Raw genomic sequence first — 57,671 nt, forward strand, 5'->3', positions numbered from 1 at the left:
TTATTATTGCCGCAGATAGTACCAATAAACTGGCGCTAAAGTATAAAGCTCAAGGACTTATCAGTCTTGCCCGCCAGGAACAAAGCGCGAACGGGCGTCACTACTATCTTGCCTGCGCCAAGGAACAGCTCGCTGATTTATAGCCGCGAATGCCCGGTGTCTGAGGTCAAAAGTAACTGGATAAATAAAACACTGCCAAAAGTAATTCTTGGCAGTGTTTTATTGTTAATTTGTAATATGAACTTATCTCTGATTATTTTACCCAATCGTAAGACTCCCACTCAAGCGAGAGTGGTTCCCATACCTTTTTAAGAAATCTCTTCAAGCGACTTGCCACCCGTTCTTAATCCCCATAATAATAAGAAGGCTACAGGAATACAAACTAAAATCGCAACCATATTGTAAACCCCTGTAAATTTATACTGAGCAAAAACTACAGGAATATATAATTGAAGAACTGAAGTTGCTAAGCGCCCCGCTGCATTGTGAATCCCAGTGGAAGTATTCCGCATTTTTGTGGGATAATTTTCAGCAATGTAACTAAAGGTTATAAAGTTCATAGCCATATTGACTGCAATCATCAAGAATCCGCAAAGAACAATGGGGACGAACCCGCTTATTTGTCCAAAGATCACGGATAGTAATGCAACCGACAAAGCCATGATTGCCATCGGAACCTTTCGGCCGCCTTTGTCAGCAATTAAGGAAGATAAGTAACAGCCTGCCGGAACACCAAACATGAGGAGGGAAGAAGCTGTCAAAGCATCATTAACACTTAACCCTCTTTGGTTTAATAGTGTCGGAGTCCAGTTCGTGATGACAAACCCAGCAGGAACTGTAAGGAGAACAAAGAACAAGATGATTAATGTCCTTTTAAGATACTTTGGTGATAATATTCCAGCTAAAACATCTAAAGTTTTAACCCGAGGTTCTACTTTAGAAGCAGCTTCAGTTAGGTCAACTTTAACATTCGTTAATTGTTCAATAACTTCTTCAGCTAATTCTTGCTTACCTTTGGTAACTAACCAACGCGGTGATTCCTTTAAATATTTGAGACCCATTACAAAACCAATAAGACCAACTCCGCCCAAGAAGAAGATATAACGCCATGATTCGGGACTCAGAGGAATAACTACGCGGCATAAAAGTCCCACCAAAGGGGCTGCCATAAAACCAAAGGAAGCCGTTAAGCTTTGCCATTTTCCACGTGTAGCCGCCGGTGCCATCTCAGCAATATACACTTGAGAAGTAACCATCATACAAAAAACACCGAAACCAGTTAGAGCTCTCGTTATCGTAAAAACTTGTACATTTTGAGCAAAACCATTGGCGATGGAAGCAATCGAGAAAAGAAGGATTGCTCCTAAAAAGGTTTTTCGGCGTCCAATAAAGTCCGAAATAATACCACCTGTTAATCCACCGAGGGTCATGGCTACAAAATAGGCAAAATTTATTTTTCCCACAGCGGCCATGTTAATGTGCCAGCTCTTCATTAACGCAGGAGCAATAAAACCGAAATTCCAATTGTCCATTTGTTCAAAGAAATAAGCTAACATAATAATGAAGAATAATAACTTATGGATTGAGGTAACTTCTAGGTTATCAAAGTAATTATTGTTTAACTTTCTATAAGCTGGAAGAGATTCTCCGGAAAGATAATCTTTGTCTTGCGTCCCGACTGCCATTTCCAATCCCCCTACATTGTGAAATTTATCATAAGAAAGTATACCAAAGGTTCTCTGCGCATCGGCCGTTAAGGTTATGCTGGGAAGGTTATTCTCCTTTCTGTTTAGTTTGTACTTTTTCCCTCAATCGTATTATACATAAACCTAATGGCACCATATAACAGAACCTTATTGTCTTTTCTCACAACAAAAAGTAGTCAGCTGTCCGACATATTGGGGGATTGTTTCAGGCATTCCAAAAACTTTTGGGCTGGAATTGACATCGGGTATTTTGCAGAACTTACCCAGGTAAAGATCAGCTTTAAGCGTAGATTCGACTGGACAGTACATTCTTTTAATAGTCGATTATCACTCAATTCTAACGTGGAAATAAGGCCCATAGCTAACCCGTCAAGGATTGTTTGACGAAATAATTCGTTATTAAGGGTTTTTAAAAATACTTTTGGAGATTGATCAGCGTCACGGAAAATTAGTGATACGATTTCTGAGTATTGTTTTGTATCGTAATAGACCATTGGCAGTTTAACTAATTCACTTGCCGAATTAATTTGATCATTGCTCAATAACCAGGATTTCGGTATACAAACGATTAAATCATCTTGTAAAAGTTCTTGATAAATTAACTCAGTCGAAGCTAAAACATAATTTCCAGGATCTTGATAAAAAGATTCCGGAAAGTTTATAAGCCCTACGACCGAAGGATCATCGTTAATCCGAGCAATAGTTTCGGTCGGTGAGCTTTCTTTAAGTGTTAAGTTTATGTTTGGATATCTGGATTTATAAAGTTTTAATGCCTTTGGCAAAACTGTCGTACCTGAATTATGGGAATGAAGAAGGGTAAGTTCCCCTTCAACAGGGGATGTTTGCCGCAATGTGATTAACTCTAATTCTGCCTTTAAATCATCATATTTTTCCACGATCTCTTTCGCGGTCATCATGGCTTTTTGACCAGCTTCAGTTAAGGTGGTTCCTTGTCGACTCCTTTGAAAAAGCTTAACGTTAAGTTCTTGTTCCAAACGAGTAATCATTTGGCTTAATCCTTGTTGAGAAATATGCATTTTCTCTGCAGTTAGAGTAATTGAATTTGAGTAAGACAATTCTATCAGAAGTCTTAAATCACTTATGCGCATCCCAATCCACTTCCTGTTAACTATAGACTTTTAATTTACTTTTATTTTAACTTGTTTTTTAGTAATTGTACCAAGTATCAAGATATTTAATACGAACCTCTTCGATGATACGTCCACAACTAGGCGTTGTGATTTTAAACAATGAAGTTGTGTTTTATGTAATTTTTTATGAAATGTATAATGTGATTAATAGAACAAGGACAGTTGCCTTAGACATCTGATAAGGAGTGAACATCTTGAGCAATTACTTAAATACCGAAAAGCATTTGATTACCCTACAAGCTGAGTCAGAAGAAAAGTATTTAGCTGAGTTTAAATCTGGAACTTATACACTGGAAAACCCACTTATTGTCGAAAATCCCTATCTAATTAATCCGCTTGCTGCTGTGATTTGCTTTAATACTGATGAAGAAACGACTGCCCAAATCACCGTAAAAGGCAAAGCAGCAGAAGGTGATCTTACACATACCTTTGCAACTGCCAAGGAGCATGTATTACCGATTTATGGACTATACGACAACTATGAAAACACGGTGAGTATCGTCATGGGCAATGGGAAAACGTCAGAAGTTAAAATTAAAATTAAAGAGCTCGACGTTAATAGAGCTTTGTATTGTCATACTACATCTGAGTATTTCGGGAAAGATCTCATGATCATCTCAACAACGACCCCGTTAATTAATTCAGCCAAAACGGTCGGTTTTGATTATGCCGGTGATTTAAGATGGGTTATAACAAACAAGCAAAGCTGGGATATTAAAAAACTTGCTAATGGGAGACTTCTCTATACTTCTTATCGGACGATGCAAAAACCTTATTATACAGTTGGCCTTATGGAAATGGATTTTTGCGGCAAAATCTACAAAGAATATCGCTTGCCGGGCGGGTTCCATCATGATGCGATCGAGTTAGAAAACGGGAACCTTTTGGCGGCTTCTGATAATGAATTTGAAGAATCTGTTGAAGATTTTGTTGTTGAAGTCGATAGAAAAACTGGGGAAGTCGTTAAATCTTGGGATCTTCTTAAGATATTGCCCAGAGAAAAAGGGAATGCGGGAGATTGGAACCACCATGATTGGTTCCATAATAACGCAGTATGGTATGACAAAGCGACGAATTCCATTACAATGTCGGGCAGACATAAGGATGCGATTATAAACTTTGATTATGATACGTCAAAATTGAACTGGATACTTGGTAATCCCGAAGGTTGGGGAGAGGAATGGCAAAAGTATTTCTTCAAGAACGTGACTAAAGGTGATTTCGATTGGCAATATGAGCAACATGCCGCCAGAATTCTACCTAATGGGGATGTCTTCGTCTTTGATAATGGAACCTATCGTTCAAAGAACGAAGCTACAAGAATTGCACCTGAAGACAACTTCTCACGTGGAGTAATTTATCGAATTAATACGGACAAAATGGAAATTGAACAAATTTGGCAGTATGGTAAAGAACGAGGAGCAGAATTCTACTCCCCTTATATTTGCAACGTCGATTACTATAGTGAAGGACACTATATGATTCACTCCGGAGGTATTGCCACTTATCGTGGAAAACATACAGACGGCTTGGGCGCAATGTTATTAAATAAATATAAAGACGAGCATATTCATTTAACCTTGGAGTCCATTACCGTTGAAGTTCAAAATGATGAGGTTAAATATGAATTGAAAGTTTTAGGCGGTAATTATTATCGAGCCAGAAGACTCTCCTTATATGATGAAACGACGAAGTTAACCCTTGGTAAAGGCGAGTTCCTGGGTGGCTTTGGCGTAACTCCCGAATTTGGATTTAAAGTTAAATTTAAAGATGCAGGAGTAGAACTACCGGCTAAACACAATCTATCCTTAATCCTCGAAGAAGATCGCTTGGCCCTGCGCGCAACATTCAAGGAAGGATCGGAAGTCTTTATTGAATTACAGGGTGAGAACGAATCCAGGTTCTACTCAGTTCCGACCGTGGTTCATGATGTTACCGCAGCCTGTGTTTCGTTTGAGGAGCAAAACGATAATGATTTTCAGTTCTATGTTAGCAGAGAAGGATTATCCGGTGATTATCACATCTTTTTAGATATTGATAATAAACGCTATGATACTCATTTCTCGGCAAACTTATAAGATAATCCAACATCGCACTATGCTCCCTTCGAAGCAGATGACAGATAATCAATAATCCTTGATCTGTACTCGCAAGGGAGCATTTCAATTGTAGTTTTTCACTATAAAGGAGTGTACAAAATATGTCATTAGTACAATTAAATTCGAGTCGTTTCGAAGAAGTGATTTACAATGACGGAGAACCTTGTTTGGTTATTTTCTCCCGAAAAAGCTGTCATGTCTGTCAAAGCGTCGTGCCTGTCTTGGAAGATTTGCAGCCGCAATTTGATGGCAAGTATGGTTTTTATTATGTTGATGTTGAGGAAGATAAGAGCTTATATCAAAAATTTTCCCTCAAAGGCGTTCCGCAAATCCTTTTCTTTAAAGATGGAGAATATCAAGGTAAATTAACCGGGAAGGTTGAGGAAGAGGACGTTGAGGAAAGAATTACAGATGTGTTAAATTCAGAATCATAAGGTGGAATGAACAAATGACCAATGCGTATGATTTAGTAATTATCGGCGGAGGGCCTGCCGGATTATCTGCCGGTATCTATGGCGGAAGAGCTAAGCTTAAAACCCTGATTATTAATAAGGGAACTGTTGGGGGATTAGTGAATACAACCCGGGAAATTGTCAATTATCCTGGCTACGGACAGATCAGCGGCTCTGATCTTATGCTGGACTTTAAAAAACATGCAGAGAGCTTTGGCGTAGAATTTTTAAGGGATCAGGTTCTAAGCATTGATTTTTCCCAAGAAGATAAAGTAATTAAAACCAAAAAGGGAAAGGAATTTACAGCTAAGGCTGTGATCTTAGCTTGCGGCAGTGAGCCAAGACTCCTGAACATTCCGGGTGAAAAACGACTTCAAGGCAATGGAGTAGCTTATTGTGCCACCTGCGATGCTGAATTCTTTGAAGGTGAGGATGTTGTTGTCATCGGCAGCGGCGACCAAGCCATCGAGGAAGGGATGTATATTACTAAGTTCGCCCAAAAAGTCACAGTGATTGTGCTTCATGATCAGGGTGTTTTAGATTGCAATAAACTTAGTGCAGAGCGCGCCTTCCAAAATAAAAAGATGGAGTTCATTTGGAACGCCACTGTCGAAGAAGTTTTGGGGGAAGAAAATGTTGAGGGTGTAAAAATTAAGAACCTCAAAACAGGAGAGTCCACTGAATTGACCTGTCAGGGAGTATTTTTCTTCGTCGGTATGATACCTTCTACGCAATTTCTTAAAGACAGTGGCGTAGAGATGAATCAACGGGGATATATACCTGTCAATGACTTGATGGAAACGAATCTTGAAGGAGTTTATGCAGTAGGAGATAATAGGGTTAAATATTTAAGGCAAGTCGTCTCGGCAGCCGGTGATGGGGCTACGGCGGCCGTGGCAGCTGAGCGGTATATTGAAGAATTGAATGCCTTTAAGTCGAATGTTCTCCAAAGTGATAAAAAAGTTCTCTTACTTTTCTTCAATGCGTTAAACAATACAAGCTTAGAATACGGCACTTTATTAGAAGAAGTAAACAAAGAACTAGCAGAATCCTATAACGTTATGAAAATCGATATAGCCACTAAGAAGACTCTCGCGCAGAAATTTAGTATTGAAATCGTTCCTTCGGTTGTGGTGCTTGATAAAGGACGGGAAATCAAACGAGTTGTTTGTGTAATGGATAAAGAAAGTTTGAAGAGGCAATTAAGCTAATTGATTACGTGGTCTTAATGATGGTTGTATATCATGCAAAAGGATTGTGTGTTGTATTTGATTGTATGAAAAAGAATAAATAAAAGAGGAATTCTAATGAAGCAGCAGGTAGCAGGGACTTGGCAAAACGGAAAGAGTGTTGTTCTATCTCTTAATCCGGATATTGAGCTTGTAGTGGATGGAAACGGCCCGAAAGCGACAGATCTTGTTTTAGCAGGGTTAGTAAGCTGCAGTATCGGAGTTTTATTGGAGATTTTAGCTAAAATGAGGGTATCACTCAAGACGTTAAAAGTTGTTACAGAGGCAGAGCGAGACGTTGAACCGCCAAAGCTCTTCGCCAAAATTAAAATAATTTACCAGCTAGAAGTTGATGAGGAACAAGAAAATAAGGTAATTAAAGCCATAAAACTTGGGAAGAGTTACTGCACAGTATTTAATATTTTGCAAAAAAGTGCAGATATTGAAGTTGAGTGTTATGTGAATGGAAATCTACGAAATACCCAATGTTAGCAATTTGATTTTGAAGCTCTGTCAGAGGACAGGGCTCATTTTTTATATAATTTATGGCTATTACGATTTTTAATCCTAAGATTCGCAGGAATTACATAATTATTGGAGAATTTTGGGTATACACATATTCAGGAACTGGTTGGTTATTTGAGTTTTATCATTAAATGTTTTACATTCTATATAAGGGATTACTTCTTGATTCAGAAAGGATTGATGAAGATGCTCAAAATAGGAGATATTGCGCCTGATTTTCTTGCTGAAGGAAGTCACGGCCAGCTGGTAAAACTATCAGAACTTCGCGGTAAAAAGATAGTTCTTTATTTTTATCCCAAAGATATGACTTCCGGTTGTACTTCCGAGGCCTGTGATTTTCGTGACCATTTCACAGATTTAAGCAATAATGACTCTGTGGTAATTGGAGTGAGTAAAGACCCCATGGGAAGCCATCACAAATTTATCGAAAAATATCAGCTTCCTTTTATCTTGATAAGTGATCCGAATTTAGAGATCATTCAGGCTTATGATGTTTGGAAAGAAAAGACTATGTATGGTAAAAAGAGTATGGGAATCGAACGTACGACGTTCCTTATTGATCAAAAAGGAGTCATCCGTAAAATCTATCCTAAAGTTAAAGTTAAGGGTCATGTCGAGCAGGTTTTAGAGGATCTAAGGAAGCTGTAATTATACGTTGAGTAAGATTGGACGATAGGGAGGATATACGGAAAATGTGGAAGGAATTTAAAGAGTTTTCGCTTAAAGGGAATGTCATTGATTTGGCTATTGGTGTCATTATCGGGGGCGCATTCGGTAAGATCGTTACTTCTCTGGTCAGTGATATCATCATGCCTCTTCTAGGTATTCTTCTGGGTAAAGTTGACTTTTCTAATTTGTTTATTGTACTCGGAAGCGGACATTATAAGACACTCGTTGAGGCCAAGAATGCTGGAGTGGCAACCATAAATTACGGTACGTTTATTAATAATGTTATTAATTTCTTAATTATCGCCTTTTCCATTTTCATAGTTATTAAGCAAGTTAATCGCTTTACTAAGAAGAAAGAGGTTGAAGATGAACCATCAAAAACTAAAACTTGTCCTTATTGTATTACCGAAATCAACCTCAAGGCTACAAGATGTCCACATTGCACTGCAATTCTGAATGACTAAAAGATAACCCAAAATCCATAGAGCATCTCTTAAGACCGCTGAACCTGACAGGTTCAGCGGTTTGCTATGCGAAACGAAACTTTTTTCGTAGATGTGATGAACTTTAAAAAAGATTTTTCAGTGAAACGTTTAGAAAGCTATATTATTTTTAAAAGGGGAAAAATTCTCAGCAAATAATTAAAGGAGAATAATCGAATTACGTCGAATATTGTATATCAAGAAAAAACGGACATTTCTAAATTTGGTTCATAGGTTATTGAGAAGAGGTTAGGGTTATGGGGATCAGACTTAAAACGTTTATTGTAATTTCTGCAGGTGCACTAGCTGTTGCTCTAGTTATGCTAGGTGCAATTCGAATATTTTTAATTGATAACTTATTAAATCAAGAAGATCAAATCCTAAAACAAAATTATAAAAGTATATCTATTATGTTAAACTCAAGAAAAGATTCATTAAGAAGCACTCTCCTGGATTGGGCAAAATGGGATGACACGTTTAATTTTGTCAAGGATAGTAATCAAGCATATATTAAGGACAATTTACAGAATTCAACATTTACTGACTTGTCCCTTAACATGATGCTATTTTTAAATAATAAGGGAAAGATCATTTTCGCTAAAGGTTATGATCTGGAGAATGGTGTTAAAACTCCAATTGATACTGGTGTAATTAGTTACATCAATAAACATCAAAAACAATTATCGAATATTCGAGGAAATGATATACTTGCCGGAATGCTTATGGTCTCAAACAGACCTATGATTATTCTTATTACCTCGATTACTCAATCCGATGAGAAACCTCCTGCCGACGGTTATCTTGTTATGGGGCAATATCTGGATAAAAGTTATTTGAATTATCTGGACGAAGTTACTCATGAAACCATAGAAATTGGAAGCGTTAATCAAATCCAAGCAGGACCTCTTGATGATGACTTAGTTATTGAAAAAAGTAAAACCCTGGCAATGGCTACAGCCTTTGTCAAAGATCTTAACGGAAATCCCGATATTGCAATAACTATGAAGAGGCAAAGGAATATTTATGATCAGGGAATCAAAACTCTGCATCTATTTAGGTGGGTGTTTTTAGCGGGATTGTTTACGATAATCGTAATCTGTATCCTCGCAATCGATCGAACAATACTGAAACGTTTACGCAAGCTTTATCGTTTTGTCCATGAGGTAAGTATACGAAAAGACGTCTGGTCAAGAATTGAGCTTAGTGGAAAGGATGAAATTTCGAGGTTAGCGACGGCTATCAATCAGATGCTTGAAGAAATTAAAACAGCATACAAAGATATCCAAGAAGGCGAAGAACGATTCAGGTTAACAATGGAAGCAACCAATGATGGGTTCTGGGACCTGAGAATTGAAGATATGAATCTATATATTAACTCTGAGTGGTTAAGGTTAGTTGGCGATGAGACGCTTAATAAGGAAGACCTTTACAAAAAATACTTCCGTCCAGCCCAAGAGGATGGATCAACTATAAATAATGCCTTGGACGATTGTATTCGTGGAGACAAGGAGTATTTACATGAAGAATACAGTGTATACAAAATAACTGGGGAACAGATTTGGATCTTAAATCGTGGTAAAGTCGTTGATTATGATTCTTCAGGACAACCTAAACGTGTGGTGGGGACTTTTTCAGATATTACAACGCAAAAACGGATTGAGCAAGAATTATATAGTTTGAGTTATACCGATAAGTTAACTGGTCTGAAAAATAGAGCGTATATGGAAAAAGTACTGGAAAGTCTAGATCAATCCGCTGAATCAAACTATCAAATTTTGATGGGTGATTTAAATGGATTGAAATATACCAATGATACCTATGGGCATAATCAGGGTGATAAGTTATTATGCCAAATCTCTGAGATTTTCAAGAAAAGCTGCTCGGTGAGCGATATCATCGCTCGTTGGGGTGGAGATGAATTTATTATTCTCATTAAAGATAAGGATCAACTATATTGTCAAGAAGTTATTAAAAAAATTAAAAGCGAATGTAAAAATATTTCACCGAATCTTCCTATAAAATTAAGCATTGCAATCGGAAGCGCTGAAAAGACAGGTAATTACAAAAGTAAAGATATTATAAAAATAGCTGAGGAAAGAATGTACCAAAATAAGCTTTTAGAAAGTACAAGCCTTAGAAGTTCAACACTCTTGTCTCTCGAAAGAACCCTTTTTGAAAAAGATCAAGAAACAGAAGAACACGCAGCTAGACTGAGAACTATGTGCGTAAAAATTGGTGAGGCGATGAAATTTTCGCAATACGAACTTGATGAATTAGCATTGTTTGCAATGCTCCATGATATTGGCAAAATTGCGATTCCTGATCATATATTAATGAAACCGGACAAGCTATCTGAAGAAGAATGGGGTATCATGAAAAAACATTCAGAAATAGGCTTTCGTATTGCCGAGTCAACGCCGGAACTATCGCATATTGCAAAAAATATTCTTTCGCATCATGAGCGATATGATGGGAAGGGATATCCTAATGGCTTAAAAGGCGAAGGGATACCGAAGATGGCAAGAATATTAAGCATAGTTGATTCTTTTGATGTTATGACGAATACGAGACCATACAAAGCTGCCATTAGTGTAGAAGAGGCAATCGAAGAATTAAAAGCATGCGCGGGAAAACAATTTGATCCAGCTATTGTTGAAGTATTTCTCAAGTTGTTAAAGAACAGCAAGTAAAAAACGATATCACAGCATCATAAATTGCAACATCATTCATCCACCTCTCAGAGGACTTTGCTGATTACTAAGTTATAACCGATTCCCATAGATTGGTGATCGGTTATTTTTTTATCAAATATTAACGAATTATTAATCCTTAAGAAGGTAGCACGTCAAAATCAGTTTAAACCAGAACCAAAGGTCAATAATGGTCAAATTTATGAGTTGAGCGATATACCCAAAGAGGGTATACTAAGATCAGAAAAGGTCAGAAAACAAAGCATCGTTCAAGTGTTTAGTACAAATTATAACTATAAATGGAAGCTAACTTATTATCCGCCAATTGGCGGTTAACATAGAGTTATTCACTCTTTTCCTCCTCTATCTTCCCCTCATTGTGAGGGGATTTTTTTTGCCTGGAAGTTTCAAAAATGAAACCTTAAGAATCACTTGCCGAGAATGATGGGGAAGGAAAAAGAGAATATTAATGGAATTATAATGTAAAACATTTCTGGTACAAACCAGTTTTGATTTAAGAGGATGGTGAAATAATGCCGGATTTCATTGAAGGATTAAAAAGAGGTGCTAAAGCCATAAAAGAATCGTTCGGACCAAGTCGGTATGAAGTTGCAACTATAAAAGTGATATGTCCTCATTGCAAAAATGACGTTTTCGAGGAAGGTTCAGCACAATTAAATACTGCTGGTGCCACGTTTCTAAATCTTGATTGGCTCAACAAGTCAGCGACTATTCTTATTTGTACTCGCTGCGGATTAATCCAATGGTTTATGGAGTCTCCAGAGAAGATTTATTAATCTTCATTATTTATAACAGTAAAGGGAAAACAATATTTGAAGGAGAGATGGTATATGTTAATTAAAATTGTAACCTTTTACGTAAAAGAGTCAGACGTCAAGGCATTTATTGAGGCAACGAGGATAAACCGAAAGAATTCCATTCAAGAAGAAGGCATAGAGAGTTTTGATTTTTTCCAGTGCAAGGATGATTCATCAAAATTTGTGCTGTACGAAGTTTATAATTCTCAGCAGGCTATGGATGAACATCTTAAAACTGCTCATTTCAAAGCCTGGAATGAGATCGTCACTCCTTATTTAGCTAAGCCAACAGACAGAGCTGTCTACATTCCGGCAGCAGAAAGTATTTAAATAGATTATGCTGTTATAAGGGCATAAGATGGACGGAAAGTCCAGCAGTTACCCCTAGACAAACAATACGAACTATTATCATATCAAGCGAAATAACAAAATGAGTTTCAGGATACTTATAATTCAATTGGAAACAATAACGAAAAGCAGAAAGAACTGGCTTAATTATATGACCGCAAATCTCAACAAGTATAACCAAAAAAGGAATTTTACAAGAACCCATGAACCTGAAGGGAGAACAGAATTGGCCCAAGAGGGCCTGAGGTTTGTTGTTCAGCACCATATAGCCCGCAGGGATCACTATGATTTCCGCCTGGAATGGGACGGAGCTCTCTTAAGCTGGGCAGTGCCCAAGGGTCCCTCCTTCGATACCCGTGACAAGAGGCTCGCCATACGGGTGGAGGATCATCCATTGGAATACAGAAACTTTGAGGGGACGATTCCCAAAGGGGAATATGGCGGGGGAGTCGTCATGATCTGGGATGAAGGTCACTGGGAGCCCTATGGGGATGTTGCTGACGGACTTCGTGCAGGGATGCTGAAGTTTGTTCTGCAAGGCTGCAGGCTTAAAGGAAAGTGGGCTCTGGTGCGTTTAAAAGGGAAAACAGGCGAAAAACAGGAAAACTGGCTGTTACTTAAAGAAAGAGATGAGTATGCCAAAACTTCCAACGGAATATCCCAATATTCTTCCAGCATCAAATCAGGACGCACCATGACGGAAATTGAAGAAGGAGAAGACGCTAAGAGCACGAGCAATCCCTTCAGCAAAACCGGCGTGCAGCTTGCTCAATTAGTCAACACAGCCCCAATGGGTGAAGATTGGCTTTTTGAATTGAAATACGACGGCTACAGGATACTGGCATATATTGAAGGGAACAGCGTTCGGCTTATCACCAGGAACGGCAACGATTTTACGGAACGTTTCAGGGAAGTTACCTCTTCCCTCGTGGAATGGGCCGGCGGCAGGGCAATGATTCTGGACGGCGAAATGGCCGTTACGAATGCGGCGGGTAAGACGGATTTCCAGGCTCTCCAGAACTATCTAAAAAATCCTCAGGACAAAAACCTGACCTATATCATCTTCGATCTTCTGGCGCTGGATGGTTTGGACCTGAGGGGGCAGCGTCTGATTGACAGAAAGGAAAGGCTGGAAGCATTGCTGAAGAATCCACCTAAAAACCTCTACTACAGCCGACATGTGAGGGAAAATGGCAAGGAAAGTTTCCGCGCGGCCTGTGAGTCAGGTATGGAGGGGATAGTAGGCAAGAAAGCCGATTCTATCTATAGTGGAGCAAGAAACAGCGACTGGATCAAACTTAAATGTGAGCAAAGGCAGGAATTTGTGATTGGTGGATATACACTTTCCGATAGAAAAACAAGCGGGGTTAGTTCCTTGCTCCTGGGCATCTATGACGATGGGGAATTAGTCTATGCCGGACGTGCCGGAACCGGCCTGAGTGAAGCAGACAGAAAAGATCTGGAAGAAAAATTTACGGGCCTCAAGCGAAAGGAGCCTTCATTCCAGACCGCGCCCAAGCCTAGACCTCGAGAAAAAATCACTTGGCTTGAACCCGAGCTGGTCGCGGAAGTTAAATATGCCGAATGGACCTCAGAGCACCTCTTAAGACAGGCCAGTTTCAAAGGTCTGCGGACAGATAAGAATCCAAGGGATATTAATAAGGAAAAGGCGGATGAAGAAATATGCCCCCCCTCATCCGGTAATAAAATGGAGAGAGCCATGGGAACAAACGCCGACTGCATCATTATTGAAGGAATCAAGATTAGCAACCCGGACAAGGTGATCTTTGCAGATTCGGAAATCACCAAAGGTGACGTAATCCGATATTACTCTCAAGTTGCTGAACATATGCTGCCCTATGTGAGCCGCAGGATTCTTAGCATTGTACGCTGTCCGAAGGGCATCTCCCAGACCTGCTTCTATAAGAAACATCCTGGTCCGGGCAGCAAAGGAATTGTCACAATCCCTGTAACCACCAGTGACGGAGAAACAGAAGATTACTTCTATATAGAGGATACATCAGGGCTGATTGCCGAAGCCCAAATGGGTACGCTGGAATTTCATACCTGGGGAAGCAGTGTCGACAACTTAGAAAAGCCTGATGTGATGGTCTTTGATTTGGATCCGGATGAGGGGATGGATCTAAGCAGGGTGCGCCAAGGTGTGCGGGATATGAAAACCATTCTTGCCGAACTCTCCCTGAATTCTTATTTGAAGACCAGCGGTGGTAAAGGATACCATGTGGTTGTTCCTTTAAAACCTTCCGTTGCCTGGGACACGTTTCACGATTTTGCCAAACGCGTTGCTCAAGTGATGGAGCAGAAATGGCCTGATCGCTATACAAGTAATGTGAGAAAGGCCAAGCGTGCTAATAAGATTTTTATCGACTGGATTCGCAATGGCCGAGGAGCTACCAGCATTGCCCCTTATTCGCTGAGAGCGAGGACCGGAGCTGGTGTGTCCATGCCTATCGCTTGGGATGAACTAGACACGGTAGCACCTAATGGTGTTAATATGACGGAGGCGCTCCGGAGGATCGAGGGCAATGACCCTTGGCAAGATTTTTTTCAAAATAATCAGCGGCTTAGGTGAACTTGTAAGTTTTGTTGGCCAGGAAAGATATTGGATTATATTGTTGAAAATTTTAAAACTTACCATACTATTCTTAAAGTTAATGAGAAACTATATAATTATATTTTGCTATATAACTTTAACAATATTCGCAATAGGGAGGTTATCATTTTATGAACAACCGTTATACGAACACAACAAAATACAAGGGTTCAAATCAATTGAATCTTGTCCGTAGTTATAATGTACCAAGTGTTGGATACAAGTTGTTTCGTCTCAGCAGCAAAAGCACAGATAATATTCACTAATTAAATAAGTCGAATTCTATAAAAACATCCTGGAGAACTGCTATCTCCAGGATGTTTTTATTATCAACTATTATTCCTTATTCCAACAAAAGGAGTTTTTATATCTGGATATCCATTTCTTTCATTCTTCGGTAGAGTGTATTCCTTCCAATACCGAGAAGTTTGGCAGCCGGAGCTATTTTGCCTTTGGTTTGAGTAAGTGCATAGAGGATTGCATGTTTAGTTTGTTGCTCAAGTAAAGGTTCAGGCTCAGTTTTTGTGCCTGATTGTTTAAATTCTTCGGGCAAGTCTGCAACAGTTAAAATGGGACCTTCGGCAAGAGCAACCATACTCTCAATACAATTTTCGAGTTCTCGGACATTGCCAGGCCATTTTTGGGCCAACAAGTAAGGATATACTTCTTCTTGGATTCCGATGACTTGAATGCCAAAGGATGTACTGGCTTTGTGAATGAAATGGGGGACTAAATCTCTGATATCTTCCAACCGTTCGCGAAGCGGAGGCAATTCTAAAGTCACAACTTTCAAGCGATAGTACAAATCTAGTCGGAAGCGATCGGATGCGACAAGAGCGGAGAGATCCTTGTGTGATGCCGCAATGACTCGAACGTCAATTTTTTTCGTTTTTGTATCTCCAATGCGGCAGACTTCTCTTTCCTGAAGGGCGCGAAGTAGGGCAACCTGAACATTTAAGGGCATATCCCCTATTTCATCCAAGAAAATGGTTCCCTTGTCCGCTAATTCAAATTTTCCTGGCTTTCCACCACGACGTGCTCCTGTGAAGGCTCCTTCTACATACCCAAATAACTCGCTTTCAACAAGTGAAGAAGACAGCGAAGCACAATTCAGAGCAATAAAGGGCCCGTCTCGTCGTGGGCTAAGTTGATGGATTGTCTGGGCGATAATTTCCTTTCCAGTTCCACTTTCTCCGTGAATTAGTACAGAAGAGTGAGTGGCAGCAACTTTGGAAGCCCTTGCCAAAGTTTGCTGAGTATGCTGACCATGTCCAACCCATAATGTGTTATTGGACACAGCAGAGGGTTCTGTTGTAACTTGAAGAGTCCCTACAGCACCTAATGAATAACCCTTATCATTAATAACCTGTTTTAAGTGAGAAGATATCTCATTTCCGTAGCTATTCTTTATTTTCAGATTTAGGGAACGTCCACTTAACATCCAACCTTTCGGTGAACTGAAAATATCGGCGGCAAGCTGCCCGATAATCTCCTCCTCTTTGCGCCCGAGAAGTGCAGCCCCTAAAGAGTTGATGTTCGTAATGATCCCGTTTCGATCAATAGCCAGAAATCCTTGATTTAAAAGGGATGAAGCTAACTTTGCACCTTCTTGATAAAATTCCAGCTGATCTTGTAACTCAAGAAGCTGCAAATTCTTTTCTATCATGCTTGCCCCCATCCGAGCAATTCTAAGGATTTTTTCACGATCTTCAGCGGCGTCTCCACTGATATCAATAACGCCGAGAGGTGCTCCTGCTGTGTTTTGAATAGGAGCGGCCCAGCATGCTAAAAAATGATTCTCACGAACAAAATGTTCCCAACCGAAGACAGAGATGGGGGCATTATCTCGGAGAGCAGTTCCGATGGCGTTGGTTCCTCTTATTTCTTCCCGCCAACTGGCACCGGGACTTAGATAAACTTTTTGGGCTTTACTCATGAAAGAATCATCGCCGGTTGCTTCGATAATATATCCCTCGTTATCGCAAAGCAATACCGTATACTTATTGCTTCCTAACAAACTGAATATATAAGGCAAAACTGTTCCACCGGCCCGGATTAATGATTCTTGGGCTTCACGACGCTCATTGAGACGGGGCTTTGAGAGAATGTCCTGATTTGTAATTAGTCTATGATCAACTTGAAATTCAATACTTCTCTGCCAGGAACGATAGATGGAAGGAGTTACTTCCGATTCGACGCTCTCTCCATTGATGAAACGATTCCAACGGTTGCTCATACTCTTTCCCCTTTCTCTAGCATTAAAGTTGACTAGCATGTTTTCAGAATAACATAAATATTCTCGACGAACAACTGCAGATCGCTAAGTTAAATGCTCCATTTTGGAACACTAAAATGAACACAAAGATCAGAAATGGAACATTTTTATTTTTCAAACTATTACATTTTGAACTTATATCTTTAGGTTTATTAAAGTTTTTAAATAAAATTAAGTTATATTGTAATAATAATATGCGAAAACTATATCACATAGCCTTTATGAAACATCAAAAGCCCAACTTAGATTCTCTGAAGGTTGGGCTCTGAAGTTCTTGGCAGTTTAAGTGAACAACTTATTTGCCGAAGGAACAATGAGGGTAAGAACAGACTGGACAGTCCAGACAAAGTCCGCCATGCCCAGTTTTGACGATATCACGGCGTGACAGTCGCTCTCCAGTCAGCAGCCTCGGAGCAAATAGGTCAAACGCAGTTGTTTTAGAATACATAACGCATCCGGGTAATCCAAGGATTGGAACATCATTGATATAGGCCAATAAAAACATAGCGCCGGGTAAAACAGGAGCACCATAGGTGATAAGCTCCGCGCCCATTTCTTTAATGGCTGTGGGTGTTACATCATCCGGGTCTACCGACATACCGCCACTGACAAGGATCATGTCCGCACCCTGGTCTAAATGATCTTGGATAGAGCGTTGAATCAGAGAGATATCATCGCTGGCAAATGTTTGCTTCAGTACCACAGAACCCCAGGCCTCAATCTTAGCCCGCAGGACAGGGCCAAACTTATCTTGAATTCTTCCGTGAAAGACTTCATTGCCAGTAGTGACAATACCGACTTTGAATGATTTCAAAGGACGAACTTCAAGGAGCGGGGTTGAAAACGTTTTGGCAATTCGCTCAGCTTCAAGGATCACCTTTTCATCAATCATCAGCGGAACAACACGAGTTCCCGCAACCTTAGTGCCTTTTTTGACAGGACGATGATTGTGAAGCGTAGAGAGAATAATGTACTCCAAGGAGTTTAAGTCTAAAACGCCGTCCTCAGAGACATAAAGAAGTCCGTCGTGGGCGGCGGTGAATGTAATTTTTCCTTCTTTGGGTTCGTCAAGGGTAAGCCCCGGTCCGCAAGCTGCTTTGGCAAGGCGCTCTGCCGCTTCATTTTCGTGCATCAGGCCGGGGGTTTGATCCCAAACATAAATGTGTTCCTTTCCCATGCTTAGCAGAATAGGAATATCTTCTTCACGGACGACATGTCCCTTGCGAAAGCGAGGACCTTTTGTAACACCAGGAATAATTTGAGTCATGTCATGGATTAAGACAGCGCCAACAGAATCTTGAACCTTGATTTTTTCCATTGTGACAACCTCCAATTTGTGTAAGGGAAAGGAGGGTTTAAAGCTATGCAGCATGGAGTTAAACTTAAAACTTTCAGAAGTTTCAAGGCGGCTGAGGGAAGGAATACTGGCTGTCTTTAATGGTATCGTATTCTATAGTTTAGATCAAGCCGGAATTTTCATTAAAATAAAGTAGTTAAAAATTCATAAAATTATTGGCATAAATCTTGCAGTTAAAACTACCGTAAAGGATCAAAAACACTAAAGTTATACAAACGTTATTAAAAGTTATCATTTTAAGAAAAAAGGGGTGGGAGGAAATTTTCAGTTGACTTAGCGCTGTTTGGGAGGAAAAACTTTCTGGTAAAATACGGATGAATATTGGCGTTTATTTCAAATTAAAGTGGTGTTTAAAACAAACTGGAGAAGTATGGATCATCCTTTTAGGATTAATTAACCGCAAAGGAGAGAAAAAAATTGCTTAAAAAGAACTTAATTATTAACGGAAGACCTCAAATTGTAATTGTCGATGGTGAAGCTACCCTGGCAAATGTACTGCGTGGACAAATGCACATGACGGGAACAAAAGTCGGCTGCGGTAAAGCCCAATGTGGTGCCTGTTCCGTGATCGTGGATGGTAAGGTTATCCGCTCCTGTGTAACAAAAATGAAACGAATTGCCGATCATGCTGAGATTACAACCATTGAAGGAGTGGGAACTAAAGAACATTTGCATCCTTTACAACTGTCCTGGATGATTCATGGCGCCGCTCAATGCGGCTTCTGCAGCCCCGGATTTATTGTATCGGCTAAACAGCTCTTGGAAGAAAATATTAACCCTACCAGAGAGGAAGTTCGGGATTGGTTTCAAAAGCATCGCAATGCCTGCCGCTGCACAGGTTATAAGCCTTTAGTGGACGCAGTGATGGATGCTGCACGTTTAATGCGGGGAGAAGTTACCACCGAAGAATTATGGTGCAAATTACCTGAAGACGGTCGTATTTGGGGCACTAACTATATTCGTCCCTCCGCTTTGGCCAAGGTTACCGGGACTTGGGATTTCGGCGCAGACTCCGGACATAAATTGCCGTGCGGAACCTTGCAGCTGAAACTGGTTCAGGCCAAAGTTTCTCATGCCAATATTCTTTCTATTGATACATCAGAAGCAGAAAAAATGCCCGGTGTCTACAAGGTTATTACAGCCAAAGATGTTGTGGGCAAAAACAAAATTACAGGTTTAATTACTTTCCCAACGAATAAAGGTGACGGCTGGGATCGTCCGATCCTCTGCGATAAAAAAGTGTTCCAATTTGGTGATGCAATAGCTATCGTTGCAGCAGATACTGCGGAACATGCTCAAGCCGCAGTGGACAAGGTTAAAGTGGACCTTGAATTGCTGCCGGAATATATGAGTGCTCCAGCGGCCATGGCCGATGATGCCATCGAGATTCATCCCGGAACCCCAAATGTTTATTTTGAAACAAAGGTTGTTAAGGGTGAAGATACTACACCTCTGTTGGAAAAGGCAGAGGTCGTTGTGGAAGACGATTTTTATGTTGGCCGTCAACCCCACATGCCCATTGAGCCTGATGTCGGCTACGCCTTTTTCGATGAGGAAGGTAAACTAATCATCCATTCCAAAAGTATCGGAATCCATCTCCATCAGGCCATGATTTGTGCAGGTATTGGAATCGAGTCCGAAAAACTGATATTAGTTCAAAACAACGCTGGCGGAACCTTCGGCTATAAATTCAGTCCGACCATCGAAGCTTTATTAGGAGTCGCGGCAGTTGCTACAGGTAAGCCCGTTTACCTGGAGTTTGATTATTATCAGCAAATGACCTACACCGGAAAACGTTCACCATTCTTTATTAATCTTAAATTCGGAGCAACTAAAGAGGGCAAATTAATGGCCATGGAATCTGATTGGTCCGTAGATCACGGTCCATATTCCGAATTTGGCGATCTGCTTACCATAAGGGGCTCCCAATTTATTGGCAGTGGTTACAATATTCCCAACATCCGCGGCTTTGGCCGAACGGTTTGTACCAACCATGCCTGGGGCTCGGCCTTCAGAGGGTATGGCTCACCGCAAAGTCTTTTCTCGTCTGAGGTTTTGATGGATGAACTTGCCGAAAAGCTGGGGATGGATCCTTTTGACCTGCGCTATAAAAATGTCTACCGCCCCGGTGATACAACACCTACCGGCTGTGAACCTGATGTGTATTGTTTAGTTGAGATTATGGATAAACTTAAACCTAAATACGATCAAGCAAAAGAATGGGCTAAACAGCCATCATCATCTCCCAATAAAAAGCGCGGAATTGGTATCTCGATTGGGATCTACGGGTCAGGCTTAGACGGGGCAGACAGTGCTGCAGTTAATGTGGAACTAACGGCCACCGGTGTGACGGTTTACACGTCCTGGGAGGATCACGGTCAGGGAGCTGATATGGGATCACTGGCCACAGCCCATGAAGCTCTCCGTCCCTTGGGAATTAAACCGGAAAACATTAAGCTTGTGATGAATGATATGGAGAAAACCCCCAATAGCGGGCCTGCAGGAGGAAGCCGTTCACAAGTCCTAGTCGGAAATGCTACTCGGGTTGCTTGTGAAACGCTGCTGCAAGGTCTTAAGAAAGAGGATGGAACCTTCCGCACCTACGATGAAATGATCGCTGAGAATCTGCCGGTTTATTTCCAAGGTGCATGGACTGCTCCTGCCTCGGAGTGCAATGTGGAGACAGGACAAGGCAATCCCTTCGCCGTTTATATGTACGGAGCGTTCTTATCCCAAGTTGAAGTCGATATTACAACTGGTAAAACAAACGTTGTCAAGATGACAATGGTTGCCGATGTCGGTAAGATTGCCAATAAGCTGGTTGTGGATGGGCAGCTTTACGGTGGGTTAGTTCAAGGCCTTGGCCTGGCTCTAAGCGAAGATTTTGAGGACTTGAAGAAACACTCAGATCTCGTCGGCGCTGGACTGCCCTTCATCAAAGATGTACCGGATGATATTGAACTTCTCTATGTTGAAACTTATCGTCCCAACGGCCCCTTTGGCGCCGCAGGTTCAGGAGAACTGCCTTTGACCTCACCACATGCTTCCATTATTAATGCTATCTATAATGCCTGTGGTGTACGGGTAACTCATTTACCTGCCCGTCCGGAAAAAGTACTTGCCGGTCTTCAGGCTAAGGGTTAAGGATTAAAGATTTAGGATAAAATCCAGTGCCGGGAACCTGAACATGATCAGTAATGGCAGGTTCCCGGCTTTATCCGGGCTAAATAGCCACGGTATACCCGTTTTTAATGTTTTGCAGCCATAACTTAGGAAATCGGGTGTTGCTTATGGAACAAGATGAATTAAAACAGCTGGAAGATAAGTGTACCCAAGAAAATCCTCCGGCTTGTACAGCGGGTTGTCCAATCCATGTCGATGCCCGCAAGCTAATGTCCGACATACAAAAAAGGGATTTAAAAAGCGCTCTGGCAACATTACAAAAAAAACAGCCCTTTCCCGGAATTATAGGTCGGATTTGTGATCACCCCTGTGAGGACGTTTGTAAACGCAGAGATGTTGGATCGCCTATTTCAATAGCGGCCTTAGAAAAGTTTTGTGTACAAAATCAATCCGGAAATCCGCCGAAAGCGGGGATGATCCCGGAAAAAAGTCAAACTGTTGCGGTCGTTGGTTCGGGACTGAGAGGCCTGACAGCGGCTTACGATTTAGCTAAAAAAGGCTATAAAGTGTCGTTGTTCGAAAAGGCAGATCGAATTGGCGGCAACCTTTGGAATTTTCCAGAAGACCAATTGTCCCCGGAAGTTATAGTCGAGGAACTTTCCGTCTTATCCCGACTTAAGGTTCAGATCGAACTAAATAAGGAAATAACCCGCTTGGATTTAGCTAATCTTCTGGAGAACTTTGCTGCCTTGTATCTTGGCCTGGCCCAGCAATCAGCTGACACAGTTGAACTCCTGGGAAAAAATTATGAGCTTAACCCAGTTACCGGTGAAACAGCAATTAAGGGCATTTTTGGGGGAACCCTGGCAGGTAATAACTCACCGATAAGGTCTGTCGCTGACGGCCGTAAAGCAGCAATTTCTATAGACCGTTTTTTGCAAGGTGTTTCCTTAACGGCTTCCCGTGAAGGCGAAGGCTCTAATGAGACTAAACTGTTCGTTAATACTCAAGGAATTGAATCATTGCCGGCAGTATCCATGAGTAATAAACAAGCAGGTTACACCGTTGAAGAGGCTGTAGCAGAGGCTTCCAGATGTTTGAATTGTCAGTGTCTGGAATGTGTAAAGGCCTGCAAATATATTGAAAATTACGGAAGTTACCCTAAAAAGTATCTGCGCCAAATTTATAATAATAATTCCATCGTCATGGGGATGCGGCATGCCAATAAAATGATCAACTCCTGCAGTTTGTGCGGGTTATGTGCTGAAGTTTGTCCGCAGGGATTAGACCTGGGAGAAGTTTGTAAATCAAGCCGGGTGACCATGGTCGGCAAAGGAAAAATGCCGCCTTCGGCCCACGATTTTGCTTTGCGGGACATGGCTTTCAGCAACAGTGATAAGTTTGCCTTAGCCAGGCATCAGCCAGGCTGTAATTCCAGCAGCTACGTCTTTTTTCCCGGGTGCCAATTGAGCGCTTCATCTCCTGAGCACGTAGAAAACGTTTATAAATTGTTGATGGAAAAGCTTTCCGGAGGCGTAGGTTTAATGCTTGGCTGCTGCGGTGCTCCAGCTGACTGGGCAGGTGAGCAAGACCTGTTCCGAAGAAATTCGGAAGTCTTAGCTGCTGAATGGGAACGGTTGGGCAAGCCTCAGATCATCACAGCCTGTTCCACTTGTCACAGTATGTTCCAAACAAAGTTTCCGCACATCGTCTCTTTGTGGGAGATGATGGCTGAAATGGAGCTTCCCGTACAAGAAGACAAGCTCAATGGAGGAAACGTGGCGGTCCAGGATGCTTGTACAACGAGACATGAACCGTCGATTCATAATGCAGTAAGAAAAATTTTAAAGAAACTAAAGTACGATATTGAAGAATTGCCCTACAGCAGAGAGCGGACTAAGTGCTGCGGTTATGGCGGACTCATGTCCTTTGCCAACCGGGAATTAGCGCAGAAAATTGTCGAGGATCGAATCAGTGAGTCCGATGTGGATTATGTGGCTTACTGCGCTATGTGCAGAGATCGGTTTGCCTCTAAAGGTAAACGTACATGGCATATACTGGATCTGATTTTTGCAGATGATCTTGAGCAAGCTGCCGTCAAACCCGGTGTTGGTTTTTCCTACCGCCATGAAAACCGGGCCAAATTAAAACGCAAACTGCTGCATACGCTGTGGCAAGAAACTCCGTCAGATCAGGAGGAAGCCTATATGAGTATAAACCTTCAAATCAATGACAGGGTTTGGGAGACAATGGAGGATCGCCATATTCTTATTGAGGATATCCAACAGGTTATTGAGTACGCAGAACGGACAGGAAGAAAGTTTGTAAATCCCGATAATGGCCGTAGTTTGGCCCATTACCGCCCTCTCAGGGTAACTTACTGGGTAGAATACGAACCTCATAACCAAGGTTTTATCGTCTACAATGCTTATAGCCATCGCATGGAAATTGTGGAGGGAGCTCATGAATAATACGCCAAAACAAACGGAAAAACTGCCTTGGAAGTGCGGGAAATGCGGCGGCGAACTGGAACGGGGTTTGGTTAAGGCATCTTATTTAGGCAATGATTTCGAGGTTCAAGAACTTAAATGTCTTAACTGTGGACTGGTCCTGATAACCGAGGAACTGGCATTAGGAAAGATGTTTGAAGTCGAGCAGAGCCTGGAAGATAAGTAAGGGGGATGGATGATGCCGGCCGACGCCTTTCGGATGTTTCAACTGGCTGCTCAAGGGTTTTGCTGCAGCCAAATTATTTTAATTTTAGGATTAGATGATCTCGGAAAGGAAAATCCTGACCTTATCAAAGCGATGCATGGTTTATGCGGAGGAATAGGAAGGTCAGGAAAAACCTGCGGAGCTCTTACCGGAGGGGCCTGCTTGATTGGCTTATATCTCGGGAAAGGCAGCTCAAGCGAATTCGGGCACCCCAAAATCAACACTATGCTCAAGGAATTAATGAACTGGTTTGAAGATATCCATGGCAGCATTGATTGTGAAGGGATTTTAGACCAGTCCTTAGATGAAGGAAATGAGTATCCGGTACGCTGCGGTAATATTGTTGCAGCAACTTTTAATAAAGTTCAAGAGATAATAGCGGCTACTTCTAAAGACGTAGAGTTTGACGAAGACAACGAGTGAAAATCAGATATTAAATTTTATTTATTGAATCTCAGTTTCGAATATCAAAGTATAAAAATTGTTATAATTTGGAATGCATATCTAATTCAAAGGCTAAATCCGGAAGTTGGCAACTCAGACGGGAGACTCAAAACTGTATGAATAACAATGTTTTTAAAGTCTATGAAGGTGACGCTCTTCGGCAGACTACAGGAGATACTTTACGTCCGGGCGGCTTTTTCCTAACCGACTTGGGAGTGAAACGCTGTAACTTTCTTCCCGGTGCCAAAGTCTTAGATGTGGGGTCTGGCAGTGGAGCAACGGTTGAGCGTTTATGCTCCGAATATCAGCTCCAAGCTATAGGGATTGACCCCTCGGAGATATTATTAGAGATCGGAAAAAGGAGAAATCCTGACTTAAACCTGATTCGGGGTCAGGGAGAGGACCTGCCCTTTCCGCCTGACAACCTGGACGGGGTATTCGCTGAATGCACCTTATCCGTTATGGAAGAGCCAAATCAGGTTCTGAAAGAAATTTTCCGGGTGCTCAAGCAGGGTGGATGGCTGATTATTAATGATGTTTATGCCCGGAATCCTGATGGACTAAAGGACCTTCGCGAACTCGGCATCGAGTCATGCATCAGAAGGGCGTTGACCAGGGACGAGCTGCTGAATATGCTTAATAACTTTGACTTTCATATTGTTGACTGGAGTGATCATACAAATTTATTGATCCAATTGACGGTTGATCTAATAATGACTTATGGATCGATGACAAATTTTTGGCTTAAATCTGCTTCGTGCTTAAGCTTCGTTGATCCTAACCCTATCCAGGAAGCGGTCAAAAAAGCAAAGATGGGGTATTTCCAACTGATTGCCCACAAGGGATACCAGTTCTAGTAAGAGAGGGATTAGAGCGTATGGAGGATAGGAAGGGAAGTTTGACTTCCGCTACTGAGAGTTTATGTCCGGAATGTTTGCGCAGGATTCCGGCACAAAGAGAGGTTCAGGGTGAAAATGTTTATCTGGTAAAACGCTGCCCAGAACATGGTGGGTATCGAACCTTGATTTGGCATGGAAGTCCTCAATGGGCCTCCTGGGTCAGACCTACAATTCCTACTCCACCTAAGGAATGTTTTACGCAAGTTGCCAAGGGATGTCCCTTTGACTGCGGTTTATGCGCAGACCATTATAAGACAACTTGTACGGCTTTGCTTGAAGTTACCCAGCGCTGCAATCTAAATTGTCGCTTTTGTTTTGCCAATGCCGGAACGGAGCTGGACGAACCTTCGCTGAAAGTGATTGAAGGGTGGTATAAAAGCGTCCTGGCTGCCAGCGGCCCGGTGAATATCCAGTTATCCGGCGGCGAACCAACTCTCCGCGACGATTTGCCGGAAATCGTGGAAATGGGCCGGAGGTTGGGCTTTAATTTTATCCAGATTAATACAAATGGCTTACGGCTGGCCGTGGATTCAACCTATCTAAGCCGCTTAAAGATGGCCGGCCTTAGCTCGGTTTTTTTGCAATTTGATGGTACTGAGGATCAGATATACCAGGCAATCAGAGGGCGGCATCTTTACGATCTCAAAGTTAAAGCCATAGAAAACTGTGCTGAACACGGAATCGGAGTTGTCTTAGTACCAACTCTCATACCGGGAATAAACACTGATAATATCGGTGAAATCATAAAGTTTGCCTTAAAAAATCATCCTGCCGTCCGAGGGGTTCATTTCCAACCTGTAAGCTATTTCGGAAGAATTCCCAAAGAACCGCTGGATCAGGATCGGATTACACTGCCGGAAGTTATACAAGCCATTGAGAAACAGACAGCAGGGCTGATTAAAGCCGAAAACCTGAAGCCCCACAATGGCCGTTGCTCTTTCAGCGGCAGCTTTACGCGCAGAGCTGACGGGAGTTTGAAGCCGATCTTGAACAATTCCTGTTGTGAGGGACCGGAACGAGCGGATGAACTGGCCAGAAAAACCCGGACCTTCGTAGCCCGGCAGTGGTCAGGGCCTGAACTGTTTAAAGTTGAGACCGCAAAGAATAATCCGGGCGACTCCTGGGACAACTTAATTCAACAACTTAAAACCTATGCTTTTTCCCTCAGTGGTATGGCTTTTCAAGATGCGTGGAATCTGGATCTTGAACGCTTAAAAAATTGCTGTATCCATGTTGTTAGCCCTGAGGGCAAGTTGATTCCCTTTTGTGCTTATAATCTCACCGCTAAAAATGGGCGCTCAATTTACCGCAAGGGGAGATAAATCTTGGCCATAAATGTTACCCCGCTTGAACCATGGGTACAGGAGAAAATTACCGGTAATCGTTCGGGAAGACTGACGCGAAAGTTGATCGAGGATTACCAGTTGAACAAACTGCAGGAAACTATTGCTTGGGTAAGCGCTAGCAGCAGATTTTACCGCCGTCTCTATCAGGGATTGGATTGTAAGATTACCAGTTTAGCAGATTTAAACAAACTGCCTTTTACCACATCTGAAGACCTCAAAGATTATCCCCTGGATTTCTTATGTGTTTCCCAAGATAACATCAGCAGAATCGTTACCCTCCAGACTTCCGGTACAACAGGAAAACCTAAACGCCTCTTCTTTAGTGAACCGGATCAAGAACTAACCATCGATTTTTTTCATCATGGCATGTTCACCTTGATTAAACCAGGGGACAGAGTCTTGATTTTGCTGCCTGGTGAAACGACTGGAAGTGTCGGTGACTTACTGCGTTTAGGTTTAGCAAGAGCAGGCGTAAAAGGTAGCGTTCACGGAATTGTAATTAATCCGGAGGCCACCTTTGAACAAATAAAACGGGAAAAAATCAATGTTCTGGTCGGGATACCCACTCAAGTGCTGAATTTAGCAAGGTTTATTGATTCACGGGACGAATCATCTTCTCTAAACATCAAAAGTGTCTTGTTAAGTACCGATTATGTTCCTTTAACTGTTGTCAAAGAACTGCAAAGATATTGGGGGTGTCAGGTGTTTAATCATTATGGTATGACTGAGATGGGTTTAGGCGGCGGTATTGAATGTGAGGGCTTCTGTGGCTATCACCTGAGAGAAGCAGACCTATATTTTGAAATTATCGATCCATTGACAGGAACACCTGTGATAGACGGGCGGCCAGGAGAAGTCGTCTTTACGACACTTACCAGATCAGCAATGCCCTTAGTTCGTTATCGAACCGGCGATATTTCCAGATTTATACCTGGCATCTGTTCCTGTAACACAGTCCTAAAGCGGTTGGAACGGGTAAAATCCAGAGAACGGGTTTTTCTGAATGAGACGGATTACTTGACGATCTCCGATTTTGACGAGGTTCTCTTTGACTTTGGGGATATTATTGACTTCGAGGTTACGCTTACTGAAGAGGCAGAGCAAAACCGGTTAAACCTCAATATTCTCTTGAGGAAACCAATTGCAGCTGACATAGAACAACCTGTCTTACAATCTCTCGCTAAAATCCCCAGCCTAAAAGGCGGCCTGCAAAGCAACAATTTACTGGTTAACCTTAATTTTAACTTAAGTACCGAAATAAAGGCTCCCCAAAGCACTGCTAAACGACAGATTCAAGACCGGAGAAGGTTTGCCCGGCCTTGAGGGGAGAAATTAATTGTTGTTAAAGACGAGCAGATCGTTTCCTGAAAAACAACAATGATAATTGAATACCGAATGAAAATTAAGACAACGATTGAAAACTATTAAGTTAATCTAGAGGGGTAGTAAACAATGGAAAATGAAATGATCTATAGACTAAAAATAGCCCTGGAGAAAAATACTGAAGTTGCTATGGTTACAATCATCAGTGTCCTTGGCTCAACTCCTCGTAAACCCGGAGCTAAAATGATAGTTTTTCCTGACGGGACTATCATAGGTACTATTGGCGGCGGATGCGGTGAGGCTGAAGCCAGGAGAGAAGCTCTCAATGTCTTAGCAGCACGCACTTCTAAAGTGTATTTCTTAAATATGACCGCTGATATTGCTCAGGATGAGGGAATGGTTTGCGGAGGAATCATGGGCTTATTCATTGATTATTTAGGTTATCATAATTCCGCTGAACAATTTAAACTCTACCAAGAATATTTATCGGCACTTGAGGAAGGAAATCAGAATCCTATCCTTGTTACAGTCATCGAATCGGCTCCTGGACATTTGATAGGGAACAAACTCGTTATTAAGGCTAACGGGGAAGTAAGCGGCGATCTTCATTTAGACGGTTTAAATCGTGTTGCCCAAGAAAGCGGCAAGATTTGCGCTAAACGGTGTCAGCCGTTATTAATTAGTTTAGATACTGAGTTTGAGCCTTGCGAAACCTCTGTAAGCAAACCATCCTATCGGTTACTCTTAGAACCGCAAAGAACAATTGTGCAATTGTTGATTTTAGGTGGTGGTCATATAGCGCTTCCCCTTGCCATTATGGCTAAAATTGTAGGATATGAGATCACAGTCGTCGATGATCGTCCAGCCTTTGCCAATTCTGTTCGCTTTAAAGAAGCAGACACTGTTATTTGCGCTGATTTTGCACAAGCCTTAGAGAGGATCACGATCACTCCCCAAACATTTGTGGTAATTGTCACAAGAGGACATCGCTACGATAAGGTATGTCTGGAAAAGGTGATTCGCCAGCCAGCAGCTTATATTGGCATGATCGGCAGCCGCAAAAGAGTTAAAGCTTTAAAAGCTGAATTAGAGGAAGAAGGAGTATCAGCCGAATTACTGCAAAATCTTCATTCCCCGATTGGTCTGAAGATAGGAGCAGAAACTCCGGAGGAAATTGCCGTTAGTATTCTCAGCGAGTTGATTAATGTTCAAAGGGAGATGGATCAGACCTTAAAGTAGACGATCCTGAAGAGACATGAAACAAAAATTAATGATACAGATTAAACGATATGAACAATTAGGTGGTCAAAGAAACCGGTAAAGGGTTAATTTGTTGATTTGCAAAAATCAATAAATTAACCCTTTAATATTTAGTGACTATTCATATTATTGTTAAAAGTGCCCCAATTTAAAACATTTGTTCGAAGCAAAGTGTTCCAAAATAGTCCATTTTAAGGAGTTACCATTAATTTTATAGATTAATTTGATATAAGGATTAAGGTTTTGTTCTATTAGTTATTTATAGTTTTAAGAATCTACGGTAATAAGTTGGTGGGACTCTCTTCGCTTCCTACGGTGGGGCCGATTTCGTCCTTCAGCAAGCTGGATGTTCGGCTTTGACCGGAGGATTTCGCTGAAATACGACATGTGAAATTAATAGCTAAATTTTCTGATAGTTTTGGCACTGATATTGCAATAATATTTGTTCAAGCATCCGGATTAAAATTCCGGCACAAATTCAGCGTAGATAAGCAAATGCTAAAACTAATAAAAAATGGGGGTTAAAAACATGGGAATCATTCATCAAGTCTATGGGTATTTCATGCCAACAGTAAACCTTATGGGAGCAGGAGCAGTACAAGAAACCGGAAAACAAGCAAAATTATTGGGCGGTAAAAAAGTTTTCTTAGTAACCGATGCATTCCTGGAAAAGATCGGTATGGCTCAAGAAATTGCGGATATTATCCGTAAAGAAGGCCTCGAAGTTGTCATTTACGGGGGAGCTGAACCAAATCCAACCGACAAAAATGTTCATGATGGATTTGATATTTACACTAAAGAAGGCTGCAACCTTATTGTTTCGGTGGGTGGAGGCTCTTCCCATGACTGTGCAAAGGGTATTGGATTGGTTGCCGGAAATGGTGGCAGAATTAATGATTATGAAGGCGTGGATAAATCTCCCTTGCCGATGGCCCCAATGATTGCCATTAATACCACCGCAGGAACGGCGGCAGAAATGACAAGATTCTGCATTATTACAGATTTAGCCAGACATATAAAAATGGCTATCGTTGACTGGCATGTAACACCTAATGTTTCTATTAATGATCCTTTATTGATGATGAAACAACCACCCAGTTTAACCGCTGCAACCGGAATGGATGCTCTTACCCATGCAGTAGAGGCCTATGTTTCCACAATAGCTACACCTGTAACGGATTCGGCTGCTTTAATGGCCTTTAGATTAATTAGCAAGTATTTGCGTCGTGCCGTGGCCAATGGGGAAGATTTCGAAGCCCGTGAACAAATGGCTTACGCTCAATTATTAGCTGGAATGGCATTTAATAATGCCAGTTTAGGTTATGTTCATGCTATGGCCCACCAATTAGGAGGATTTTATAATTTGCCGCATGGTGTTTGCAATGCCATCCTTTTGCCTCACGTCTCACGTTTTAATATGATTGGCAATGTCGAACGTTACGCGGAGATTGCTGAAGCCATGGGAGAAAATATTACCGGGCTTTCAGCCAGAGAGGCTGCCGAGAAATGTTTCAGCTCTATAGCAACACTTTCTCAGGATGTTGGTATTCCTACAGGGTTAGCAGAACTGGGAGTTAAAGAAGAGGACTTTGCCCTTATGGCAGGTAATGCTAAGCTGGATGCTTGTCAATTAACGAATCCACGAACTGCAACCCTTGATCAAGTTATTCAAATTTATAAAAACGCAATGTAAAAGCGGATCTTATGAGGAACTTATTATAAGAAGATTTCGTTAAGAAAATTAATGCGTTGGCAGAGAAGATTTTACTCATCTCGCCAGCGCATTAATTTTTCATAATATGAATTAGTCTTCTCACAGCCTCTGGTGAAAAAAATTGTGAAAAGGGAACAGATACTCAAAGCTTGAGTATTTACTTGACGAAAATGTTAGTAATTGGTATACTCATATCATGAAAATTTAGAAAGTTCATATAATTAAATATTAAGGTCTTAATATATATTCTAAAGAAGTAACAATGATGGGAGGTGAAACAACTGGAGAGCTATGTTTTGGACTTATAACAATTTTATCATTCCAATGTCTCAGAACTTATGAATCATGAAAGTAAAGGGGAGTCGATGATTAATGGCAGAGATCATGGAGATCCGAGAAAGTTCAATTGCCGACCCAGGGCCACTTGGTTTAGCCGGTTTTGCACTTACAACATTCATACTTAGTCTGTCAAATGCGAAACTAGTTCCAGCGGAACTTGGTACATTATTTGTCCCTCTGGCACTATTTTACGGTGGTTTAGCCCAAATCCTTGCCGGAATGTGGGAGTTTAAAAAGAACAATACGTTTGGGGCAGTTGCTTTCACAACTTATGGAGCATTTTGGATGGGCTTAGCAGCCACTGTCATACTAGAGACACTCAAGATACTCAATTTTGGTGCTTCTGGTCATATAGCTCTTGGAGTATACTTAACAGGCTTCACCATTTTTACCTTCTACATGTGGATAGGGACTTTCAGAATTAACAATGCCTTACTGGCAGTATTTACCTTCGTGGAAATTGCCTTTGTTTTATTGGATTTAGCCGAATTTGGTATTATCTCAAGTGTTCCTGGGGGTATTTTTGGATTAATTACGGCAGCTTGTGCATGGTATGCCTCCGCAGCTGGAATTCTAAATCCACTTTATGGTCGTACGGTTCTCCCGGTTGGCTCTCGTGCTGTAACTGTTAAGAAACATTTTTCTTCAGGAAAACAGGCCTGATTGCCACCTTAAATTTATCCTTTGTTGGATTCAGCGAAGAACATTATAAACTCGGCATTATTGTCGAGTTTTTTTAATACATTTTTCAAAATATGATGAGGAATAACTATCCCATCTAATTTGATAATATTAAGACATATTAAACAGAAATCTTAAAGCTTTTAATTTTAATGTAAATAATAATATAGGAAATTGTTAAACTCAAAACTTACTGGTATCATAATATCTGAAGAATTGACTTTAAAACCTAAATCCTGATGCTTTGAGATAGAATCAGATGAATAAAGGATTTGAACATAGATAATGAAGAAATTAGTCATTGGAATATTAGCACATGTGGATGCGGGTAAGACGACCTTATCAGAGGGCATCCTTTATCTGAGCGGTAAAATTGGCAAACTAGGACGAGTAGACCATAAAAATGCTTATTTAGATACATTTGAGCTTGAACGAGCAAGGGGAATCACTATTTTTTCGAAGCAGGCCATATTTGAAATAGGCGAAACTCAGATTACGTTACTGGATACCCCTGGGCATGTGGATTTTTCAGCTGAGATGGAAAGAACACTTCAGGTACTGGATTATGCCATTTTAGTTATAAGCGGTGCTGACGGGGTACAGGGGCATACGAAAACGTTGTGGCGGCTTCTTGACATGTATCAGATACCTGTATTTTTATTCATCAATAAGATGGATCAGAATGGGACGGATAAGGACTATTTAATGAGAGAAATAAAAAAGCAATTGAATGATGGATGCGTTGAATTTGAACATGTCAAGACAGACCACTTTTACGATCAACTGGCCATGTGTGATGAAACAATGATGGAAGCCTATCTGGAAACAGAACATATTGAAACGGCGCAGATCAAAAAAGCAATTACGGAGAGGAACGTATTTCCGTGCTTTTTCGGTTCAGCCTTAAAATTAGAAGGCGTTGAGCAATTCATGCAGGGCATTGCCGACTATACCATAGTACCTACCTATCCCAATCAATTCGGAGCTAAAATATTCAAAATAACCAGAGACAATCAGGGAAACCGTCTTACGCACATGAAACTTACAGGCGGAAAACTTAAGGTAAAAGATAGTTTGAATAATGGAATTTGGGAAGAGAAAGTAAATCAAATACGTATTTATTCCGGACAGAAATTTGAGACAGTGAATGAAACAGAAGCGGGTTCAGTCTTGGCTGTAACGGGTCTTAGCCAAACTAGAACGGGAGAAGGTTTAGGGATAGATGAAGCTTCAAATACACCGGTTTTGGAACCCGTATTGTTTTATCGGATTATACTTCCAGAAGGCTGTGACCCAAGAGTAATGATTCCCAAACTGCGTCAAATTGAAGAAGAGGAGCCGGAACTTCATCTTGTCTGGGATGAACAATTACAAGAAATTCAGGCACAGATCATGGGAGAGGTGCAAATCGAAATTTTGCAGAATCTTATACAAAGCCGTTTTGGTGTCCAAGTGACCTTTGATGCCGGCAGGATTGTCTATAAAGAAACGATTGCTAATGCCGTCGAAGGGGTAGGACACTTTGAACCATTGCGCCATTATGCAGAGGTCCACCTTTTATTGGAACCTGGTGAGGTGGGAAGTGGCCTTATGTTTGATGCAGAATGCAGTGAGGATACCTTAAGTAAAAACTGGCAAAGACTTATTTTAACCCATCTGGAAGAAAAAGCGCACAAAGGGGTTTTAACAGGATCAACAATCACAGATATAAAAATCACTTTGGTCTCAGGTAGAGCACACACTAAGCATACTGAAGGCGGTGATTTCAGAGAGGCTACCTATCGTGCGGTGCGCCAAGGATTAAAGGAAGCAGAATCTATATTACTGGAGCCTTATTATGCCTTTGAGCTGGAACTGCCGGTAAAAATGGTAGGAAGAGCTATGACAGACATCGAGAAAATGCATGGTATATGTGAACTATCACAGACAAATGGTGAGATATCGGTTCTTGTGGGGAGTGCCCCTGTTCTTACCATGAGAAATTATCAGAAAGAAGTTATCGCCTATACAAAAGGTCTTGGCAGGCTTTTCTTCAGTTTAAAAGGGTATAAACCATGCCACAACGCGGAGGAGATCATTCAAAGTATCGGCTATGATTCAGAAAGAGACATTGATAATCCAACAGGTTCTGTATTTTGTGCACATGGCTCAGGCTTTTTAGTGGATTGGGATAACGTAAAGGATTACATGCATGTTGAGAGTTACTTTCAGAAAAAAGAAGATTCAACTGGAGAAGTGGCCCCTAAACGTGTCTCATACTCAGAAGAGAAGTGGATTAGCTTAGATGAGATTGACCAAATTCTTAATAATACCTTCTATGCGAACCAAGGAAAAAAATCCGCCTGGAAAAAACGCAAAACAGCCCACGAAAGTTATTACGAAGACTTTGTCTCTGTAAGCAGCGCGAAGGCAAACAAAGAGGAGTATCTCCTTGTCGATGGATATAATGTAATCCATGCCTGGCCTGAGCTCAAAGAACTTGCAGATAGCAATATGGACGGCGCCAGAATGAAATTATTGGATAGTCTAAGCAATTATCAAGGGGTTCGAAGAAGCCAAATTATCGTTGTGTTCGATGCTTACCTCGTTCAGGGGCATCTTGAAGAAGTCATCGACTATCATAATATTCATCTGGTTTATACAAGGGAGGCACAAACAGCAGACCAGTATATTGAAAAATTCGCTCATGATAATCAGAAAAAGTATAATATAACGGTTGCTACATCAGACGGTTTACAGCAGATTATTATCAGGGGGGAAGGATGTGCCTTATTATCGGCCAGAGAACTTAAGGCCGAGATCGAAGAGACTAATGAAAGAACAAAGCAGGAATATCAGGGAATACAGAGAAGACCACGCAATTATTTAATGGACACATTGTCTCCAGAAGCAAAACAGCGGCTTGATGAACTGATTAAAGATGAAAATAAGACGTAAGATAGAGCAATAGGTGCAATTCCAAGAGAGAGTTATGCTTATAGTGATAGATTTTCAGTTCCTAGTTAAAAAGTCCTTCGAGTGCACATAATACGAAAAGCAATAAATAAGGCACTCGCTGAAAATTATAACTGGGCGGTGGAACTATGTTATGGGTCATATTATTGGTTTGCATTCAAGTATTGCTCTTGGGAACTGTGATTATTCTTGAAAATAAAGATCCGGGAAAAACCGTAACCTGGTTATTTATTCTAAGTCTCCTGCCGCTTCTGGGTTTTCTTCTTTATATTCTGTTTGCTCAAAAGCAACGCAATAAACTGTTTAAGAAAAAGGCTCAAAAAACAAATAGGCCAAAACAAAGAATCAATGAATATGATACCTTCCCAAAGAATGAATACCCGACTTTTTCTCCGGATAATGATTTAGACCTTAAATTAGCTAACCTCCTTATGAATAGTGGTTATGCCCACTTAAGGATTCATAATAAAGTTGACGTTCTCGTCAATGGCCGGGAGAAATTTAAAGCTTTGCTTCAATCGTTAGAAAATGCTGCCCATCACATCCATCTGAGCTATTACATTTTCAAGGATGATGAAATAGGTGCCGACGTCTTAAAAATTCTCTCTCAGAAAGTTTCTGAAGGAGTGGAAGTACGCGTTCTCCTTGACGGAGTGGGGAGCCTGTCCCTGGCTGGAAATTTCATGTCTACCATGAAACAAGCTGGAATCCAAGCTCAATGGTATTTTCCATTACGCTTTCCCTTTTTAACACCAAGGCTTAATTTACGTTACCACCGAAAAATTGTAATCATTGACGGATATGTGGGATACATGGGAGGGCTCAATATTGGAGACGAATATCTTTCTCGTGACCCGAAACTTGGATTTTGGAGAGATACTCATCTCAAATTATCTGGGGAATCCGTCCATACCCTGCAAGGTATCTTTCTTAACGACTGGTATACTGTAACTCATCAGGAGATAAACGGTGAAAACTACTTTCCTAGGGTTGAAATCGCTGATATACTTCCTATTCAGATTGGTGCCAGCGGACCGGATTCTGATTGTGCATCCATTCTCCAAGGCTTTTTCATCGCGATAACCATGGCTAAGCAGAGTATTAAAATTGAGACACCCTATTTTATACCCGATGAAAGTCTAATCATGGCTCTCAAGACTGCAGCTCTGTCAGGGTTAGATGTTCAAATCATTATCCAAGGAGTACCGGAACACAAAGTGACTTACTGGGCTATGAACTCCTATCTTGAAGAACTGCTCGAAGCAGGTGTTAAAATCTATAAGTATATGAAAGGAATTCTTCACGCCAAAGTTCTTCTCATTGATGATACTTTAGCATCTGTAGGGTCTGCTAATATGGATGTACGTAGTTTTTCCCTTGACTTTGAAATCTCCGCGTTTATGTATGATGAGAAATTAACGTTGCTCTTAGCTAAAGACTTCGAAAATGATTTGCGTGAATCACGAAGTATCGACCTTGAAGTGTTCCAAACTCGTCCTTATTCTGAACGTCTGAAAGAGTCCTTTGCTCGTTTATTTTCACCACTGTTATAACGTTATAATAGTTCCACAACTTTACCTTATCTTCAAATGTCTGTATAATATTACTAATTTCAAACCTCCCCGGCCGCTTCGCGAAACAGGGGAGGTTTGATTCATGGAGGTAGGCATGAAGTTATCGAAACGTACTAAATCTATTGGCGGCATTTTAGCAATTGCTGCCGGGGCAATTATTGCCGCATATGGAGTTCAAGCCTTTGTCGTCCCTTCTGGGCTTGGCGGAGGAGGGGTTGGCGGTATAGCGCTGCTGCTCCTTTATACCTTAAAACTCCCTATTGGCTTAATGACCTTTTTGTTAAATATTCCTTTGTTCGTTTTGGGCTGGAGAGAAATTAACAAAGACTTTATTTTTAAAACCATCTGGGGATTAGTTATATTTTCTATCTTCCTTGATCTCTTTAAAGGTATCAATCCTGTACCGTTAAACGATATCTTTCTTGGGGCAGTCTACGGCGGTGTGTTTTCGGGGATTTCCTCAAGTATTGTGTTTCGTTTTGGCGGAAGTCTGGGAGGAACGGATATTATTTCAAAAGTTATCCATCGAAGATATGGAGTGCCCATGGGAACGTCTGCTTTGGCGATCAATAGCCTGATAATTTTGGTTTCTTGGGCAATCTTAGGTTCAAATAGGGCTCTCTATACCTTAGTTAATCTTTTTGTCTACGGTCGGGTCCTCGACATAATTCAAAGCGGCGTACCTTCGAAGTCAATAACGATTATATCCGATCAACCGGAAGCTTTGGTCGATCGAATTATGGTGGACTTAGGCAGAGGAGCAACTTTTTTAAGTGGCCGCGGCGCTTATTCTAACGAGCCTAAAAATGTTATTATCTGTGTAGTTAGTCTTCCGGAACTAGGTCGCTTAAAGCAAGCGGTGCGTGATGTTGACCCGGAAGCATTTATGATCGTATCCAATGCCGGGGAAGTTCTCGGCAGAGGATTCTTAAAAAATGAATGAATAAAAATGATATAAAATTCTTGTTGCAGGATTTATGACACCGAAAAGAGAAATAGACAATATAAAACATACAAGTTATCCTTTACCAGTTATAGAACAGAGGTGACGAACGGTGATAGGCGAGAAGAAATGGAGACCAAATAAAATTTGGGCTTTAGGCATGATTTGTTTCATGTTTGGTCTTACAATGATAATCATGCTCCTAGGTGATCAAAGCATCTCTTTAGTATCCTTTTTCTTCCTTATCACAGCTTTAGTTGCTCTGTATTTTCCGTGGGAATTTTTATTAATTCAGATCATTCTCGCCTCTGGCTTAACATTTCTTATTTTATATGAGCATACACACCGTCTAACACTCCTGCAATGGCTCCTCTATACATTTGTTTATCTCGTTATAGGCATTGCTGTTAATCGAGAGATCGATGCAATTCGTCAAATTCATCGACACGAAACAGAAATGTCAGCATTATCCGATATCTCGACCTCTTTAACAAAAACTCTTGATTTGTGTGACTTAACTAATCAAGTGGTTGATCAAATCTTTTCTTTGTTTCGGGCAGACGGCTGTACAATTTACTTAATGGAAGATGGAGAAAAATCGCTGCGGGTAATTAGTGCCCGTGAAAGTCAAAGTGATCCCGATATACTAACCAGTATTCTCAATAACCATCCCCGAGTGGGATTTGGCTTGGTAGGTTGGATTGCAGCAACAGGTGAAGCAGTCCTTACCGGAGATGCTGAACACGATCCAAGGGCTATACACATTCCAGGTACTCCCTATGATGACGAATCCGTCATAGGAATTCCGCTTAAATTAGAAGAAGAAACCTTTGGAGTTCTTTGGATCTATACTCTGAGTTTAAATGCCTTTAGCAAAGATGATCTTCAATTAGCCCAGATCTTTGCCAACCAAGTGAGTGTTGCCTTAGCGAACGCCCGCCTATATGAACATGTTCGCTGTCTGTCAGAGACAGACAGTTTAACAGGTCTATTAAATTCCCGTTCTCTTACTGATTTAACAGAACGTGCTATCAATCATGCCCGGACCACTAAGGGAAAAGTTTCGCTTCTGTTTATTGATTGTGACAACTTTAAAGGAATTAACGACCATTTTGGGCATCCCGTCGGGGATCAATATCTGCGTTTCTTAGCTAAACTCTTACTGGAAACTGTAAGAGAAGGGGATGCTGTGGTACGGTATGCAGGAGATGAATTTGTCATTCTCTTGCCTAAGACACCTCTCGAAGCAGCAGTCGGTATTGCTGAAAGGTTGCTTGAAACAACGCGCGTCAGAATTATGGAAAATAATCCTTTGCTGCAAACCACAATTTCGGTGGGACTGGCTGTTTATCCGCTGCACGCTATGACAGCGGAAGAACTCATCAAACATGCCGACGATGCTCTCTATTGTTCAAAACGCAATGGCAAAAACCAATTATCAATCTTTGATCCAAAGTCCAAAGGTATTTCTAATTTGAGTTCCTAACTGCTCACTTCAGTTCTGAATTAAGTCCCGAATTACGTTCTGTATCAAATTTTTTCAGTTCACTTAAGGTGACGATCCGATAACCTTCCCTTTGAAGAGAATCAATAATTAATCCCAGGGCTTTAACGGTCTGGGTTCGATGATAACCGCCATCGTGCATAAGTATAATTGCTCCCGGAAAAACGTTATCCATGACATTTTTAACGATCTGATTAACTCCGGGATTGCGCCAGTCTTTACTATCGACACTCCAGAGAGCAACGACATGTCCATTCTTTTTAATCCTTTCCAGCTGCGCCTTCGTTAAAAAACCTCCAGGTGGGCGATAAAAATAAGTATGGATACCCGTTGCCGCATAAACCTCATCGTCGGTTTGACTGATCTCTTTCAATAGGCGTTGTTGTTTATAATCATGGTCATAACTGTGATTTCCAATTTCATGTCCTTCATTGGCTAAACGCTTTAATAACCTTGGATTATCCTTAACAGCTTGCCCTAAAACAAAAAATGTTGCTCTTACTTCTTTTTCCTTAAGTATTTCCAAGACTTTCGGCGTGTCAATGGGGTCAGGACCGTCGTCAAAGGTTAAGGCAACTACTTTTTCCTGGGTATGAGCCATATAATAGGTTCCAGGTGCTCGTACTAAAGAAGGGGCCGTTAAGGAAAACTCTGTTGCGAAGGCAATAACTCCTAAAATAGCGATAAAAGAGCAAACAACAATTAGTCTTCGTCGAGTTAATACCAAAAAAACCACTGCTTACACCCCCAATTGCTTTTATTATCCTATGGGTAAATATCTTGAACCATGCCTACTCTTTCCAAATCTTATCCTCATATCTACTCTCCAAGCACATGATCATATTCAATTTCGCAGGAAAGGCAGTAGAAAACCGGTTATCCGTTGTTCTGCTGCCTTTCCTGCGAAGTTTAGTATAGGAACATTCTGATGTCCTTGACGCGTGCTATAATTTAATTCAGATAATCTATTATGTAGTATGCTTCTAAGGCAACACAAAGTATTGGATTGCCGAAACAGCAACTTGATTTACCAAGGAAGAGGAAGTGATAACATGGGAATAAGAATCGGAGTGGACGGCGGAGCCAGTAAGACAGAAGTTGTAGCACTTGATTCAACTGGAAAGGTACTTTGGTCTCAGCTCAATCCTTCAAGTAACTATCATGTCGTCGGCAGGACGCAAGCTGTCAACAATATCGTAAACGGAATTCGCGATACTCTGAAAGAGGACACTTTAGAAGGTGTCGGAATAAGTCTTGCTGGGATTGACACCTTAGAGGACTGGAATATTATGGCGAATGGCTTAAGAGCTGAATTGCTAAGCTTAGGAAAAGAGCTCGGATTATCTTTCCGGGATATTCCTATTGTTATGGAGAATGACGCTTTTGGTGCTTTAATGTCTGTACGAGGGAAATTTTCCGGAAATGTTCTGGCTGTTGGAACCGGAACTGTGGCCCTCGGAGTTGATGACGAGGGAAAGGTCTTTCGCGTTGGAGGTTGGGGGCATCTAATCGGTGACCAAGGCAGCGGTTACGATATAGGCTGCAAGGCACTTGCGGCTATGGTTGCATCCAGTGATGGCTACGGACCTAAAAGCATTTTAGAATCACAAGTAACAAATCATTTGAAGCTAAAACAGGTGCGTGAAATCGTTGACTGGCTGAATCAAGCTGAACGCACAACTAAAGATATTGCTGGCTTAGTTCCCATAGTTGTAGAGGCAGCTCGTAACCAGGATGCTGTCGCTCAAACTATATTTGCTCAAGCAGGAAGAGATTTAGGGCTCGTTACCAGGGCACTGCTCCGGAAAACTGGAGGTATTGATCTGGGGCTTGTCGGAGGAATTATCCATATTTGGAAGTTTATCGAACCAACCTTCTTAATGACAGTTCATGAAGAGTTTTCTAACCTGCGATTGCTTCAACCTTCTTATCAGCCATCTGTTGGTGCAGCTCTGTTAAGTAAGATTTCTCAAGTACGGCATATAGAGATTTGACAGATTTAGTTATTCAAATTTTAGTCATGTTTATAATTGGAAAGGAGCAATTAATTTGAGCCTCCGATTGGTAATTGGCCGAGCAGGCAGTGGCAAAAGTACTCTTTGCTTAGAGGAAATCCGCCAAGAACTTCGGAACCAACCTTGGGGAAATCCAATAATTCTGCTTGTTCCCGAACAGGCGAGCTATCAGATGGAAGTGGCCCTGGCCAATACGCCGGATTTGGGAGGAAGCCTGCGGGCTCAGGTCTTAAGTTTTCGGCGCATGGGCTGGCGAGTTTTTGCAGAAACCGGAGGAGGACAGAAGATACTGATTGGGGCTACAGGCAAACGGATGCTTTTGCGACGAATTCTTTTAAAGCATCGTCTGGAACTTAAAGCCTTTGCCCGTTCGGCAACTCGGCCTGGAATGGCAGACCTTCTGTCACAAACCATCGGGGAATTTAAAACCTATCGAATTACCCCTTATGATTTGCGTTATGTTAAAAGCAATCAGGAGATATTGGAAAATAAGCTCCATGATTTAGCCTTAATCTATGAAGAATTTCAAGTATCTCTTGGACAAGATATAAGGGATCCTGACGATGAGCTTTCCCTTCTAGCCGCCAAGATTCCCATTGCCCCTCTTGCTCAGGAAGCCCAAGTTTGGATCGACGGTTTCACTGGCTTTACCCCTCAGGAGCTTGAAGTTTTAAAGCACCTCCTCATGACGGCCGCAGACGTTGTGATTACAATTCCGCTTGACCCGGACATTATCGCTAAAGAGAGGGATCGGGAAGAAATCGCTTTAAAAATAGGAGAAGAGTTTTTTACAGGTCCCTGGCAAACTTATCAAGCATTGCAGCGATTGGCCCTGGAAACTGGAGTTCAAGTTCTGCCTCCGACAATTCTTAAAACAACAAAACGCTTTAACCATCCTTGGCTTGATTATTTAGAGAAGCATTATTCTACCTATCCTACGATTCCTTATCAGAAAACATCCGCTTGCGCTGCGGATTTACCCGGAATTCAAATAATTTCTGCAGTCAATCGGCGGGCAGAAGTTGAAGGGATTGCCAGAGAATTACGACGTCACGCCCGAGATGAAGGAATGTTCTGGAGAGACATGTCCGTTATGACACGTGATCTTCCTGGGTATCAGGAGTTAATCTCTCAAGTCTTTACCTCCTACGAGATTCCCTTTTATATTGATCATAAACACACTATCCTTCATCATCCTTTTATTGAATTAGTTCTTTCGATCCTGGAAGTGGTTTCCAGTAATTGGGCGTATGAACCGCTCTTTCGCTGTTTGAAGACTGACTTTTTCCCGCTGCAAAGAGACGATATCGATCGTTTGGAAAACTATGTTCTCGAGCAGGGGATACACGGAGAACGTTGGAGAAACAATATCCCCTGGCGGTATCATCGCCAATGGTCACTAGGTGAGAATGAAGAACAACTTGATCGTGAACAAAAATTCGAAGCTCAGTTAAATACCTGCAGATCAATTATCTATGAGCAAATCATTCCAATATTCAATACGCTCGATTCAATAAAGAAAAAAGAAGACTTAACAGTTCGGGGGATTACAGAAGCACTGTTTTCATTTTTAGAGAACCTCAACGTCCCCTTAACCTTAAAGAGGTGGGCGGAAAAATCTCTAGTCGAAGGAAAACTGAGTGAAGCCAGGCTTCAGGATCAGCTCTGGGACGCTGTTATCCAAGTTTTCGATGAAATTGTTTCCGGTTTAGGAGACGAAACCTTGGAACTTGAGGAATATCTCTTAATTCTTACCTCAGGAATCGAAGCCCTGGAACTCGGGCAGATTCCCCCGGGAATTGATCAAGTCCTCGTTGGTTCCTTAGACCGTTCGCGCAATCCTGAGGTGCGAATTCAATTCATCTTGGGAGCCAATGAAGGAGTTCTTCCGGCCAGACCTGCTTCTGAAGGAGTTCTCGATGCGGAAGAACGAGAACAATTAGAAAAAGAGGGGATTTCTCTCGCGCCTAAAGGGAAAGCTCAAATCTACGAGGAACAATTTTTTATCTATACTGCTTTTACGAGAGCGAGGGAAAAGTTAGTGGTCTCATATCCTCTAACAGATGAAGAGGGGAAAGCACTGACAGTTTCCTCTGTTATCCTGCGCCTCAAACATCTTTTTTCGATTTCCGAGGACTTTTTAGGCAATCAGGAAGCCTTAGAATTAATTACTCAAGGGAGCTCAACTCTTCTATATTATGCTGATCAGTTACGACATCTGCAGCAGGGAGAGCCTCTGTCATCCCTTTGGCAAGCTGCTGAGAGATGGCTGGGCCAAGATCCTAATCACCAGCGGAAGCTAAGTTATATTCAGTCCAGCCTTACCGCCAAAAACCAAGAACAACGAATTCCCCGTTCACTTGCTCGCCGCCTCTATGGCAAGCATTTAAAGGCGAGTGTTTCTCGCTTGGAACAATTTTTCAAATGTCCCTTTGGACATTTTGCCCATTATGGACTAAAGCTGCGTGAACGAGCGACGTATCAACTTTCCCGGCCGGATATGGGAGAATTTTTTCACACTCTTTTACGTGATTTTGCCCAAAAACTCCAGGAAAGAGATTTGGATTGGGGAAAATTGACAAAGGAAGAGTCCTGGGCGCTTGTCACGGAATGTGCTGATCAACTGGCACCTCAATTACAGCACGAAATTCTCCTAAGTAGTGCTCGCTATCGCTACATTACTCACAAGCTCAAACGCACAGTTCATCATGCCGTTCGAGTACTGGGAGAGCATGCGCGGCAAGGCGTATTCCTTCCTATCCAATTGGAAGTCAAATTCGGTCCCAAGGAAACACTTCCCGGAATTGAGGTTCCTTTATCCGAAGGAGATTCCTTAGTTTTAACGGGACAAATTGATCGGGTTGACGCTGCCTTTTTGCAAGGTCAAGTTTATTTGAGAATCCTTGATTATAAATCCCGCGAACAGACCTTGGCTCTGGATACCATTTACTACGGCCTTAATCTTCAATTGCTCACGTATCTAAGCGTCGCTCTTCAGGGAGCAGAGGTTTTATTAAATACCGTTAACCCGTCACCATTGCCTGCAGGTATTCTCTATTTTCCTGTGTTTGAACCGCAGCTAGACGAGAAAGCTCCCCTCAGTGCGGAGGAAGCTGAAGAGAGAAGACTAAAAGCCGTTAAAGTCAGCGGCTATTTATTAGCGGATCCTCAGGTTCTGGAGGCGATGGACTCCTCCTTTGCCTCCGGACAATCCGAATTACTGGGCCTTAAATTAAATAAAGACGGTTCCTTTAGGAAAGGAGCCAATGTTCTCACCGAAAACCAATTTGCCATACTTCAACATTATCTTTATCAAGCCCTTCGTCAAAGGGGAGAGGATATTCTTGCCGGCGAAATCTCCTTAAACCCTTATCGACGAGGTAAAAGCACCGCTTGTCAATATTGCTCCTATCGCCCCGTATGTCACTTCGATCCTTTCCTTCCGGAAAATCAATATCGGGAGCTGAACCCACTAGACCAAGAAGATCTATGGAATCGTCTGAAAAGTATTGGCTCTCCCGAGGAAAATAAGCACATGTCAACAAAAGGAGAATTACATTGGTTGGAAGGAGGAGATCATGATGAGTAAGCCTTCATGGACTGCAGAACAACATACGGCGATTAATTTACGCGGTCAGCTCTTGGTGGCTGCCGCTGCCGGTTCCGGTAAAACAGCTGTGTTAGTAGAACGAATCATTAAACAAATTACAGATTTAGACAACCCTGTCGATGTGGATCGCTTTCTAGTCGTTACCTTTACCAAAGCAGCAGCTAATGAAATGCGAGAGAGAATCGGCAAAGCTATCGACGAGGCCTTGTTCCAGGAGGATGACCTCCGGCAAGTTGAACATCTGCTCCAGCAGCGTGCGCTGCTTCAGAAAGCCAATATTACAACACTGCATTCTTTTTGCTTAGAGTTAATTAGAAAATATTTTTACCAATTGGATCTTGATCCAGCTTTTCGAGTTGCCGACGAAGCAGAAATAACCCTCCTCCGCCAAGACGTCATTGAAGATCTCTTTGAAGCTTGGTATAACAAAGAAGACACTGACTTTAGAGCACTTATTGATGCTTTAGGTTCTGATCGAGATGATCTGGCAGTTATGGAACAAATACTGCGTATTTTCGATTTTGCCCAAAGTCAGCCTAGCCCCTTGCATTGGCTTAATTCTCTTGATCAAGCCTATCTCTGGAATAATCTCGAAATTATGATGGAGAGCGAGTGGGGACAAATTATTCGTCAAGGACTTCTTAACTCCCTTCAGGAAGCCTTAAGCAATCTGAAAAGCGCTGAGCAAATTGCTCAAAAACCTGAAGGCCCGGTCCAATATGCGGAAACATTACAAGATGACATCAATCGCTTGGATATTTTGCAAAAGCTTGTAAGTGCCAATTCATGGACACAGATCGAAATCCAAGTTCAAGAATCCCTTAAATTTCCTAAACTAACGACTGCTCGTTCAAAAGGGGATAAACAATTGCAGGAAGAATGCAAAAAGCTTCGGGATGAGGCCAAGAAAAAGTTAACAACACTTCGGAGCGAACTTTTTTCATATCCCCATGAACGCCAATTAGAAGCTTTAAAGCCTATGGCAAAAATGGCTCAGACTATAAGCTGTTTAGTCTTGGAATTTAACCGCAGCTTTGCGGAAGCCAAAAGGCAGCGCAACATTTTGGATTTCTCAGACCTTGAGCATTTTGCACTTGGCTTGCTTGAAGAAGAAAAAAAAGAAACTGTTATTGCCTTGGGAATTCAGGATTATTTCCATGAAGTTTTAGTGGATGAATACCAAGACATTAACCCTGTTCAGGAACAAATTTTAAAACGTGTTTCCCGCCGGGATTGTTCTCCTAACCTTTTTATGGTTGGGGATGTAAAACAGAGTATTTATCGTTTTCGTATGGCCGACCCTAGTTTATTTCTGACCAAGTATGCGAACTTACCCCATTGGAATCCGGAAGTAAACGTTGATACAGCATCGCCTGTCAAAATGGTGATTGATTTAAATCGCAATTTTAGAAGCCGTCAAGAAATTGTCGACGGCGTGAACTTTTTATTTCGTCAAATTATGACAAGGAGTTCCGGCGAAATCACTTATGATGATCAAGCAGCCTTACGGTTTGGCGCCTCTTTTGTTAAAGGACAAGATTCAATCCCCACTGCAGAAGGGCCAATTGAAGTTCATCTTATTGATTTAAAAAGCATTAAAGACACTTGGGCTGCTGAAACTTCATCTCAGGAACCAAGTTCAAGCCCTGAGGACTTGACAAATCAAGAATCTTCCAAGGAAGAATTTGATAAGGCCAGAATTGAAGCACACTTTGTCGGCGAGCGAATTCAAAGAATGGTGCAAAGTTCTGAATTTCATATTTTTGATAAACATCTTGGGAATTTCCGTCCCGTCCAGTATTCCGACATCGTAGTCCTGATGCGTTCCTATTCAGCGGTCGCTCCCATATTCGTGGAGGAATTTCAAAAGGCGGATATTCCGGTTTATGCTGAGACGTCAACAGGTTACTTTGCAGCGCATGAAGTGGAAATTATCTTGTCTCTGCTTAAAGTTATCGACAACCCTCACCTGGATATCCCTTTGGCAGCAGTTCTGCGTTCGCCTCTTGTCGGACTTAACGGGCTTGAGCTTGGAAAATTGCGGATGATCCTTCCGGACGGGGACTTTTATGAGGCTTTGGCACTGGCTGCCTGGTCCAGTTTTAGCGAGGAAACCCTTTCTGAAGATAACTTGGCCATGTTTACCCGGATTCTAAATCTGTATAACGATACTATAGTGCTGCGCAAAGAAAAAGCCAGAGATATACTTGCCTCAGCTCCGGGGTTAAAGGAGAAATCAGCTGATTTCTGGACAAACCTCCAAGACTGGCGTACTCAGTCCCGCCGTTTGTCACTGGCCGAATTTCTGTGGTCACTTTATGAAGAAACCGGGTATTTGACTTATGTGGGAACATTGCCCGGAGGAGTTCAGCGTCAAGCCAATCTTCGGGTACTCTATGACCGGGCTAAACGCTTTGAGGCTACACGCTACCGGGGCTTATTCCGCTTTCTTAGATTTTTAGAGCGATTTCAAGATCAGGGCCATGACATGGGGAATGCCCGTGCCTTAGGCGAGAATGAAAATGTTGTTCGCTTAATCACGGTCCATGCCAGTAAAGGACTGGAATTTCCAGTAGTTTTTGTCGTCGGCTTAGGCAGAAGCTTTAATTCAAGGAGTCTGAAAGGGAAAATGCTTCTGCACGCTCAATTAGGCCTGGGCATGCCAATCATTGACGTTGAAAATAACGTGCGTTACCCCTCCTTGATTCAATATGCTGTTCAGCAGCGGCTAACTCAAGAATCCTTAGCCGAAGAACTGCGTATTCTCTATGTTGCTCTTACTCGGGCCAAAGAACGGCTGTTTCTTTACGGGAACGTAGAAAACTTAGATAATGCTCTTTTGAAGTGGCAGCGAGTTTCCGGCTGCCAAGAGATCCCTCTGCCGGATGATCAACTAAGAAACGCTAAATCCTTTCTCGATTGGATTGTTCCGGCTTTAGTCCGTCATCCTTCACTTAGTCTTGGAAAAAACCAGGAACAATCGGTTTTAACTATTCCTGAGGCAAACTCATCTTGGGACATCATCTATCATCACAGCCTGGAATCGGAACAAGAAATAAGCCTCCAAGAAGTACCTCTGCTTTCTCAAGAAGCAGAAGGGCAGGATCAAGATTACCTTGGACAAACCATTGAAGAAACTATCGAAATATCTGATGAGATTATATCCGTCGAACAATGGTATACTGAGGTCGATCGCCGCTTAAGTTGGAAATATCCCCATCCCGTAAGCCAGGTTGCTAAAACCAGCGTTTCGGAGTTGAAACGTCAGCATAATTGGTTTGCCGATGACGAGACCTCTCAACATCAAAGCCTTCAGACAAGGGAAAGTCAGATTCTCCGGCCCAAATTTCTGCAGTCGTCTCACTCCTTTACAGCTGCAGAACGAGGAACTGCTCTGCATACCGTAATGCAGCATATGCCTTTTAAGGATTGGAGTTCATCCTGGATGAAGCTGGAAGCAGCGGATCAAACAATACAGATCAAAGAATTGCTTAATCGACTCGAAGAGCAGGAGATTATCACTACAGAACAAAAGAATACAATTGAGCCTCTGAAAATCCTTCAGTTGCTCCATACTTCACTCGGGTTACGTCTTTTCAGTTCAGATCAAGTCCTTAAGGAACTTCCTTTTACCCTGACTTTTCCACCTCAGAAACAAGCTCAAACGAATATCCTGGTTCAAGGAGTCATAGATGTAGTCATGATCACTAAGAAGGAACAGAGGATCAGGGCGGAAATTCTAGACTACAAAACAGATTCTCTAAGAGAGGAAGGGAAGGACCCTGAACAACTTCTCAGGGATCGCTATGCCCTTCAGCTGACACTTTATGCTTTGGCCATCGAAAGGCTTATGGGTATAGAGGTTATTCAGTGTTCTCTTTATTCCTTTTCCTTAGGAAGAGAAATCATTATTCCCAATTCACGCCGCATAGAAATACAGCAATCACTGGAACGTGAACTCGTTCAGCTATAGCTGAACATCGAGACTTCGGTGGCGAAAGTGTCCTGTGGACGCTTTCGCCGAAAGCGCCTAACCCATAACAAATACTATCGCCTGAAGGATGGACTCTACCCTCACCGAAGCAGAGTGCGGGGGACCCACTCCCATCTAAGAAGTGGGAGTATTACGATTAGATCAACTATTCTTATGACACTAGCCATATATTCTTATTGAATAATTAAATTCTTCTATAATATTTCGGCATTTTAAGAGAGGAATTTTAAATTTTTTGGCGAATTTAAATAACATTGTTCCTTGTGATTGTCGTAACTATTGCAAAGAGTAAGTATGAGAAAGAGGTGTTATAATGAGTCAAAATAAAGTCGGTGCCGTGATGATCGTAGGCGCTGGGATCGCAGGTATTCAATCTGCACTTGATTTGGCAGAGTCTGGATATCTGGTTCATTTGGTAGAAGAATCGTCAGCCATTGGCGGAACTATGCCAATGTTAGATAAGACATTCCCTACAAATGATTGTTCCATGTGTATTTTGTCTCCTAAATTAGTTGAATGCGGGCGCCATCTTAACATTCGCATTTATACCAATTCCCAGGTGATTAAAACCGAGGGAGAAGCAGGGAACTTTAAGGTTACCATTAAACAACAACCACGTTTTGTCGATGTTGATAAATGTACAGGCTGCGGATCCTGCGCAGAAGTATGCCCCGTAAAAGTTGATGATGAATTCAATCAAGGCATCGGGAAACGCAAGGCGATCTTTAAACAGTATTCACAAGCCTTTCCAAATGCCTATGCCATTGATCCTCAGAAATGTCTCTTTCAAACTATGGGCAAAGCCAAAGGCAAAGACATTTGTAAAAAGTGTCTCAAAGCCTGTCAGGCGGGTGCCATTAATCACGATATGGAAGCCAAGGAAATCGAACTTGAAGTCGGTTCAGTAATTCTGAATCCCGGTTTTAAAGTATTCGATGCTTCGTCTTTGGAATATTATGGCTATGGTAAAATTAAAAGTGTCGTTACCAGCTTGGAATTCGAGCGCCTCTTAAGTGCCTCCGGACCTTTTGACGGTCACTTAGTTCGTCCTTTTGATCAGAAAGAACCGCAAAGGATTGCTTGGATTCAGTGTGTAGGTTCCAGAAACGCTAAGGTCAATAAAAATTATTGCTCAGGCGTCTGCTGTATGTATGCCATCAAAGAAGCGGTTATCGCCAAGGAACACAGTCATATTCCTGTTGACACCACAATTTTCTTTATGGATATGAGAACGCCGGGTAAAGACTTTGAAAAGTACTACAATAATGCTAAGGATAAACAAGGCGTACGTTTTATCCGTTCCCGTATTTACGAAGTCACTGAGGCTGAAGACGGTTCAGGTGACTCCATCATTCGCTACTCCAACGAAGACGGTCAAATTTCCACTGAACAATTCGATCTCGTCGTTCTTTCTGTTGGTCTGGAACCAGGAGAAAGTTCCAAAGCTCTGGCCCAAACCTTAGATTTAAAAGTCAACAAGTTTGGCTTTGCCGAGCTGGAACCTCTCACAGGTGTTAATACTTCCCGAGAAGGTATCTTTGCTGCGGGGGCTTTCAGCGGTCCGCGTGATATTCCGGAAACAGTAATGCAGGCAAGTGCTGCTGCTGGGGCTGCTTCTGCTTTATTATCCCAAGAACGAGGTACCCTCGTCAGTGAAAAAGAATATCCTGCTGAGAAAGAAGTCGCCGGAGACGTTATCCGAACAGGAGTTTTTATCTGCCATTGCGGAGTAAACATTGGTAGTGTTGTTAATGTTCCGGAAGTTGTTGAATATGCTAAAACTCTGCCAACCGTTGTCATGGCAACTGAGAAAATTTACGCATGTTCACAAGATGCTCAAGCTTCTATGAAGGAATTAATTGAGGAATACAAACTCAATAGAATTGTCGTTTCGTCCTGCAGTCCACGGACTCACGAACCATTATTCCAAGAAACGCTCAAAGAAGCCGGCTTAAACGCCCATTTATTTGATATGGCCAATATCCGTGACCAATGTTCCTGGGTCCACATGAATGAACCTGAAAAAGCTACCGAAAAGGCGAAAGACCTGACCCGTCTGGCTATCGTCCGTGCTTCAATGCAGCAGCCTGTTCAACCGGTGTTTATGGAAATGAATCACGATGCTTTAGTCGTCGGAGGCGGAGTTGCCGGAATGATCAGTGCTTTATCCTTAGCTGATCAAGGATTTGTTGTTCATTTGGTTGAAAAAGCTCCTGAACTCGGCGGTATTGCTAAACGTTTTTCCACCGGATTCCGCGGTGAAGATATCAAAGCATTCTTGGCGGGGCTGATCGAACGTGTCAGCAGTCACCCGAAAATCTCGCTGCATGTCGGCAAAGAAATCCAAGACGTTGGAGGTTTCCTTGGGAACTTTACCACAACTTTGAATGACGGAGAACAAATTCGTCATGGTGTTGCTGTCATAGCGATTGGCGGTCAAGAATACCAACCGAAGGAATATCTCTACGGTCAAGATCCTCGTGTCATGACTCAAATTCAAATGGATGAAGCGCTCGTTCGTCATGATGATCTCGTAGCTAAGGCTCAAAATTTTGTATTCATCCAGTGCGTCGGCTCTCGCTGCGAGGAAAGCCCATATTGCAGCCGTACTTGCTGCACCAAATCTGTTAAACTGGCCTTAAAAGTCAAGGCCAAAAATCCAAAAGCTAATGTCTTCGTTCTTTATCGTGATATGAGGACTTACAGCTATTTTGAAGAAGATTACGAACTGGCTCGCAGAAGCGGGATACTCTTCGTCCGTTATAGTGAAAACGACAAACCCGTTGTTAACAAAGAAGGGGCAACCCTTGTCGTGACGGTTAAGGATCATGTTCTCGATCGCCCCATCGAAATCGAGGCTGATGTCATTTGCCTGGCAGCGGCCATTAAAGCGCCTGAAGATGGCAAAAAACTCTCCAAGTGGTTCAAAGTGCCTCTTAATAACGAAGGCTTCTTCTTAGAAGCTCATATGAAATTAAGACCTGTTGACTTTAGTACTGACGGTGTCTTTATGGCCGGTATTGCTCATAGCCCCAAAAATATGGAAGAAGTCATCTCCCAGGCTAAAGCGGCTGCCGGGCGTGCCGGCGTGGCATTATCCAAGGAACAGGTTGAGTCCGCAGGTTTGACAGCCTTCGTTAATAAACGTAAGTGCACTGCTTGTGGAACTTGTGAAGCCGTATGTTCAGCTAAGGCTGTATCCGTTGATTTAGAAAACCGTGTTGCCGTAGTAAACGATGCACTGTGTAAAGGCTGTGGAGCATGTGCCTCCAGCTGCCGTTGCGGTGCCATCAATCTTAGAGGATGTACCAATGAGCAAATCGTAGAAATGTTAAACTTCTTCTAAAATTGAGCTGCGTTAATAAGGCTAAGGAAAGGTAGATGTTTATGGAAGATCGTCAAGTAAACGTATCTGATACGGATAATAAAGCATACCAGCCTAAGATTGCTGCCTTTTTATGCAACTGGTGTAGTTACGCCGGTGCCGATCTTGCTGGTGTCAGCCGCTTTCAATATCCTGCGACAATCAGAACTATCCGCGTCCCATGTTCCGGGAGAATCAACCCCTTGTATCTTTTGAAAGCTATGGCTAACGGAGCTGATGGAGTCCTCGTTTCCGGATGTCACCCTGGTGACTGCCATTATATCAGCGGTAATTATGTTGCCCGTAGAAAATTCGCCTTAATTAAGTCTCTTCTAAAACACGTTGGCTTAGAAGAAGACCGAGTCAGTTTTTCTTGGGTATCAGCAGCAGAGGGCGTTCGTTTCTCTGAAGTAGTTAAAGGAGTAACGGAGCGAGTTGCTGCACTGGGACCTAATAACGGTGTATTTAAAGTAAAAGACGGGGGTGGAACGGATGAGTAGTGTTACTGAAGAGATCCGAGAAACGGCCCGCCAATTACTGGCCGATGGTAAAGTTGACGTCGTCATTGGATATGAAAAAGGTTCTTTGCCTCTGAAAGCAACACCTTGCTTTGTACGAACAGTGAAGGATGTCGACAAACTCGTTTGGGATGAAACCTGTGAAAACAATTTAGCAGCCTTTTCTTATAAGATTCCCGGCAAAAAAGCCATTATCACTAAGGGCTGTGACAGCAGGGCTTTAGTCGTACTCCTGCAGGAAAACCAATTAGTCAAAGATGATTTATACATCATCGGGGTTTCCTGTCAAGGGGTTGTCGATAAGAGAAAAATTGAAAATGAACTTGGAGAAATTATCGAAGCTACCATGGCCAACGGAAAAATTTCAGTCAAAGGTATGTCGGGAAGCGGCGAGTTTACCTTTGCTGAAGTAAAAGATGCTACATGCCAAACATGCCGTTATCCTAACCCAGTCATTGAAGACATTCACCTCGGGGAAACTGTGGAAGTTCCTGAGCAAGCAGTCTTGTTTGCCGATGTTTTGGAGATGGAAGCGAAATCCGATAGTGAACGTGAAGCTTACTTTGGCGAACAAATGGATAAATGCATTCGCTGCTATTCTTGCCGTAATGCCTGCCCGCTCTGTTATTGTCAGGAATGTTTCGTCGATTGCAATACTCCTCGTTGGTTAACGGGCGGAGTCAACCGTGCCGAGAATCTGTTTTTCCAAGCAGGACGTGTTCTCCATCTGGCCGGCCGATGTGTTGATTGCGGCACGTGCAGCAGAGCTTGTCCCCAAGGAGTCGACATTCGTGCTCTAAATCGTAAGATGAGCCGCGATGTGCTGGAAATGTACCAGCATGAATCCGGGATCAGCGAAGATGTTAAACCAGCTCTTAATGTATACAGCGGGGATGACCCCGAAGCGTTTTTGGTAAAGGAGTGAGGTGAAGACATGAAGATAAGTAAAGAAAAATTTGGCCAATCCATCGATGCTTTGTCCTCAGACTACAGACTCATTGCTCCGGTCAGTGAAGCTGGCGGAGTGAACTACAAAGCAGTCAAGAACTTTTCAGATGTTAAGCAAGATTATCTCAATTCCAAACTTCCTCCTAAATCGTTTTTCTTTCCTCAGCATGAAAAACTCTTATCCTATGTCAAAAACGGTAAGGATGTCACTGTTAAAAACGAACTGCAGGCCGAGAAAACGATCCTCTTTGGAGTAAGGCCCTGTGACTCAAAAGGGCTGCTCCTGCTGGACAAGGTTTTCAAAAATGATCAATATCAAGATCCCTACTACTATGAGCGACGCAAGAACACCGTCGTAATCGGTATGGCATGTAAAACGATTGCTCCAACCTGTTTCTGTTCTTCAATGGGTCTTTCTCCTGCCAGCAGCGAAGGTGCAGACATTTTTCTCATAGATTTAGGAGATGCCTATGAGCTCGAAACCATTACGGAAAAGGGTAAGGCATTATTGGGAGATTTAGGCCTTTCCGAACTAACTGCTCAGGAACAAGCATTGGTGGACGCTGTTAAAAGTGCTCAAACTACAAGTCAAGTCGATGTTTCCACAATTACGGAAAAACTGGACAAAATGTTTGACAACCCATATTGGGAAAACTTGCAAGAGAAGTGCTTAGGCTGCAATACCTGTTCCTTCTCCTGCCCGACCTGCCACTGCTTCGATATTTCTGAAGAAGTGCGCCAAAATTCCGGAAGCCGCGTAAGAACATGGGATGCTTGCATGGCGCCGCTCTTTACTCTGCACGGATCTGGTCATAATCCTCGAAGTACTCAAAAAGCCCGCTGGCGCCAACGGATGATGCACAAATTCAACTATTTTGTGCATAACAACGGAGACATCGCCTGTGTTGGCTGCGGCCGCTGTATCCGCAGCTGCCCTGTAAACATGGATATGCGTCAGGTCATTGATGGCGTAAACAAAGCAGAATTGGTGGTGGAATAATGGAACAGAATCCTTATCTTCCGATAACTATGAGGCTCGCTAAAAATTTAGTTGAGACCGAAGACAGAAATATTAATACCTTTACCCTCGAATTTCTTAATAAACAAGATGAGGAAAACTTCAAATATATGCCCGGTCAATTTGCCGAACTCAGTGCCTTTGGCTATGGAGAAGCTCCCTTTGGCATAGCAACTTCTCCCACTGAACCTGGCATTCTGAAATTTTCCGTTGCTAAAGTTGGTTGTGTCTCCAATGCCCTTCACTTGATGGAAGAAGGGACCATGGTAGGCGTTCGAGGACCGATGGGCAACTATTATCCTGTTGAAGAGTTCAAAGGGAAAAATCTTGTGATTATCGGCGGTGGATTTGCCTTTACAACCCTTCGGGCTCTGGCTGTGTATATGTTGGATCCGGCCCATCGCGGTGACTACGGGGATATAACGGTCATTTACGGAGCAAGAAACCCTGGCTTATTGCTCTACAAGGAAGAATTAGCTGCCTGGGAAAATAATCCCAACATTAATCTTGTCACTACCATTGACCGACCAGCTGAGGGATGGACAAAGCATGTTGGCTTTATCCCGTCTATTACCGAGCAAATAGCTCCGTCGTCAGTTAATACCTATGCAGTAGTATGCGGACCACCGGCAATGATTAAATTCACCTTGCCTGTCCTGGAAAAATTGAATTTCCCGCCTGAACGTATTTATACCTCATTAGAAATGCGGATGAAATGCGGGCTGGGAATTTGCGGCCGCTGCAATATTGGCACTGAATATGTCTGTAAAGACGGACCTGTCTTTTCAATGGCTCAATTAAAAGATCTTCCTAGTGAATATTAATAATAGGCCGGAGGTGAATTAATCGTGGGAGAACCTATTAGAGTTAAAAGCTTAGATCCTACGTTACGTGATGAGATCGCCGGGATCTTGAAAAAATACGATTTCTCAAACTGCCTTACCTGTGGTATGTGTACAGCAGGCTGTATTTACAGTGATTTGCATGAGGATCAGGATCCACGCAAATTTATCCGCAAAGTAGCACTCGGTATGCGTGAAGAAGCTGAGAATGATCCATTTGTTTGGAATTGCACGATGTGTGAACGATGTACTGTTGAATGTCCCATGGGAGTCAACATCGCAGCGATTACGAGAGCGTTTCGCGGCAAGACACCGGTTCCGCCTGGACATTTACAAGTTATCGCTGACGACCATATTCGTACAGGAAATCAAATGGGTGTCGAACAAATTGATTACATTGAGACCTTAGAGTGGATTGAAGAATTGCTTCAAGCACAGCTTAAGGATCCGAGTTACAAAATTCCTCTTGATAAACCCAATGCAGACTTTATGTTCTGTTTTAATGCGCGTGAAATTAAACACTATCCTGCCGATTTACAAACCATTTTGCACGTTTTCCATGCAGCTAAGGCGAACTATACCATTAGCACCAAACGCTGGGATGCTACCAACATTTGTTTGTTTACCGGTAAAGATGATGAATTCTGTGAAATATCACGACCGCTCTTTGAAGAAGCACAAAGGTTAAACCCTAAAGAAATTATCGTAACGGAATGCGGCCATGCTTTCCGGTCAACAAGACAGTTTGCGCGCAACTACTGGGATGGGAAACCAATTCCGGTACGGCATATTGTTGAAATATATGCCGATTGGATCAAAGAAGGCAAACTAAAACTCGATAAAACGAAAAACACGGTTCCCGTAACCATGCATGATCCTTGTAATACGGTTCGTAAAGAAGGCGTCTATGAACCCCAACGTTATGTTATTAAGAATACTGTTATGGATTATCGCGAAATGAATCCTGAAGGCAAATACAACATTTGTTGCGGAGCCGGCGGAGGAGCCTTAGCTGTAGCAGCAACGAAGCAAATGCGGATGATTAAAGCCAAGCCCAAAGTTGATCAATTAGTAGCTACTGGAGCAAAGATTGGATGTATCCCTTGTCACAACTGTATTGACCAATTTAATGATATGAATAAATATTATAAACTAGGTATGAAAATGGAACACCTTAGTGCCCTGGTCGAAAACGCTTTAATCGAAGATATTCCGGAAGACGCACCTGAAGAAACTTCAAACTAACAGGACATTAACTCAACTGCTTCTTTAAAGTCTGCCTAAAAGATCCCGTCGGACAACACCAAGTCCGACGGGACTTTAATTCTATTGCATAATACATTATTTACATAATTGTCTGTCTTCCAACAAAAAATGAAACAGCATGCAGGAATTATTCGATTTAAGGAGAAATTATAGCAATTAGTATTTATATATTAAAGGCAGCAGGAAATACTAAAATGATTGAATAAAATGAAAGAAGGAGTCAGATCATGCGAAATAAGGACATGTTGCTCATTCCCGGGCCGACACCCGTTGTGGATGAAATTTATGATGCACTGTCAAGCGAAACCTACGCTCACACGGATCCACGCTTTGTCAAAGTTTTCAAGAATAGCTTAGAACAAACGAAAAAGCTCTTTAACACGAATGGGGAAGTATTTGTTGTTGCCGGTTCAGGAACCCTTGCGATGGAGATGGCCATTATCAATACCGTTGCTCCCGGCGAAAAATTGCTGGTAATCAGTCACGGCTATTTTGGCGACCGTTTCATTCCTTTAGCTAAGGCGTTTGGCATCCAAGTCGAGACGATTCAAGCTGAATGGGGGCAACATGTCCGTAAAGAGGTTGTTGAAGAGAAATTAGCCTCAGGAGACTTTAAAGCCGTAACCGTGACTCACGTTGATACCTCGACTGGTATAATGGCCAATCTGGATGAATTAGTTCCAGCAGTTAAGAAGTCCGGTGCACTTTTTATCCTCGATGGAGTCTGTGCTGCTGCTGCAATTGAAGAAGATATGCAAAAAGCCTACGGTGGTCCCTCATATACTATTGACGTTGTCTTAACCGGTTCACAAAAAGCAATCGGTGTTCCGCCCGGTCTTGCCATCGTTGCCTTTGGACCTA

41 protein-coding genes (2 of these 41 cut by a window edge) are annotated in these 57,671 nt (G+C 42.1%); 36 read left to right on the forward strand and 5 right to left on the reverse strand.

Annotated elements, in window-relative coordinates; translation table 11 throughout:
* Positions 1 to 143: the 3' end of an alkyl sulfatase dimerization domain-containing protein gene (locus ACPUYX_RS10790; RefSeq protein WP_426379671.1), read on the forward strand. 1,138 nt of this gene lie to the left of the window's left edge; only the last 143 of its 1,281 coding nucleotides appear in the window; its start codon lies beyond the left edge, outside the window; its stop codon occupies positions 141 to 143.
* 165 nt (positions 144 to 308) lie between these two features.
* Here ACPUYX_RS10790 and ACPUYX_RS10795 read toward each other — a convergent pair whose 3' ends face one another.
* A complete protein-coding gene (locus ACPUYX_RS10795) occupies positions 309 to 1,685 on the reverse strand; it encodes an MFS transporter (RefSeq protein ID WP_426379672.1) in 1,377 nt (458 codons plus the stop codon).
* Positions 1,686 to 1,882: 197 nt separating this feature from the next.
* The gene (locus ACPUYX_RS10800) at positions 1,883 to 2,815 is read right to left on the reverse strand and encodes a LysR family transcriptional regulator (RefSeq protein ID WP_426379673.1); all 933 of its coding nucleotides are present in this window, start codon (positions 2,813 to 2,815) and stop codon (positions 1,883 to 1,885) included.
* Between the two features lie 236 nt (positions 2,816 to 3,051).
* On the opposite strand from ACPUYX_RS10800, the gene ACPUYX_RS10805 reads away from it, so the two are divergent.
* The 11 genes from ACPUYX_RS10805 to ACPUYX_RS10855 all read left to right on the forward strand — a co-directional run bounded on the left by ACPUYX_RS10805 (position 3,052) and on the right by ACPUYX_RS10855 (position 15,049).
* Positions 3,052 to 4,935 (forward strand): aryl-sulfate sulfotransferase, encoded by a 1,884-nt coding sequence (locus ACPUYX_RS10805; RefSeq protein WP_426379674.1) that lies wholly within the window; start codon positions 3,052 to 3,054, stop codon positions 4,933 to 4,935.
* 122 nt (positions 4,936 to 5,057) lie between these two features.
* Entirely contained in the window at positions 5,058 to 5,390 is a 333-nt protein-coding gene (locus ACPUYX_RS10810) for a thioredoxin family protein (protein WP_426379675.1), read from the forward strand.
* 14 nt (positions 5,391 to 5,404) lie between these two features.
* Positions 5,405 to 6,619 carry a thioredoxin-disulfide reductase gene (trxB, locus tag ACPUYX_RS10815; RefSeq protein ID WP_426379676.1) on the forward strand — a complete coding sequence of 405 codons (1,215 nt, stop codon included), beginning with the start codon at positions 5,405 to 5,407 and terminating at the stop codon, positions 6,617 to 6,619.
* Positions 6,620 to 6,715: 96 nt separating this feature from the next.
* The gene (locus ACPUYX_RS10820; RefSeq protein ID WP_426379677.1) at positions 6,716 to 7,129 is read left to right on the forward strand and encodes an OsmC family protein; all 414 of its coding nucleotides are present in this window, start codon (positions 6,716 to 6,718) and stop codon (positions 7,127 to 7,129) included.
* Positions 7,130 to 7,348: 219 nt separating this feature from the next.
* Positions 7,349 to 7,810, forward strand: a complete 462-nt coding sequence (bcp, locus tag ACPUYX_RS10825; protein ID WP_426379884.1) for a thioredoxin-dependent thiol peroxidase — start codon at positions 7,349 to 7,351, stop codon at positions 7,808 to 7,810.
* A gap of 44 nt (positions 7,811 to 7,854) precedes the next feature.
* Entirely contained in the window at positions 7,855 to 8,295 is a 441-nt protein-coding gene (mscL, locus tag ACPUYX_RS10830) for a large conductance mechanosensitive channel protein MscL (protein WP_088225516.1), read from the forward strand.
* A gap of 275 nt (positions 8,296 to 8,570) precedes the next feature.
* Entirely contained in the window at positions 8,571 to 11,003 is a 2,433-nt protein-coding gene (locus ACPUYX_RS10835) for an HD domain-containing phosphohydrolase (protein ID WP_426379678.1), read from the forward strand.
* A gap of 533 nt (positions 11,004 to 11,536) precedes the next feature.
* The gene (locus ACPUYX_RS10840; protein ID WP_426379679.1) at positions 11,537 to 11,800 is read left to right on the forward strand and encodes a hypothetical protein; all 264 of its coding nucleotides are present in this window, start codon (positions 11,537 to 11,539) and stop codon (positions 11,798 to 11,800) included.
* A 54-nt stretch (positions 11,801 to 11,854) separates the two neighbouring features.
* Positions 11,855 to 12,151, forward strand: a complete 297-nt coding sequence (locus ACPUYX_RS10845; protein ID WP_426379680.1) for a putative quinol monooxygenase — start codon at positions 11,855 to 11,857, stop codon at positions 12,149 to 12,151.
* Positions 12,152 to 12,320: 169 nt separating this feature from the next.
* Positions 12,321 to 14,762: a DNA ligase D gene (gene ligD / locus ACPUYX_RS10850; protein WP_426379885.1), complete on the forward strand. Its 2,442-nt coding sequence runs from the start codon at positions 12,321 to 12,323 to the stop codon at positions 14,760 to 14,762.
* 152 nt (positions 14,763 to 14,914) lie between these two features.
* Positions 14,915 to 15,049, forward strand: a complete 135-nt coding sequence (locus tag ACPUYX_RS10855; RefSeq protein WP_426379681.1) for a hypothetical protein — start codon at positions 14,915 to 14,917, stop codon at positions 15,047 to 15,049.
* A 98-nt stretch (positions 15,050 to 15,147) separates the two neighbouring features.
* Here the strand turns inward: ACPUYX_RS10855 and ACPUYX_RS10860 are convergent, their stop codons facing one another.
* Positions 15,148 to 17,019, reverse strand: a complete 1,872-nt coding sequence (locus ACPUYX_RS10860; protein WP_426379682.1) for a sigma-54-dependent Fis family transcriptional regulator — start codon at positions 17,017 to 17,019, stop codon at positions 15,148 to 15,150.
* A 334-nt stretch (positions 17,020 to 17,353) separates the two neighbouring features.
* Positions 17,354 to 18,376, reverse strand: a complete 1,023-nt coding sequence (locus ACPUYX_RS10865) for a molybdopterin-binding protein (RefSeq protein WP_426379683.1) — start codon at positions 18,374 to 18,376, stop codon at positions 17,354 to 17,356.
* A gap of 456 nt (positions 18,377 to 18,832) precedes the next feature.
* On the opposite strand from ACPUYX_RS10865, the gene ACPUYX_RS10870 reads away from it, so the two are divergent.
* The 14 genes from ACPUYX_RS10870 (at position 18,833) to ACPUYX_RS10935 (ending at position 39,217) form a co-directional block, all read left to right on the forward strand.
* Positions 18,833 to 21,559 (forward strand): molybdopterin-dependent aldehyde oxidoreductase, encoded by a 2,727-nt coding sequence (locus tag ACPUYX_RS10870; RefSeq protein WP_426379684.1) that lies wholly within the window; start codon positions 18,833 to 18,835, stop codon positions 21,557 to 21,559.
* 146 nt (positions 21,560 to 21,705) lie between these two features.
* A complete protein-coding gene (locus tag ACPUYX_RS10875) occupies positions 21,706 to 24,009 on the forward strand; it encodes a pyridine nucleotide-disulfide oxidoreductase/dicluster-binding protein (protein ID WP_426379685.1) in 2,304 nt (767 codons plus the stop codon).
* Positions 24,002 to 24,214, forward strand: coding sequence for a DVU_1557 family redox protein (locus tag ACPUYX_RS10880; protein WP_426379686.1), 213 nt, complete (start codon positions 24,002 to 24,004; stop codon positions 24,212 to 24,214). Before ACPUYX_RS10875 ends, ACPUYX_RS10880 begins: the two co-directional genes overlap by 8 nt.
* Before the next feature lie 12 nt (positions 24,215 to 24,226).
* Positions 24,227 to 24,676 carry a DVU_1555 family C-GCAxxG-C-C protein gene (locus tag ACPUYX_RS10885; RefSeq protein WP_426379886.1) on the forward strand — a complete coding sequence of 150 codons (450 nt, stop codon included), beginning with the start codon at positions 24,227 to 24,229 and terminating at the stop codon, positions 24,674 to 24,676.
* A 137-nt stretch (positions 24,677 to 24,813) separates the two neighbouring features.
* Positions 24,814 to 25,554: a DVU_1556 family methyltransferase gene (gene trsM, locus ACPUYX_RS10890; protein WP_426379687.1), complete on the forward strand. Its 741-nt coding sequence runs from the start codon at positions 24,814 to 24,816 to the stop codon at positions 25,552 to 25,554.
* Between the two features lie 20 nt (positions 25,555 to 25,574).
* Positions 25,575 to 26,918, forward strand: a complete 1,344-nt coding sequence (trsS, locus tag ACPUYX_RS10895) for a radical SAM (seleno)protein TrsS (protein ID WP_426379688.1) — start codon at positions 25,575 to 25,577, stop codon at positions 26,916 to 26,918.
* Positions 26,919 to 26,921: 3 nt separating this feature from the next.
* Positions 26,922 to 28,265, forward strand: coding sequence for a DVU_1553 family AMP-dependent CoA ligase (locus ACPUYX_RS10900; RefSeq protein ID WP_426379689.1), 1,344 nt, complete (start codon positions 26,922 to 26,924; stop codon positions 28,263 to 28,265).
* Between the two features lie 129 nt (positions 28,266 to 28,394).
* A complete protein-coding gene (locus ACPUYX_RS10905; protein ID WP_426379690.1) occupies positions 28,395 to 29,504 on the forward strand; it encodes an XdhC family protein in 1,110 nt (369 codons plus the stop codon).
* 550 nt (positions 29,505 to 30,054) lie between these two features.
* Positions 30,055 to 31,218: an iron-containing alcohol dehydrogenase gene (locus ACPUYX_RS10910; RefSeq protein ID WP_426379691.1), complete on the forward strand. Its 1,164-nt coding sequence runs from the start codon at positions 30,055 to 30,057 to the stop codon at positions 31,216 to 31,218.
* A 393-nt stretch (positions 31,219 to 31,611) separates the two neighbouring features.
* The gene (locus ACPUYX_RS10915) at positions 31,612 to 32,241 is read left to right on the forward strand and encodes an acetate uptake transporter (RefSeq protein ID WP_426379692.1); all 630 of its coding nucleotides are present in this window, start codon (positions 31,612 to 31,614) and stop codon (positions 32,239 to 32,241) included.
* Between the two features lie 303 nt (positions 32,242 to 32,544).
* A complete protein-coding gene (locus tag ACPUYX_RS10920; protein WP_426379693.1) occupies positions 32,545 to 35,196 on the forward strand; it encodes an NYN domain-containing protein in 2,652 nt (883 codons plus the stop codon).
* A gap of 146 nt (positions 35,197 to 35,342) precedes the next feature.
* On the forward strand, positions 35,343 to 36,767 hold the full coding sequence (gene cls / locus ACPUYX_RS10925) for a cardiolipin synthase (RefSeq protein WP_426379694.1): 1,425 nt from the start codon (positions 35,343 to 35,345) through the stop codon (positions 36,765 to 36,767).
* A gap of 115 nt (positions 36,768 to 36,882) precedes the next feature.
* Positions 36,883 to 37,731 carry a YitT family protein gene (locus tag ACPUYX_RS10930; protein ID WP_088225513.1) on the forward strand — a complete coding sequence of 283 codons (849 nt, stop codon included), beginning with the start codon at positions 36,883 to 36,885 and terminating at the stop codon, positions 37,729 to 37,731.
* A 112-nt stretch (positions 37,732 to 37,843) separates the two neighbouring features.
* The gene (locus ACPUYX_RS10935) at positions 37,844 to 39,217 is read left to right on the forward strand and encodes a diguanylate cyclase (RefSeq protein ID WP_426379695.1); all 1,374 of its coding nucleotides are present in this window, start codon (positions 37,844 to 37,846) and stop codon (positions 39,215 to 39,217) included.
* 4 nt (positions 39,218 to 39,221) lie between these two features.
* On the opposite strand, the gene ACPUYX_RS10940 is transcribed toward ACPUYX_RS10935, so the two are convergent.
* The gene (locus ACPUYX_RS10940) at positions 39,222 to 39,971 is read right to left on the reverse strand and encodes a polysaccharide deacetylase family protein (protein WP_426379696.1); all 750 of its coding nucleotides are present in this window, start codon (positions 39,969 to 39,971) and stop codon (positions 39,222 to 39,224) included.
* A 316-nt stretch (positions 39,972 to 40,287) separates the two neighbouring features.
* On the opposite strand from ACPUYX_RS10940, the gene ACPUYX_RS10945 reads away from it, so the two are divergent.
* The 10 genes from ACPUYX_RS10945 to ACPUYX_RS10990 all read left to right on the forward strand — a co-directional run.
* Positions 40,288 to 41,229 (forward strand): BadF/BadG/BcrA/BcrD ATPase family protein, encoded by a 942-nt coding sequence (locus tag ACPUYX_RS10945; protein WP_426379697.1) that lies wholly within the window; start codon positions 40,288 to 40,290, stop codon positions 41,227 to 41,229.
* A gap of 55 nt (positions 41,230 to 41,284) precedes the next feature.
* Complete coding sequence (gene addB / locus ACPUYX_RS10950) at positions 41,285 to 44,839, forward strand: helicase-exonuclease AddAB subunit AddB (RefSeq protein WP_426379698.1); 3,555 nt, start codon at positions 41,285 to 41,287, stop codon at positions 44,837 to 44,839.
* Positions 44,832 to 48,833 carry a helicase-exonuclease AddAB subunit AddA gene (gene addA / locus ACPUYX_RS10955; RefSeq protein WP_426379887.1) on the forward strand — a complete coding sequence of 1,334 codons (4,002 nt, stop codon included), beginning with the start codon at positions 44,832 to 44,834 and terminating at the stop codon, positions 48,831 to 48,833. The genes addB and addA overlap by 8 nt, the downstream gene beginning before the upstream one ends.
* A gap of 334 nt (positions 48,834 to 49,167) precedes the next feature.
* A complete protein-coding gene (locus ACPUYX_RS10960) occupies positions 49,168 to 52,200 on the forward strand; it encodes an FAD-dependent oxidoreductase (protein WP_426379699.1) in 3,033 nt (1,010 codons plus the stop codon).
* Between the two features lie 35 nt (positions 52,201 to 52,235).
* Positions 52,236 to 52,718, forward strand: coding sequence for a hydrogenase iron-sulfur subunit (locus ACPUYX_RS10965; protein ID WP_426379700.1), 483 nt, complete (start codon positions 52,236 to 52,238; stop codon positions 52,716 to 52,718).
* Positions 52,711 to 53,661, forward strand: coding sequence for a 4Fe-4S ferredoxin (locus ACPUYX_RS10970; protein ID WP_426379701.1), 951 nt, complete (start codon positions 52,711 to 52,713; stop codon positions 53,659 to 53,661). The genes ACPUYX_RS10965 and ACPUYX_RS10970 overlap by 8 nt, the downstream gene beginning before the upstream one ends.
* 9 nt (positions 53,662 to 53,670) lie before the next feature.
* On the forward strand, positions 53,671 to 54,684 hold the full coding sequence (locus tag ACPUYX_RS10975; RefSeq protein ID WP_426379702.1) for a 4Fe-4S dicluster domain-containing protein: 1,014 nt from the start codon (positions 53,671 to 53,673) through the stop codon (positions 54,682 to 54,684).
* Positions 54,684 to 55,526 (forward strand): FAD/NAD(P)-binding protein, encoded by an 843-nt coding sequence (locus ACPUYX_RS10980; RefSeq protein ID WP_426379703.1) that lies wholly within the window; start codon positions 54,684 to 54,686, stop codon positions 55,524 to 55,526. Before ACPUYX_RS10975 ends, ACPUYX_RS10980 begins: the two co-directional genes overlap by 1 nt.
* A 24-nt stretch (positions 55,527 to 55,550) precedes the next feature.
* Positions 55,551 to 56,789 carry a (Fe-S)-binding protein gene (locus tag ACPUYX_RS10985; protein ID WP_426379704.1) on the forward strand — a complete coding sequence of 413 codons (1,239 nt, stop codon included), beginning with the start codon at positions 55,551 to 55,553 and terminating at the stop codon, positions 56,787 to 56,789.
* A 248-nt stretch (positions 56,790 to 57,037) separates the two neighbouring features.
* Positions 57,038 to 57,671, forward strand: partial view of a pyridoxal-phosphate-dependent aminotransferase family protein gene (locus ACPUYX_RS10990; protein ID WP_426379705.1) — the 5' portion only. It continues 530 nt past the right edge of the window; only the first 634 of its 1,164 coding nucleotides appear in the window; the start codon lies at positions 57,038 to 57,040; the stop codon falls past the right edge of the window.

The sequence above is a fragment of the Desulfosporosinus sp. SYSU MS00001 genome (assembly GCF_049943955.1).
Lineage (GTDB): Bacteria > Bacillota > Desulfitobacteriia > Desulfitobacteriales > Desulfitobacteriaceae > Desulfosporosinus.

Excerpts from the sequence above, each read along its gene's own strand:
- ACPUYX_RS10795 (WP_426379672.1), bottom strand. The coding sequence starts at position 1,685 with ATGGCAGTCGGGACGCAAGACAAAGATTATCTTTCCGGAGAATCTCTT.
- ACPUYX_RS10800 (WP_426379673.1), bottom strand. The coding sequence starts at position 2,815 with ATGCGCATAAGTGATTTAAGACTTCTGATAGAATTGTCTTACTCAAAT.
- ACPUYX_RS10810 (WP_426379675.1), top strand. The coding sequence starts at position 5,058 with ATGTCATTAGTACAATTAAATTCGAGTCGTTTCGAAGAAGTGATTTAC.
- trxB (WP_426379676.1), top strand. The coding sequence starts at position 5,405 with ATGACCAATGCGTATGATTTAGTAATTATCGGCGGAGGGCCTGCCGGA.
- ACPUYX_RS10820 (WP_426379677.1), top strand. The coding sequence starts at position 6,716 with ATGAAGCAGCAGGTAGCAGGGACTTGGCAAAACGGAAAGAGTGTTGTT.
- bcp (WP_426379884.1), top strand. The coding sequence starts at position 7,349 with ATGCTCAAAATAGGAGATATTGCGCCTGATTTTCTTGCTGAAGGAAGT.
- mscL (WP_088225516.1), top strand. The coding sequence starts at position 7,855 with ATGTGGAAGGAATTTAAAGAGTTTTCGCTTAAAGGGAATGTCATTGAT.
- ACPUYX_RS10835 (WP_426379678.1), top strand. The coding sequence starts at position 8,571 with ATGGGGATCAGACTTAAAACGTTTATTGTAATTTCTGCAGGTGCACTA.
- ACPUYX_RS10840 (WP_426379679.1), top strand. The coding sequence starts at position 11,537 with ATGCCGGATTTCATTGAAGGATTAAAAAGAGGTGCTAAAGCCATAAAA.
- ACPUYX_RS10845 (WP_426379680.1), top strand. The coding sequence starts at position 11,855 with ATGTTAATTAAAATTGTAACCTTTTACGTAAAAGAGTCAGACGTCAAG.
- ligD (WP_426379885.1), top strand. The coding sequence starts at position 12,321 with ATGACCGCAAATCTCAACAAGTATAACCAAAAAAGGAATTTTACAAGA.
- ACPUYX_RS10855 (WP_426379681.1), top strand. The coding sequence starts at position 14,915 with ATGAACAACCGTTATACGAACACAACAAAATACAAGGGTTCAAATCAA.
- ACPUYX_RS10860 (WP_426379682.1), bottom strand. The coding sequence starts at position 17,019 with ATGAGCAACCGTTGGAATCGTTTCATCAATGGAGAGAGCGTCGAATCG.
- ACPUYX_RS10865 (WP_426379683.1), bottom strand. The coding sequence starts at position 18,376 with ATGGAAAAAATCAAGGTTCAAGATTCTGTTGGCGCTGTCTTAATCCAT.
- ACPUYX_RS10875 (WP_426379685.1), top strand. The coding sequence starts at position 21,706 with ATGGAACAAGATGAATTAAAACAGCTGGAAGATAAGTGTACCCAAGAA.
- ACPUYX_RS10880 (WP_426379686.1), top strand. The coding sequence starts at position 24,002 with ATGAATAATACGCCAAAACAAACGGAAAAACTGCCTTGGAAGTGCGGG.
- ACPUYX_RS10885 (WP_426379886.1), top strand. The coding sequence starts at position 24,227 with ATGCCGGCCGACGCCTTTCGGATGTTTCAACTGGCTGCTCAAGGGTTT.
- trsM (WP_426379687.1), top strand. The coding sequence starts at position 24,814 with ATGAATAACAATGTTTTTAAAGTCTATGAAGGTGACGCTCTTCGGCAG.
- trsS (WP_426379688.1), top strand. The coding sequence starts at position 25,575 with ATGGAGGATAGGAAGGGAAGTTTGACTTCCGCTACTGAGAGTTTATGT.
- ACPUYX_RS10905 (WP_426379690.1), top strand. The coding sequence starts at position 28,395 with ATGGAAAATGAAATGATCTATAGACTAAAAATAGCCCTGGAGAAAAAT.
- ACPUYX_RS10910 (WP_426379691.1), top strand. The coding sequence starts at position 30,055 with ATGGGAATCATTCATCAAGTCTATGGGTATTTCATGCCAACAGTAAAC.
- ACPUYX_RS10915 (WP_426379692.1), top strand. The coding sequence starts at position 31,612 with ATGGCAGAGATCATGGAGATCCGAGAAAGTTCAATTGCCGACCCAGGG.
- ACPUYX_RS10920 (WP_426379693.1), top strand. The coding sequence starts at position 32,545 with ATGAAGAAATTAGTCATTGGAATATTAGCACATGTGGATGCGGGTAAG.
- cls (WP_426379694.1), top strand. The coding sequence starts at position 35,343 with ATGTTATGGGTCATATTATTGGTTTGCATTCAAGTATTGCTCTTGGGA.
- ACPUYX_RS10930 (WP_088225513.1), top strand. The coding sequence starts at position 36,883 with ATGAAGTTATCGAAACGTACTAAATCTATTGGCGGCATTTTAGCAATT.
- ACPUYX_RS10945 (WP_426379697.1), top strand. The coding sequence starts at position 40,288 with ATGGGAATAAGAATCGGAGTGGACGGCGGAGCCAGTAAGACAGAAGTT.
- addA (WP_426379887.1), top strand. The coding sequence starts at position 44,832 with ATGAGTAAGCCTTCATGGACTGCAGAACAACATACGGCGATTAATTTA.
- ACPUYX_RS10960 (WP_426379699.1), top strand. The coding sequence starts at position 49,168 with ATGAGTCAAAATAAAGTCGGTGCCGTGATGATCGTAGGCGCTGGGATC.
- ACPUYX_RS10965 (WP_426379700.1), top strand. The coding sequence starts at position 52,236 with ATGTTTATGGAAGATCGTCAAGTAAACGTATCTGATACGGATAATAAA.
- ACPUYX_RS10970 (WP_426379701.1), top strand. The coding sequence starts at position 52,711 with ATGAGTAGTGTTACTGAAGAGATCCGAGAAACGGCCCGCCAATTACTG.
- ACPUYX_RS10975 (WP_426379702.1), top strand. The coding sequence starts at position 53,671 with ATGAAGATAAGTAAAGAAAAATTTGGCCAATCCATCGATGCTTTGTCC.
- ACPUYX_RS10980 (WP_426379703.1), top strand. The coding sequence starts at position 54,684 with ATGGAACAGAATCCTTATCTTCCGATAACTATGAGGCTCGCTAAAAAT.